The 52024-nt window shown below is 42.4% G+C and carries 42 protein-coding genes, 1 tRNA gene and 1 pseudogene; 26 read left to right on the forward strand and 18 right to left on the reverse strand.

Annotated elements, in window-relative coordinates; translation table 11 throughout:
* Window positions 1-697: 697 nt before the first annotated feature.
* On the forward strand, window positions 698-970 hold the full coding sequence (locus PN457_RS12490; protein ID WP_271733719.1) for a hypothetical protein: 273 nt from the start codon (window positions 698-700) through the stop codon (window positions 968-970).
* Between the two features lie 280 nt (window positions 971-1250).
* Here the strand turns inward: PN457_RS12490 and PN457_RS12495 are convergent, their stop codons facing one another.
* On the reverse strand, window positions 1251-1520 hold the full coding sequence (locus PN457_RS12495; protein WP_271733675.1) for a DUF3493 domain-containing protein: 270 nt from the start codon (window positions 1518-1520) through the stop codon (window positions 1251-1253).
* Between the two features lie 33 nt (window positions 1521-1553).
* Between PN457_RS12495 and PN457_RS12500 the strand changes: the two genes are divergently transcribed.
* Window positions 1554-1625 (forward strand) — tRNA-Thr (locus PN457_RS12500).
* Window positions 1626-1673: 48 nt separating this feature from the next.
* On the opposite strand, the gene PN457_RS12505 is transcribed toward PN457_RS12500, so the two are convergent.
* Complete coding sequence (locus PN457_RS12505) at window positions 1674-3044, reverse strand: S-layer homology domain-containing protein (protein ID WP_271733676.1); 1371 nt, start codon at window positions 3042-3044, stop codon at window positions 1674-1676.
* A gap of 1022 nt (window positions 3045-4066) precedes the next feature.
* On the opposite strand from PN457_RS12505, the gene PN457_RS12510 reads away from it, so the two are divergent.
* Both PN457_RS12510 and PN457_RS12515 read left to right on the forward strand, forming a co-directional pair.
* Window positions 4067-5275, forward strand: coding sequence for a histidine kinase (locus tag PN457_RS12510; RefSeq protein WP_271733677.1), 1209 nt, complete (start codon window positions 4067-4069; stop codon window positions 5273-5275).
* Window positions 5276-5408: 133 nt separating this feature from the next.
* Window positions 5409-5669, forward strand: coding sequence for a CRR7 family NDH-1 assembly protein (locus PN457_RS12515; protein WP_271733718.1), 261 nt, complete (start codon window positions 5409-5411; stop codon window positions 5667-5669).
* A 49-nt stretch (window positions 5670-5718) separates the two neighbouring features.
* Here PN457_RS12515 and PN457_RS12520 read toward each other — a convergent pair whose 3' ends face one another.
* A complete protein-coding gene (locus PN457_RS12520) occupies window positions 5719-6270 on the reverse strand; it encodes a DUF2854 domain-containing protein (protein WP_271733678.1) in 552 nt (183 codons plus the stop codon).
* A 227-nt stretch (window positions 6271-6497) separates the two neighbouring features.
* Between PN457_RS12520 and PN457_RS12525 the strand changes: the two genes are divergently transcribed.
* Window positions 6498-6680 (forward strand): hypothetical protein, encoded by a 183-nt coding sequence (locus PN457_RS12525; RefSeq protein ID WP_271733679.1) that lies wholly within the window; start codon window positions 6498-6500, stop codon window positions 6678-6680.
* On the opposite strand, the gene PN457_RS12530 is transcribed toward PN457_RS12525, so the two are convergent.
* From PN457_RS12530 to ppk1, 3 genes are all read right to left on the reverse strand, one after another.
* Window positions 6677-6865: a hypothetical protein gene (locus tag PN457_RS12530; protein ID WP_271733680.1), complete on the reverse strand. Its 189-nt coding sequence runs from the start codon at window positions 6863-6865 to the stop codon at window positions 6677-6679. The two genes, PN457_RS12525 and PN457_RS12530, sit on opposite strands and share 4 nt — an antisense overlap.
* Entirely contained in the window at window positions 6849-7253 is a 405-nt protein-coding gene (locus PN457_RS12535; RefSeq protein ID WP_271733682.1) for a response regulator, read from the reverse strand. The genes PN457_RS12530 and PN457_RS12535 overlap by 17 nt, the downstream gene beginning before the upstream one ends.
* 157 nt (window positions 7254-7410) lie before the next feature.
* Entirely contained in the window at window positions 7411-9621 is a 2211-nt protein-coding gene (gene ppk1, locus PN457_RS12540) for a polyphosphate kinase 1 (RefSeq protein WP_271733683.1), read from the reverse strand.
* A gap of 142 nt (window positions 9622-9763) precedes the next feature.
* Between ppk1 and PN457_RS12545 the strand changes: the two genes are divergently transcribed.
* The 3 genes from PN457_RS12545 to PN457_RS12555 all read left to right on the forward strand — a co-directional run bounded on the left by PN457_RS12545 (window position 9764) and on the right by PN457_RS12555 (window position 13130).
* Window positions 9764-11197 carry a sensor histidine kinase gene (locus tag PN457_RS12545; RefSeq protein WP_271733684.1) on the forward strand — a complete coding sequence of 478 codons (1434 nt, stop codon included), beginning with the start codon at window positions 9764-9766 and terminating at the stop codon, window positions 11195-11197.
* Between the two features lie 308 nt (window positions 11198-11505).
* Complete coding sequence (locus tag PN457_RS12550) at window positions 11506-12327, forward strand: hypothetical protein (protein ID WP_271733685.1); 822 nt, start codon at window positions 11506-11508, stop codon at window positions 12325-12327.
* A 206-nt stretch (window positions 12328-12533) separates the two neighbouring features.
* The gene (locus tag PN457_RS12555) at window positions 12534-13130 is read left to right on the forward strand and encodes a glyoxalase-like domain protein (RefSeq protein WP_271733686.1); all 597 of its coding nucleotides are present in this window, start codon (window positions 12534-12536) and stop codon (window positions 13128-13130) included.
* A 161-nt stretch (window positions 13131-13291) separates the two neighbouring features.
* Here PN457_RS12555 and lysS read toward each other — a convergent pair whose 3' ends face one another.
* From lysS to PN457_RS12570, 3 genes are all read right to left on the reverse strand, one after another.
* On the reverse strand, window positions 13292-14809 hold the full coding sequence (lysS, locus tag PN457_RS12560; protein ID WP_271733687.1) for a lysine--tRNA ligase: 1518 nt from the start codon (window positions 14807-14809) through the stop codon (window positions 13292-13294).
* A 167-nt stretch (window positions 14810-14976) separates the two neighbouring features.
* Window positions 14977-15408, reverse strand: a complete 432-nt coding sequence (locus PN457_RS12565; protein ID WP_271733688.1) for a hypothetical protein — start codon at window positions 15406-15408, stop codon at window positions 14977-14979.
* 161 nt (window positions 15409-15569) lie between these two features.
* Window positions 15570-16532 (reverse strand): M48 family metallopeptidase, encoded by a 963-nt coding sequence (locus tag PN457_RS12570; protein ID WP_271733689.1) that lies wholly within the window; start codon window positions 16530-16532, stop codon window positions 15570-15572.
* A gap of 117 nt (window positions 16533-16649) precedes the next feature.
* Between PN457_RS12570 and PN457_RS12575 the strand changes: the two genes are divergently transcribed.
* The 4 genes from PN457_RS12575 to PN457_RS12590 all read left to right on the forward strand — a co-directional run bounded on the left by PN457_RS12575 (window position 16650) and on the right by PN457_RS12590 (window position 20388).
* Window positions 16650-18200: a helicase C-terminal domain-containing protein gene (locus PN457_RS12575; protein WP_271733690.1), complete on the forward strand. Its 1551-nt coding sequence runs from the start codon at window positions 16650-16652 to the stop codon at window positions 18198-18200.
* 103 nt (window positions 18201-18303) lie between these two features.
* Entirely contained in the window at window positions 18304-18519 is a 216-nt protein-coding gene (locus PN457_RS12580) for a DUF2839 domain-containing protein (RefSeq protein ID WP_271733691.1), read from the forward strand.
* An 808-nt stretch (window positions 18520-19327) separates the two neighbouring features.
* Window positions 19328-19669 carry a DUF1815 family protein gene (locus PN457_RS12585; RefSeq protein WP_271733692.1) on the forward strand — a complete coding sequence of 114 codons (342 nt, stop codon included), beginning with the start codon at window positions 19328-19330 and terminating at the stop codon, window positions 19667-19669.
* Window positions 19670-19890: 221 nt separating this feature from the next.
* A complete protein-coding gene (locus PN457_RS12590) occupies window positions 19891-20388 on the forward strand; it encodes an acyl-CoA thioesterase (RefSeq protein ID WP_271733693.1) in 498 nt (165 codons plus the stop codon).
* A gap of 37 nt (window positions 20389-20425) precedes the next feature.
* Here PN457_RS12590 and PN457_RS12595 read toward each other — a convergent pair whose 3' ends face one another.
* Together PN457_RS12595 and dxr are read right to left on the reverse strand one after the other, a co-directional pair.
* A complete protein-coding gene (locus PN457_RS12595) occupies window positions 20426-20614 on the reverse strand; it encodes a hypothetical protein (RefSeq protein WP_271733694.1) in 189 nt (62 codons plus the stop codon).
* Window positions 20615-21025: 411 nt separating this feature from the next.
* Window positions 21026-22234: a 1-deoxy-D-xylulose-5-phosphate reductoisomerase gene (gene dxr, locus PN457_RS12600; RefSeq protein WP_271733695.1), complete on the reverse strand. Its 1209-nt coding sequence runs from the start codon at window positions 22232-22234 to the stop codon at window positions 21026-21028.
* 178 nt (window positions 22235-22412) lie between these two features.
* Here dxr and PN457_RS12605 point away from each other — a divergent pair, with 178 nt between their 5' ends.
* Window positions 22413-23834 (forward strand): DUF2079 domain-containing protein, encoded by a 1422-nt coding sequence (locus PN457_RS12605; RefSeq protein WP_271733696.1) that lies wholly within the window; start codon window positions 22413-22415, stop codon window positions 23832-23834.
* Here PN457_RS12605 and PN457_RS12610 read toward each other — a convergent pair.
* Together PN457_RS12610 and PN457_RS12615 are read right to left on the reverse strand one after the other, a co-directional pair.
* On the reverse strand, window positions 23823-25373 hold the full coding sequence (locus tag PN457_RS12610) for an ArnT family glycosyltransferase (RefSeq protein ID WP_271733697.1): 1551 nt from the start codon (window positions 25371-25373) through the stop codon (window positions 23823-23825). The genes PN457_RS12605 and PN457_RS12610 overlap by 12 nt on opposite strands.
* A 185-nt stretch (window positions 25374-25558) precedes the next feature.
* On the reverse strand, window positions 25559-25729 hold the full coding sequence (locus PN457_RS12615) for an alpha/beta hydrolase (protein ID WP_271733698.1): 171 nt from the start codon (window positions 25727-25729) through the stop codon (window positions 25559-25561).
* 524 nt (window positions 25730-26253) lie between these two features.
* Here PN457_RS12615 and PN457_RS12620 point away from each other — a divergent pair.
* Window positions 26254-27186: a polysaccharide deacetylase family protein gene (locus PN457_RS12620; protein WP_271733700.1), complete on the forward strand. Its 933-nt coding sequence runs from the start codon at window positions 26254-26256 to the stop codon at window positions 27184-27186.
* 107 nt (window positions 27187-27293) lie between these two features.
* Here the strand turns inward: PN457_RS12620 and gltB are convergent, their stop codons facing one another.
* On the reverse strand, window positions 27294-31958 hold the full coding sequence (gltB, locus tag PN457_RS12625; protein WP_271733701.1) for a glutamate synthase large subunit: 4665 nt from the start codon (window positions 31956-31958) through the stop codon (window positions 27294-27296).
* 794 nt (window positions 31959-32752) lie between these two features.
* Here gltB and PN457_RS12630 point away from each other — a divergent pair.
* From PN457_RS12630 to PN457_RS12670, 9 genes are all read left to right on the forward strand, one after another.
* Window positions 32753-34801, forward strand: a complete 2049-nt coding sequence (locus PN457_RS12630; protein ID WP_271733702.1) for a phosphodiester glycosidase family protein — start codon at window positions 32753-32755, stop codon at window positions 34799-34801.
* Window positions 34802-35053: 252 nt separating this feature from the next.
* Window positions 35054-35473 (forward strand): phosphomannose isomerase type II C-terminal cupin domain, encoded by a 420-nt coding sequence (locus PN457_RS12635; protein WP_271733703.1) that lies wholly within the window; start codon window positions 35054-35056, stop codon window positions 35471-35473.
* 323 nt (window positions 35474-35796) lie between these two features.
* Window positions 35797-36135: a HesB/IscA family protein gene (locus tag PN457_RS12640; protein WP_271733704.1), complete on the forward strand. Its 339-nt coding sequence runs from the start codon at window positions 35797-35799 to the stop codon at window positions 36133-36135.
* A 96-nt stretch (window positions 36136-36231) separates the two neighbouring features.
* Entirely contained in the window at window positions 36232-36615 is a 384-nt protein-coding gene (gene rpsL, locus PN457_RS12645; RefSeq protein ID WP_271733705.1) for a 30S ribosomal protein S12, read from the forward strand.
* A gap of 363 nt (window positions 36616-36978) precedes the next feature.
* A complete protein-coding gene (gene rpsG / locus PN457_RS12650) occupies window positions 36979-37449 on the forward strand; it encodes a 30S ribosomal protein S7 (protein WP_271733706.1) in 471 nt (156 codons plus the stop codon).
* Between the two features lie 142 nt (window positions 37450-37591).
* The gene (gene fusA / locus PN457_RS12655) at window positions 37592-39670 is read left to right on the forward strand and encodes an elongation factor G (protein WP_271733707.1); all 2079 of its coding nucleotides are present in this window, start codon (window positions 37592-37594) and stop codon (window positions 39668-39670) included.
* A gap of 22 nt (window positions 39671-39692) precedes the next feature.
* The gene (tuf, locus tag PN457_RS12660) at window positions 39693-40922 is read left to right on the forward strand and encodes an elongation factor Tu (protein ID WP_271733708.1); all 1230 of its coding nucleotides are present in this window, start codon (window positions 39693-39695) and stop codon (window positions 40920-40922) included.
* Between the two features lie 232 nt (window positions 40923-41154).
* Entirely contained in the window at window positions 41155-41472 is a 318-nt protein-coding gene (gene rpsJ, locus PN457_RS12665; RefSeq protein WP_006196404.1) for a 30S ribosomal protein S10, read from the forward strand.
* Between the two features lie 145 nt (window positions 41473-41617).
* Window positions 41618-42265: an LON peptidase substrate-binding domain-containing protein gene (locus PN457_RS12670; protein WP_271733710.1), complete on the forward strand. Its 648-nt coding sequence runs from the start codon at window positions 41618-41620 to the stop codon at window positions 42263-42265.
* Window positions 42266-42478: 213 nt separating this feature from the next.
* Here the strand turns inward: PN457_RS12670 and pheA are convergent, their stop codons facing one another.
* Entirely contained in the window at window positions 42479-43348 is an 870-nt protein-coding gene (gene pheA / locus PN457_RS12675) for a prephenate dehydratase (protein WP_271733711.1), read from the reverse strand.
* A 265-nt stretch (window positions 43349-43613) separates the two neighbouring features.
* On the opposite strand from pheA, the gene PN457_RS12680 reads away from it, so the two are divergent.
* Window positions 43614-44246: a DUF1997 domain-containing protein gene (locus PN457_RS12680; RefSeq protein ID WP_271733712.1), complete on the forward strand. Its 633-nt coding sequence runs from the start codon at window positions 43614-43616 to the stop codon at window positions 44244-44246.
* Between the two features lie 82 nt (window positions 44247-44328).
* Here PN457_RS12680 and PN457_RS12685 read toward each other — a convergent pair whose 3' ends face one another.
* The 3 genes from PN457_RS12685 to PN457_RS12695 form a co-directional block, all read right to left on the reverse strand.
* Complete coding sequence (locus tag PN457_RS12685; RefSeq protein WP_271733713.1) at window positions 44329-45024, reverse strand: ribonuclease HII; 696 nt, start codon at window positions 45022-45024, stop codon at window positions 44329-44331.
* Between the two features lie 7 nt (window positions 45025-45031).
* On the reverse strand, window positions 45032-47233 hold the full coding sequence (gene rne / locus PN457_RS12690; protein WP_271733714.1) for a ribonuclease E: 2202 nt from the start codon (window positions 47231-47233) through the stop codon (window positions 45032-45034).
* 817 nt (window positions 47234-48050) lie between these two features.
* A complete protein-coding gene (locus tag PN457_RS12695) occupies window positions 48051-50702 on the reverse strand; it encodes a TIGR03960 family B12-binding radical SAM protein (protein ID WP_271733715.1) in 2652 nt (883 codons plus the stop codon).
* A gap of 706 nt (window positions 50703-51408) precedes the next feature.
* On the opposite strand from PN457_RS12695, the gene PN457_RS12700 reads away from it, so the two are divergent.
* Together PN457_RS12700 and PN457_RS12705 are read left to right on the forward strand one after the other, a co-directional pair.
* Window positions 51409-51606, forward strand: coding sequence for a hypothetical protein (locus tag PN457_RS12700; RefSeq protein WP_271733716.1), 198 nt, complete (start codon window positions 51409-51411; stop codon window positions 51604-51606).
* 130 nt (window positions 51607-51736) lie between these two features.
* Window positions 51737-51892: pseudogene (locus tag PN457_RS12705) on the forward strand (LL-diaminopimelate aminotransferase); the annotation flags it as partial.
* Window positions 51893-52024 lie beyond the last annotated feature (132 nt).

Consider the following 52024-nt stretch of genomic DNA (forward strand, 5'->3'; position numbering starts at 1 on the left):
CAAAGGCAAAATACAGAGTGTATACCGCCAAAATTCGATGGACTCAGAAAGCCAAAAAAATATAAAATTTTGCGCAATTGCAACACTTATCCGTAGGTAGTTGTTTTGAGCGTGTAGGGGGATAATTGACTATTCCTTTTAGGCAAGTCTTAAAGAATCTGCGTGTCTTCAGACCGCAGAGTGTCAAGTATTGCTCATATACCAGTTATGCACTGGAAATAGGTGAAGCAAGAAGTAAACAATCAATCTGCTTAGGTAGGTTTAGATAGGTGTTATAGAAAGGTTTAACATTAATTTCCACACTGCCAGTGAGTCTATCACGTATTTTAGTGACTAATAAGACAGAATTTTTGGTATTGAGTACTATATTCTTAAGAAGAAATTTAGCTGTTTCCGGCAGAACCCCCATAAATCAGGCGAAGTCGAGAGTGGAATGAACAACAAACCGGGTAGTGATAATGGGAGGCTTAGACTGTATGCTGGCCCACCTATGGGAGTATGTAAGGTGTGCCGGTCAATCAAATTCCACCGTGGCGATTTAAATCCCAAAAGTAGAAATTAACATAAACCGACCATCAACCCTAAAGTAAAACCTGATAAGTGTTAAAGGAATTATGTAGTTTCTGATGTGGGCAATGTCGTAATTAGTGAAACTGAATACTGCCATATTGAAGTTAAAACTGAGGAATGAAGAACTATGGCTCAAATTCCATTATCTAGTAGGGATTCCTACGGTGGGCTGATTGCAAAGCAAGCACTTGGCGAACGCGATGGCGATCCGCGCAATGTCCAAGGGAATGGTCAATTTTCTGCTGAGGCGGAAATTTGGTATAGCCTAAAATGTGCGATCTCCACTAGTTCAGGTTTTAAAAGCTGGCGACTAGAACACTATCCCCAATTGCAGGGACTTCATCTCGAAAAACAAGTAAGGAGATATTTACGAGAAACTTTAGAAACCTTAGCTTATTAAAAATCAAGGAAATTTTCTACAGGTCGGATCAAACATTCTGAAGGTGATTTGCCAATTTGATGGCGCTCTTGCCGAAAGTGGCTTACGCAAAATGGATGTATTTTTGATCCCCAGATTATCCTTGCTGCCCAGATGAAGCTGTGGTGGGGGATCCTCCAGGACTAGTTCAGCTTTTAGCCAGCAAATTCAAAGGGCCAGACTAACTAAAAGTGAATAATTTGCAGATTTTTGCCACAACACTAGTCCAAAAATCAATCACATTAATTTAACATTAATTTACCTAATAACCCCTTCGCCGACGTTGCTCCCAGCGCCAAAGGAGGATCATGAGGGCAAAAATTCCCATCTGCAGGGCTAAATTAGGTGCTGCTGTGTCAATATTCCTGCCGGCAAGGACTTGAAAAAAGAATATAAACGCGCCAATTAAAGCAGATGCAGCAAAACCTAGATACAGAAATTGGCGTAAACCCCTATAGGGGGCTGCCATTTCAGCTTTGAGACGGGCATATTGCTCTGGGTTGATGGGATTTTGAGGATTTGGTTTGATCATGAGTAAATAATGCTATAATACTACACTGTATACGCCGATGTGGCTCAGTGGTAGAGCAGCTGATTCGTAATCAGCAGGCCACGGGTTCAAATCCCGTCATCGGCTTGGCTCAGGTTAATTAACAATACTTTACACTCCTTAGCTATATCAAGCTCAGTTAGCAACTTGCTTGGCACTGAGAGCCTCTGCAGCAGATATCCCCTCGGACAGATTGCCAAAATATGCCAAAGCTGCGGCAGCTTCAGCCCGAGACACTGGTTTTTGAGGTTGGAACAAGGTTGTATAGCCAAACACCCGACGAATATTCGATTTTTCGCCATTTTGGAAATCAGCCAGTACGGCGCGTAAAGCCTTGGGGTCAATTTTTCCCGCATCTTGAAAACCCCACGTTTGATTCACTGCTTCTAAACTAGCGTCCGGTAAGGCTTGACGAATATCTAGGGGGATTTTCCACAAAATCAACTGTTCTCGTGTCAGTGGTGCATCAGGACGAAACAAAACTGCACTGGAATTACCAGACAAGGGACTAGGGATTAAACCGGTTTCAGCTAACCCTTGAACGACTGGAAAATCAGGATCAGTGGGCGCTATATCAGTAAAAGTGGATTGAGTGTTTTGGGATGCCAAGCGAATCTGTTTAGCAGGATTATTAAAATACACAGTATTGTTGGCAGCAACTAGCCAGCGGGCATATTCTCGGCGAGTAATATGTTTACTGGGTTCAAATGATTTACTGATGACATCATTAGAGCGAGTCTTGACTTCTTGAGACTGTAAAGACAAAACTCCCAAAGATGCTAAGTCTTGAATGAATTGACGTAGTTCTACCGGTGCTTGGTTGAGATCATGGAATTGCTGAGAGCTTGCTGTAGCCATTTGGCTAACAGATGTCTTACCCGGCTGCGTGGATAGATTATCAGATACCGCCGGACTAATAAAAGTAGAATTATTAGCTTGCAGATCGTCAGTCTTTGCAGTTTCTATACCTTTATTAACTATGTACTCAATAACTAATGCTGTAGCTGTTTGTGGTTGATCAGGTTTGGGTTGAGTAACTGATTGTGGCTGAATAGATACCTTAACCTGGACACCTTGACGGTGTGCTTCAAAGGTATCTTCTAAATTATCTGTGGGCTGTTGTAAAATCTGCCAGTTGTTTTTCTGAAACTGGTCACTATAAAAGCTAGCAATAAAATTGCTGGGGTCAGAACTTATCCAGCGAGTGACTATGCTGTTTTTTTCAGATCTAGCCGGTGTGACTGACTCTAATTTAGCATTAGGATACAAAGGGATATCTGGGGGAAAATCAGATGGTAAGTCAACCTTGGGTTGCTTTTGGTTCTGCCTGGCTTTCGCCTGATTTATCTGAGATTCACCAAATATTCCGGGGTGATCTTTTAATCTAGGATCAGCAGCCAAAGACTGTTCTAGGGTTTTGGCGGTGGGACTGTTAGCACAAGCTGTTAAAGAAGTGAATAGAATAGCCAAGCTCAATAATACAGCTGGAGGTTTAGACAAAAACACGGGAAACTACAAATGGGGTTTCAATTCCTACACTAGCGCAGACTGTCACGACTAGGAGGGAAAATGACTCCGAGGATTGAAAATATTCTTGCACCAACTGAAGTGCTAAACTAAGGTTAAATTTATTCTTAGCATCCCTCAAGCAGGGGAAAAGATAACACCCAGTCTTAGATTGTAATCTATCCGGAATGGAGCCGAAAAACTTTCGTTACTGTTGCTTAAATGTCAGCGCATAAATTTGGTTCTCTTGTACAGTCAGGTAAGTCGTTCCCAGCTATGGATCATGTACCAGTCCTAATACGCATCAGTGTAGATTAGAGTCTCGCACTGGGAACGGTTTGAATGATTCCTGACTAGAAGGGCATAAATAGCCATAAATTTGATTTACGGCTACAGTCCATTAGTCAGGTAAGATACCGGGGTTTATCTGTCAATCTATCTGGAAATTACACAGAGTTTTGAGATTATTTTTCATGAAGATTGGGATAACTTTTTAGGGTCTTTACTTGAATTGTTAATTGTATCTCTACTAAAGTTCCTCAGACTCACCTAAAAATCTGGAATTGCCTTACTGCTTCAGTTTAAAAGAAACCACGCTTATTTAAAATGTAGAGAAATTCCATGGAAAGTATCTACAGGATTGAACCGAGACATTCTGTGAGCTAGCTTGAAACCATGAGGGTTATAGGCGTGGTTGTTGCCTAGGATCTATTGTAAATCAATGAATTGCCCTTGTTAAGGTATTTTTTAGCCATATTTCTGCTAAAGTTTAAGTAAGTTTTGGTAAGTTTGTTTGAGGAGATTTTCACTTAAGGTCGTTAACCGTTTATCATCTCATTTTGATATTGGCACTCGACTATTAGTCTTGTAAGTTCTTACTCAAGAGGAGCAATCAAATGTATCTGACACTAGATAGGAGTATGAAAAACCTAAGATAGATATTAAGAAAACAATCAACGATTATCGACAACCGTCAATCCATTCTCATTTCTGTTAAGCGAAGCATCGCCGGGTTGTTACCAGTGCTGAAACACGATTACATGCAAGTTTCCCAGGATCAGCCTATTTATTCTGAGGCTCCACTCCAACTGTTACTATTTGTCGATGGACGACCAAAGTCTCGACAACAAGTGCAGCGTATCCGTGCTTACTTAAAAGAATTACGAAAAGAGTATAATTTTGAACTTCAAATCATAGATGTTGGGGAACAACCCTATTTAGCAGAACATTTTAAATTAGTTGCTACACCCGCTCTGGTAAAAATTCAGCCAGAACCGCGACAAGTTATAGCTGGAAGTAATATAATCGCCCAATTGAAGGACTGGTGGCCTCGCTGGCAGGTGTCCGCCGATACTTACTTAAAAGTACAACAAGACTTACCAGAACAAATAGATGATAATAGTGGGGTATCATCACCGCAATCAACAATTCATTCTGTGGCTTTTTCTGCAGAACTCATTAAACTTTCAGACGAAGTTTTTCGGTTAAAACAGGAAAAAGAGAAACTGCAAGAGCAGCTATTATTTAAAGATAGAGTCATAGCTATGCTGGCTCACGACATCCGCAATCCTCTCACTGCTGCGGCTATCGCCATAGAAACTCTACAATCTAATTACAACGTAGATATTGGTGCATTTAATAAGCGGCTTAAACCAGCTATGGCAGCACATTTATTAAAACAAGCTCGGAATCAAACTAAGACTATTGACAGAATGATTGCTGATCTGTTGCAGGTAGGGCGTAGTTACGATACAAGCATACCTATCATACCACAAAAAATGGAAATTGGCGAGATATGTTTCGATGTGTTGGCAGAATTGCGCGATCGCTACATTGCCAAATCCCAACAAATAGAAACTGATATTCCCCAGGACTTACCAAAAATATATGCAGATCCAGAACGTGTGCGCCAAGTGCTAATTAATTTGTTAGATAATGCTATCAAATACACACCAGAAGGTGGTAAAATTACTATCGCAGGATTACACCGTACCACCCAAAAAGTTCAAATAACTATTGGTGATACCGGACCGGGAATTCCCCTAGAAAACCGCACACGCATTTTTGAACATCACTATCGATTACAACGTGATCAAGCTATTGATGGCTACGGCATTGGTCTGTGTTTATGTCAACGCATCATACAGTCCCATTATGGACAAATTTGGGTGGATTCTGCCCCCAATGGCGGCGCTTGGTTCCATTTTACATTACCAGTATACCCATCTTAGTTAGCCACTGGTGACTGGGCAAGAGTTATCATGGATGACGAATAACCGCGGCCTTTTACCAAAAATAGCGATAAAACTTAATTTAATCATTTGGGCTAAAAACCACAATTTATTAGTTAGTCAGATTTTTCAAATGCCAGACTCATTAATGTATCAGCAAGACCACTTTGTGGTTTTAGAAACAGACCAACCGGAACAATTTCTCACAGCAGAGGAATTATTAGAAAAGCTTGAGCTTGTGTTACAAACAATGACTGGAGAGGAATTACCCACAGACTTACAAAGGTTTGATTCCGTCAGTGCTCAAGCTCAATATTTAATTGATACAAGTTGTGAATTAGATGTTGGCCCGGGAAAATATTTACAGTGGTATGCAATACGATTAGAGAAGTAGCTTTACATTGACACTCTCCGCGGGTATGACCGGATTATAGGTAGAGATATTATTTATCAAGGATACTGAAAATTGTTAATTCAATCATATCTTCACCTACTTGTGTAATTTTAATATCTACTCCAGGTCCAAAATACCGGGTCATTTTTTCCTGTTTTTCCTGCCAAACATCAAATGAAATAAACGGGGAATAAAATTCTAAAATCAAGGCATAAGCCCCATTAATTTCCGTTTCTCGTAAACCTGTGACCACGGGACGGTCTTCATCTGTAGGACTCAGACCTAGATAAGAGAGAGCCTCATCTAAATGGGCCTCTTGACCATAACAGTATCGAGTGATGTCCTTCCGAATTTTATTTTGAGTAATAGTTGCTTGCTGCTCCCGTAAGCGTAATACATCTGGCGTTGTATCTTGGCTAAAGGGTATAGGCAGAATCTCATTGGCTTTGAGTGCCAATCCTCCCAAGAAAAGAGGAAACCCATAGAAAAAACCGACAAGATTAAGTGTGGCATTGTCAGCAGCGTAGGCTACGAAACCAACAATGATTAATATACCACCAACGCTTAAACCGATAGTCCCCAAAGAAATTTTACGTAACATGAGCTTAGGATATTATAGATTTTTAACATCTCTGTTTTATTATCATCGGTTATTGGTCACAAGTGAACTACCGCCCACTAAGTTGAGGTCTTGACAATCATCACTGATATCTTTTGCGTCTAACCGTCCGCTATTGCTGATGATCTTCTAAATGCGGGACTAATCACCTGTCTACTCCATTTTGGGTTAAGTTTAAATCTGAGGGTATTGAAACATCAGAAAAAATTATGGACTTACAGACGATAAAAGAACGAATTGCCGTGGTTACTAACAAACGCGAGTACCTCCTAAGCCTTTTGGAGCAGCCAAACTTAGGAACTCTGAGAATTGATGTTAACCAGGCTTTGGAAGAAATGGATGATTTAATTGATGAATTTAAGCGGACTTTTCCGGAAACCGATAATAATTAGGCTAAACTGACTAGATCAAAACATAGACCAGCGTTAGTTAAACCGTGATTTAACGGATAAACTGGCGCTGTTTGCCTATAATCACAATCTTCTTGCTGTATTCTAGATATATATTTTACTAAGGGCCAGTTAGTTAGCAAACAACTTGATAAGATGATTTCTTCTAACTTATCGATTTCTGGCATGTTCTCCTAACTGCGTAACCAGAGCAATAAGTTTAGTAGTAGGAATATCCTTGGGAGAAACATAGTCAAAATTGGCTGTGGTCTTAGCATTGAATAGACTTGCATCTTCCACTGAAGAATAAGCCAGTATCTGAGTTTTAGGAGATATTGCTTTAAGATGACTACAAGCACGCCAACCATCCATAACTGGCATTTGTAAATCTAGAATAATTACATCAGGTTGGTAGCTTTTCAGCATTTCTATAGCTTCTTGACCATTGCAGGCTAACCCCACTACCTGGAAATTTTCCTGATTAGAAAAAGCTAATTTTAGACTTAACCGTGTAAGTTCGTGATCATCAACAATCAGAACACGCAATGTCACAGATTCACAAAAAAAAGTTAACATTTAAGGTAATGAAAAACACTTGCAACATTCCTTATAGTTTATGGTAAGACGCAAGAGAAATCACTCTATCTTATGGTTGAAGAAGATTTGTTGTCGATAGTAATTCATGAGTCTATTTATTCACAAATTAAGTTTCATACTTAGGAAATAAAGTTGACTATTTGTCTGTGTAATAGTAACTTTTTTTGGAATCAATCAGGTTTGACGCTATACTATTTGAACTTAATGCCATATTTAGCAAACTTGTTTGGGAACTGGTGGCTGGACAGTCATCACCAGGACGGCGTTGGATATAAGTACCATCAGATTGTAATTCCCAGGCTTGACGATTATCTGCTAACATAATTCCCAGAATTTCTTGCAAATCTTTAGCAATATCTGGATCTTTAATTGGAGTAATTACTTCAACTCGTCGATCTAAGTTGCGACGCATCCAATCAGCACTCCCAATGTAAATTTCCTCCTGTCCATTGTTATGAAAATAATAAATGCGAGAATGTTCTAAGAAGCGGCCGATAATGCTAATCACGCGAATATTTTCGCTGATGTTTTTTAGTCCTGGGCGCAAACAGCAAATACCGCGAATAATCAGATCAATTTCCACTCCAGCTCCAGAAGCCGCGTATAAAGTAGCGATAATCTGCGGATCTACAAGGGAGTTCATTTTGGCGACAATGCGCCCGGAAAAACCATTTTGAACATTTTCTATTTCCCGATGAATTAAGGCTAAAAAGCGATCGCGCATATTCACAGGTGCGACTAGTACTTCCCGGTAAGATTTTTGCCGAGAATAGCCTGTTAAAAAGTTAAATAAGTCTGTGATATCCGCGCCTAATTCTTCCCGACAGCTAAATAGTCCCAAATCGGTATACAAGCGGGCTGTTTTAGGATTATAGTTACCAGTACCTATATGTATATAGCGGCGCATCCGGTCTTTTTCTCGTCGTACGACCATCACCGTTTTGCAATGGGTTTTTAGCCCTACTAAACCGTAGACAACATGTACACCGACTCTTTCTAAACTCCTGGCCCAGTAGATATTATTTTCCTCATCAAACCGCGCTTTTAATTCCACTAGTACAGATACTTGCTTACCATTTTCTGCAGCTGCAATTAAGGCTTTTACTATGGGGGAGTCGCCAGAAGTGCGGTAAAGAGTCATCTTGATTGCTAGGACATTCGGGTCATAGGCTGCATGGGTAATAAAGTTAACTACTGTTGAGGAAAAGGATTGATATGGATGGTGTACCAACAAGTCTTTTTCCCGAATCACCGCAAAAAAGTCTTGACCTTCTTCTAGTTCCAAGGCCTCTGAGTTTAAACTGGGTTCTTTTAACCTTTGGAGGCGTGAAGGTACTACAGACTGACGTGGGGGTTCTTTAAGTTCGGCTAATGGTAAAGCCATAAAATACATTAAATCCCGGAGTCCTAAAAGACCATCAACCTCATAAAGATCATTTTCGGTTAACTCCAAATCTTGCAGCAACCGAGAACGTATTGGCTCGGGAGTGTGGGATTTAATTTCTAGTCTGACAGTCGTCCCCCCCATGCGCCGTTTGCGTAGTTCCTGTTCAATGGCTAATAGTAGGTCATCGGCTTCATCCTCTTCTAAAGCCAAATCAGCATCGCGGGTAATACGGAAGGGGTGGTATTCTTGTATATTCATGCCTGGAAATAGAAATTCCAGGTTATGGGCGATCGCCTGTTCTAGGGGTACACCGGTCCAGTGAGCAGTTTCTCCAGTTTCAGAAATCCCTAACTCTGGTGGTATTGGCAAAAATCGCGGTAAGACACTGGGGACTTTTACCCGGGCAAAAAATTCTTCCTCACTGTCCGGATTTTGGACTACAACCGCTAAATTTAGGCTGAGATTAGAAATAAAAGGGAAAGGATGGCTAGGGTCAACAGCTAAGGGAGTGAGAACCGGAAAGATTTGTTCTTCAAAGTAGTTATCTAAGTAAGTCCGTTGTTTTTGATTTAAGTTGATGTAGTCTAGTATGTGAATACCGTGACTAGCTAGCAAAGGTTGTAGAACCTGTTGAAATTGTTGGTGCTGTCTTGTCACCTCGGGAGTGAGAGTTGAGCGAATATCGTCTAGTTGTTGTTGCGGTGTGCGACCATCGGGAGTTAACTGAGAAACTTTTGCTTCTACCTGTTGCTTTAAAGCTGCAACCCGCACCATGAAGAATTCATCTAAGTTGGCGCTGAAGATGGCCAAAAATTTTAATCGTTCTAGAAGCAGTGTCCGGGGGTCACAGGCTTCGTGCAGTACACGACTGTTAAATTCTAACCAGCTTAACTCACGGTTAATGTAATATTGTGGATCGTTTAAATCAATCGGATGAGCGCTCTTTTTTGATTTCGGCATAACGATCTCAGTTTAGGTAGATTAAGCTCTACATCTAGGGACAATAAATATATTAGATTAATTAGGGCATAAGTGAAACTATCTAGTTAGGAATAATTTAAGATTCAAATAGGGGAACTACAGACTTTCTTTGTTTTGCCAAATGTTTCAAGCTACTCGCCGCCGTCTGGCACTCTGGTACACTGCCGTCACTGCCGTATTATTGTTACTATTTGCCAGTGGTGTATATTTATATTTCCGCAATACATTAATTGAGCGCATTGATGATACCCTCAATCACGTGGTGGAAATTGTCGAGCGATCGCTTGTGATTTCAACGGTGAATGGGGAACCTCGACAATTTCAGATTAATGTAGAAGCAAGTTTTCGCGATAATGCTATGACGGTGGAAGATGACCACATTGACCTAGAGTGGTTTGGTCCCACCGGTCAATTAATCTGGTCAACCCTATCATCACCCCTAAACATTCCCATTCATGGTAACCATCTTGGTGAAACCGTCCGGGTAATTAAACAGGATATCTGGGGAGATGGGGAAACTCATAACTCTGTCGTCTTACTGCGACAAGTTACCCAGCGTGTAGAAAGAGGAAGGCAAGTATTAGGATATCTGCGTGTTAGTCACCCCTGGTTTGAAGTCACTAAACCTAGTCGCCAGTTAATTATTGATTTGGCTTTAGGTACTTGGTTGATGGTTTTGTCTGTAGCAGCAAGTGGCTGGTTTCTTTCAGGTAAAGCGATGGAACCGGTGGGGGAATCCTACCAACGCCTCAAACAATTCACTGCTGATGCTTCTCACGAACTCAGAAGTCCCATTACTTTGATTCAAACTAATGTCCAAGTTGCCCTAGCTGATTTAGAACTGGCAGACTCACAAAATACGACTATTGTCAACTATCGCCACCACTTAAAAGTAGTGGAACGACTTACCCAGCGCTTGGGTAAGCTAGTCAATGACTTATTGTTCCTAGCCAGACAAGACAGTGGGATCAGCAAAAATGTTTTTTCCTCTTGTCCTTTGGATGCTTTGCTAATGGAGGTAGTGGAAGAACAACAATTATTAGCTAGGGAAAAAAAAATTACTTTAACGTTGGATTTGGTTGATCCACCCAGTGCGGAAATCTCCCTGGAATTACTGGAAAATTGGTTTACATTTCCAGGCCAATGGGATCAACTCGTACGGTTATTTACAAATTTGATTAGTAATGCTTTGCAATACACCCCATCTAATGGACAGGTATCTGTACAGTTGTCGCGTCTAGAGGGAAGCAATCGCGGTTCTAAACTTCGTCATGGAACAGCGGTATTACAAATCAAAGTTACTGATACGGGAATTGGTATTCCGTCCGAAGCCCTACCCCGTTTATTTGACCGTTTTTATCGGGTAGATCCAGCACGTACCCATAAGACAGCAAAGACAAATACACAAACTTCTACCGGTTCAGGATTGGGATTAGCGATCGCAGCAGCGATTGTGGAACATCATCAAGGTCATCTACAGGTGGAAAGCAATATTGGTAAAGGTACAATTTTTACTGTCACTTTACCAATCAGTCTTATGACTCATGACTTATGAATAGTCAATGTATTTTGTCTGAGAAACGTAAACCTTAGAACCTCAATTATTAATTATTTAATTACATCATCCTTAAGGTTTAAATGATGGTGTGATCTGATTTTTATTTCTATCCTCTAGTTAGATTAAGCAACTAAAGTTAATTGTTAAATTGGAATCATTGATGAATTGCCATTGATATATTTTTTTGGTGATTTTAAAAATATTATTTTGGGTATAGCTACCCCACGCAAGCCATCAGGCAAAGTTTACCTAAATTACCCAATAATATCTTATAGCAAAAAGTGCGGATTTTTTAGGAGTTAATCATGAATAAAAATCAGCAACCAACTCGCAAGTATACTGGACTTTTCGGGGTTATTTGCAGCGGATTACTCATTGGTGCGCCGCTGATTTCTACCAGGGTAGTAGCACAGCAACCGACCTCTCAGGTTAACCCTTGTCCCAGTATTTACTACGAAGAACCACACAACAACCGGGTTGTAGTACCACAGGGATGTCCTCCCAATGCCTTCACGCGGAAACTACAAGCCGAAGGGCGGCTTCCCGTGGTCCCTCCAACTCTTCCACCCAGTGAAATGCCTCTAGGTGTTGGGGGAGAAGCACCGGATTCGGATACTTTAGCACTGAATCCTTGCCCCGGTATTTATTATGAAGAACCATATAATACTAGAAATGTTGTACCTCCGGGATGTCCGCCAAATGCTATCACGCAACAACTTTTAGTACAGGGTATTCCGCCAGAGTCAGCTGTACTAGCGCGTCCACCAATGATCGCTATTGAACCACCTCCATCAGAAGAACAACAACCACCGAGCGCCGAGATTAGTCTGGCTAATGGTATGGTTGAGATCACATTGGTGAATGATACGGGGGCTAATATCACTTATGAAGTAATTGGTGATACTCCACCGCGATCGCTTGAAGGTCAATCAGAGGTAACATTACAAGATTTGGCAGCGCCAGTGACTGTGACATTTTTCCGCGAGGATGGGGGACTGCTGGAAGTAACACCTGAACCATCTAGGAAAGAAGGCGTAATGCAGCTGACATTTAATGAAACCACTGATCTAGGAGAAGATAAGAATACAGTGCGGATTCAAGACGACGGTACTGTAATGTTGAACTAAAATGTTGAACTAAACCACTGATTCAGGGATGCTAGGCTTTTTTGGTCAAATGTGGCAAATCTCACCATATTAAAGCTCTGCCCGCCAGTTAACAATATGGACTTTTGCGTCTATGATAGCAGCTGATAAACTAGAAACTAAGACTTAAATTTAGTTCTCAGCGAGAATAATACAAGCCGCTCCCTTATATAATCTTTGGTTTATTCATGGTTATAGTAGCTAACGTGATGCCTTTCTTGTTCACCCCTCTGACTTTAGGCTCTTTTTTGTCTTCTCTGCCTTTGGATAGCTTATTTTCCACCCAAGGCATTATGGTGATGTTACTGGCTGCTTATGCGGGCGCTATGTGGATGTTTCTCACTAGTGCGCCAAAAGTACACACAATTATGGTGTCTGACTTGGAAATTGCTCGACAGTTTTATGAAGGTCTGCTAGATTTGCCCGCTGCGGAAGTACCTTTACACTATTACTACAACTACGAACAAACTCTCGGTACAACTGGTATTGACCCATTGTATATGTCTACTACTCCCAGCTGGTCTAACAAGGCTATGAACAATGCTAATGAGGGGCTGTGGTATCAGATGAAGAAAAATACTCAGTTACATGTCATTAGGGGGGCTAGTTTGGGTAGTAAGAATCAGCAGCGTCATGTTTGTTTTGACCGGGATTGCTTGGATATGATTCTATTGCGGGTGGAAATGCGCGGTTTAAAGTTGAAGATTCGCAACCAAAAGCCCCTGAATTTTTTGGTAAAGGACTATGAGGGGCGGGTTATTGAAATAGCGGAAGTAGCAAATTAATCAGGAATTAGGCAAAACATCATTTTCTCTGTGTTCTCTGTGGCTCTGTCGTTGATCACCGATAGCGTAGCCTGGCGTAAGCCAGTTGAACTAAATTAATTATCCACAGATGAACACAGATCAAAAAGATGCCTACATAGGTGGAGATATTACCAGTTCTTCTAGTCCGTTCCTGATTTAGCTGATTCTGGCTTAAGTAGGGGAAAGGCGATCGCATCGCGTATACTGGCACAGTCAGTCAGCAACATCACTAACCTATCAATACCAATACCTAAACCACCAGTCGGAGGCATTCCATATTCTAAAGCAGTGATAAAGTCTTCATCTATACCTTGAGCTTCTAAGTTACCAGCAGCTTTTAACGCTGCTTGAGCTTCTAAACGTTCTCTTTGGTCTATTGGGTCTGTGAGTTCTGAGAAGCTGTTAGCAGTTTCACGCCCGACGATAAATAATTCAAACCGTTCTACCAAACCCGGCTGAGAACGATGGGGTTTAGCTAGGGGTGAAATTTCCACTGGATAATCTATGACAAAGGTAGGCTGAATTAATTTTTCTTCTATTTTTTGTTCAAAGGCTTCGTTTAAAAGTTTGCCGATTGTTGGTGCATCTTCTATACCTTGAAGCGCAGCATTTTTACTTGCAGCTTTCGCTTCTTCCAATGTAGAAAAAGAATTGAAATCTAAGCCTGTATGTTCTCTAACTAAATCATGCATTGTCACCCGTCGCCAAGGTGGTGATAAATCTATCTGTGTCCCTTGGTAACTAATGTGTAATGTTCCGAGAACTTCTTGGGCTACGGTGGTAATAATTCCCTCTGTGAGGGCCATCATATCATGGTAATCCGCGTAGGCTTGGTAAACTTCAACAGAGGTAAATTCGGGATTATGGCGAGTCGATACTCCCTCATTCCGGAAAATGCGCCCTAATTCAAATACCTTTTCAAAACCACCGACAATCAAGCGCTTTAAATGAAGTTCGGTAGCAATTCGCAGATACAACTCCATTTCTAAGGTGTTGTGGTAAGTGATAAAGGGACGCGCATCAGCACCGCCAGCCTCACTTTGTAAAACCGGAGTTTCAATTTCCAGAAAATCCCGTTCTTCTAGGTAGCGGCGAATTCCGGCAGTAATTTGGGCGCGACGGCGGAAAGTTTGCCGCACTTCGGGGTTGACAATTAAATCTACATAGCGCTGACGGTAGCGTTTAGCAACATCGGTTAAACCATGCCACTTGTCGGGGAGCGGTAACAGGGATTTGGTCAGGATGCTATATTCTTTGACGTAGACAGATAATTCGCCCTTTTCAGTCCGTTTAATAGTACCTCTGGCTCCCAGAATGTCACCTGCATCTATGAGTTGTTTGAGATGGGTGAAAGCTTCGCCATCAACATCTGCCATCCATTCTTGGATACGATTTTTTTCGAGATAAAGTTGAATAGCGCCAGTTTCATCTTGTAGGGTGAAGAAAGCCAGTTTACCGAAAACCCGACGCGCCATAATACGGCCAGCAACGGCAACATCTAAATGAACTTCTTCACCATTGGGTAAGTCGGCAAATTTTTCTTGTAATTCTGCTGTGTGATGGGTGGACTCCCAACGATAGGCGTAGGGGTTAGCTCCTAGCTGCTTGAGTTGGTTGACTTTTTCCAGCCTGGCGGCACGGATATCTTCTTCGGACATGGTAAGGGACTAAATAGGGCAACATATATTATAGATGCTGGAAAAGTTGACAGTCATAGATAAAGCCTTTTTCAGGCTAATGAAGTACACATAAATTGCCTATTCCCTGTTCCCTGTTACCTGAAACTAAACAACTTTGTACCTCACGAGCATGGGAAATGCTATATTTATAGTGAATACCGAGAGGAAATGGCCTGCATCTTCAGGTCAGCCAACTCTAGGATCGTATTTATCAGGTCTTTTTGTTCTGGTGGTAAATTCAGTTTTTTTAAACCCTGATTGATGTCGTCACCAGATCGCATATTTTCAGCCAGTTTTGCTCGCTGGGAGGTATTTAATATTGCCACTATGTCTTTATTTCTTCTCTGACGTACAGCCTGGACTTGTTGTTGCTGCTGTGGTGTGTTCATGGAGTGTGTGGGAGAGATGTTAGTATACAAAAATAAGCTAGAATCAGTATTTTTACTGATTTGGGCAATAATGATACTAGGGATAGACTTGTTTGGGAGGGTTTGGGCCAAGGCAATTCCCGGAATTAAGATTACAAAGGCGCAAATAGTGGCGAGTATTGATAGTCGTTTGATCAGCTGAACTGCCATATTAAAAAAATTCTTATTTAGATGCATTGCCAAAGTTAAACAAATCAATATCTAATGGCTATGAGACTAAGTTATGGGGTAGGTATCATCTTCATTCTGAAGATTTAAGGAATTTTCAAGTCTGAGTGGTTGAATTTTGCTAAAAATTAGTCATGATTTGGCTAGTAATATTTTTTCATTTTGTTAATTTGTTGTTGCAATTCTTCAATTTGTTGTCGCAAAATTTCGGCTTCCTGTGAGGAAGTTTCGGAGGTAACATCTACTTCCCCTGATGCAGGCGAGCGCTGATAATTTCCTGCGCGAATTTGTTGATATTGTTCAGATACAGACCACTCTTGCAAATACCGTAATCGTTCGACTGGGAAAGGATGGCTCAACATCGTGCCTTGAAAGCCATTATACAGCAAGAACTTATAAACCTGATTCAGTCTATTTTCATCTAGTAAATGATAATTTTCTGACTGTTTAACAAATTCTTCTAAGCTACATTCATGAGCATATTTAATACTACCGCCGGAAACTTTCATCATGGATGACATAACAGTGTTTAAGTCATCTATAACTAACAAAGCAGCCCGGTCTGCGGTTAACTCGGCTTTACGTCGCCATTCAAAAAAGGCATAAATCAAAGCTTGAGAGACGAAATTGCCAAGACCGAAGGTTAATTCCCCTAGGGCAGAAGCGGCACTCATAGCCCACATGGCCATTTGAATTAGAATAGTATGACCACATTTAATATGACCTAGTTCATGGGCTAAGACTGCCCTAATCTCGGAGGGATCAAGTAAGTCTAAGGTTCCTGTGTTGATGACTACGTAGGGATTTTCCTGCCCCAGGGCATAGCTATTAGCTTGGGGATTCTGTACGACAAACAACGCAGGTTCTGGGTAAACGTCCAAATCGCGGACACATTCCCGGAACATATGGTAAATAGTGGGGTATTGACGCGTGCTTACTTGGATGGTGTTACCCATCAGATAGACTAATTGGGGGCGTTCGTAGAACAATTCTACAAATTTACGAGCGATTAAATCAAATCCTGGCAAATTTCGTAAAGCTTTCTCGGCTTGGCGATCAAGTGGATGTCTGAAGGCTTCGCTGGATATTCCTGTGTAAGTTGGCATAATTGAGGGTAATGGATGATGGGTGATGGGTCTTGAGTAGTCGCTAAGGACTAATTACAAGATAATGGAAATGGGGCGACGGAAATTAGAAATCACTTTGTATGGGATTAAAAGCTTGTGATTGAGGCTGAAGTTCATTTGTCACTACATAACTTCCTGCGATCGCAGTCGGGGTTTCCTTCCTGGCCCCATCATTTAACGATGGCAAGGTTGGTAGCGCGTGCCTTGCGCCTAGGACGTAGCGCCTTAATTCAAGTTGGGGCCGTTTCTGGCTATCAAGGTCGGTATCGCACTAGTTTTGTGGCATCGGCTTTGATGTGGTATGGTCCGGTAATTATTGTCGCCCCCGAAGCAGTACAGCAGCGGTTACTACAGGTGGAAATTCCCCGTCTACAGCAGTGGCTACCAGCCAATAAACCGATTAGGACAGGTGAAGTTTGGCCGGGATCTGATTTTCCTGGAGTACTGCTGATATCTCCCCAGGCTTGGTTAAAGGGGCAGTTTGCATCTGCTGATGTTTTTCCTGCCGGGATTCCTACAATTATTGATGGGGTGGATGATTTAGAAGATTGGGTACGGGATCACCTGACCCAAGATATTACACCCCATGATTGGGATCAACTGATGTTAGCTTGTCCTGACAAGGCGGACGTGATTCGCTCGGCACGGGCGCAACTAACTCGCGTTCTGTTCCAGCACCCAGTTAATCCCTATGAGTGCTATCTTATTTCTCCCTTAGAACAAAAAATATTATGTGATTTATATGAGCAAATAAGGTATGTAAAAACACTAACAAAGCCATGGGAAAATTTTGGTGTGCAATTGGTTAATAGTAAAGAAAATATGGGCGGATGTTCTCTATTATGGGCAACACTTGAGCGTCGCCAAGGGGTGTTTTATTTACACTCTGCTCCCATGGAATTAGGAAAAAGTATCGCGCCTATTTGGCTCAGACAGCCAGTGGTCTTAGTAGGTAGCGCTTTGGAACCGGAAACTGAAGCGCCTTTGTTCCGTGAGCGTTTGGGTTTAAATGAGATAACTTGCTTGAAGTTCTCTAATGAGACTCAAGGCGCAGCAATTCAATTGTATATACCCCATAAATTGCCTCTACCCAATACCCCAGAGTTTCAAGGAGCATTTATTCACAAAGTGCGGACACTGGTTTGTCTGAGCGCTACGGCCCCTGGTTTGACGGTTGTATTGGTGGGAGATGTGCCACTAAAGGGTCGAGTGGGTGCTATTCTGGCCTCGGAATTTGGTTCACGGGTTCAGGTGGAAAGGACTTGCTTGGATGATAATGGGATTTTAATTAGTGGGTGGGAATTTTGGCGATCGCATCAGTCGGTTTTACCAGCCCCCCATCTGTTAATTATTGCTACTTTACCGTTACCATCTTTAGAAAGCCCCCTTGTAGCTGGTAGGGTTGCTTACTATAAGCGATCGCATCAGGATTGGTTTCGTCTATTCTTATTACCAGCGGCTTTGAATGAATTACAACGAGCCATCGCACCAGTCCGAGAAAGTCAAGGTATTGTAGCTTTACTCGACAGTCGTGTAGTTAACCGCAGTTATGGCGCACAAGTACTGGCTGTCCTCAGTCCTCTAGCACGTATAAACTATCTTGATCCCAGTCTGTTTTCTCATCCTGATGGAGAGAGTTCTGGCTAGGTGAGTATTGACTTTTATCAATTACCATGCGATCGCCTCATAGCAAGCGCTATTATCAACTTTGGTGCAAGCATATTAAAACCTCATTCAAGAATTGTTGATTATGGGTGAAGCAAAGCGTCGTAAAACTACACTCGCAGAGAAGTACGGTCAAGAATCTCGGATCTTACCTTGGGTTCCCATCACCAAAACTCAGTCTGAACAGTTTATGAACTGGACTACTCGCGGAACCTGGTTCTGTATTGGTGTTATGGTAGTAGCTTGGATAACTATCCGTTTTATCGGTCCGGCTTTCGGTTGGTGGCAAGTAGTCGATTAAAATATCCACCGCTATACTTAACATATCAGGTATAGCGGCAGTTGGGATATTAGGGTGATTCCTAAATTCTAATTTTACTTAGTGTGGGCGGTAATACCTCAAGAATTAGAAAATACTGACAAAATGGCACCATAACTATCCTGTATTCAGTTATTCTCAGTCATGAGCCATGGATACGTAGGTTAGGTATTTGGTCAGAAGTGTTGACAATAATAAAACACAGATTCAGCACTACTCCCACATATACCGATTGCTGCTTCGTCCCATGGGAAAATAGTTTAGATGAGTATTAGATTCAAGTGGAATGCCCTAGAGGATTGTCTACGAAAAATACGCCAGTAGTTTCAATTGTTGTTCTCAGACAATTTTGGCAGTATACAGCAGATTAGGTGATAGATAGGTACTATATGAAGGTTAAAAATATTTTGTCATCCTGACCATCTAACTGTACCTCAACCAAGTAGAAATTGCTGTATGTCCGGCAAAATGACCACTGGAAATTTTATACTGTTGACTCATACCAAATTTGGGTTACCCTGAAAACGGAATTGTTTCAGTTAGGCATTTAGTCGGACATACATAACTAACGAGGTGAAGTTTATGAAATACGTCCGAGCAGTCAATCCCTGAAATTGAATAGTTTGATACCGCAAGCTGTAAATTTATTTACTACCCTAAACAAGGTAATTAATTAATAATCTTACAGGACTTTGGTAAAGGTAATGTTTAGTCTACAATACCAGTGGATGCAAAAAGCTAAAGAAAATATAAAGACGACTGAAATCACTGTGGTGTCTGGAGGAAAAAAGTGTTTCTGAGACTAGCGCATCAACACCAACAATTCGTTCAAGACTTGGTAATGAATCTACAAGCCTTGGCAATTGTACTAGAACGACGCGGTTACCCTGCGTCATGTTATACCTGTGGCGACCAGATGAATAGTGCTTCATTTATGGTAAGCTTAGGCGACAATCACTTGATTCGATTCTTAGTATCCGATTATGGGATTACTTGGACCGAAATGCGAGATGATCGTGAATTAATGAAGTTAGAGGGTGCAGAAGCCATTAATCAGTTACAAGAACTGGCTAATCTTGTCAAACAATCTACGCCAAATGGTTCCGGCAACAAAACTCTGGCTAAAAAGTGATAGGCTTGACCATGTGCACTAACTAAAATGTTTGTTCTGATTGCGGGTTGACAGTGTAAACACAAGTGAAAAAACCTGATACACATTTATTTTCATTTGCTAGGGTGCGTTATGGACTATGATCCTAACGCACCTGGAAACATTGGTGTTTACATAGCAGTGAGTCCCGGTAGACAATTCTGTGAGATGTGAAACATTGATAACTGTTAACAAACTGAAAAATGTCTGAAAAAGAAGCGATTCCAGGGGAATTACCAGCAAATAGTGCCATTGATGTACCATCAAACGGCAAATTTGAGAGTTGGTTTGAATATCCGGTAAGAGTACAACCTCATCATACTGATTATGGAGGTATGGTTTGGCATGGTACTTATTTAACTTGGATGGAAGAAGCAAGGGTGGAATGTTTGCGCTCCATCGGTATTGATTTTGCTGATTTAGTGTTATTAGGCTGTGATTTACCGGTGGTAGAACTTTCAGTACGTTATCACCGTGCAATTCAGTTAGGAATGGCTGTAATTGTCAAAACGCGTATTGCTGAAGTAAGCGGTGTCCGCATGAACTGGGATTATGGAATTGTTTCCACAGATGGACAGCAGTTATACACCACAGCTAAGGTAACATTAGTAGGATTGGATCGCGAAAGAGGTAAGATCATGCGTCAGCTACCTGCAAGTATTAAGGATGCGTTAGAGAAGCTTCCTAGGTTAGAAAAATGATCCGCAATACAGATAGGTTGCTAATAGGTGATATAATCTACTGCGGTGGCGCAATTGTTTGAGCAATTTGCATAATCTGTTGCCAAATATCTTCAGGTGTGATTCCAAAGCCGACATTTAATAAAATTACTATAGCTGCAATTGTTAATGCGTTCTTAAAAGTAGTTTTGAGAACTTTTAACAAGATAACAAAGACTATCCAAGCAAGAATGAGGATGGGAATCATAAATGTTAATTCCTGAATATGTCCTATTTTTAATGGTGAGAGTGAATATTGATGTATGTGTTTAATATTATTTTCCTTGAAAGATGCACAAAACAGTAAGACTGAAAATACTGGCTATATTTTGCTTGCAGGATTGGTAACTCACTGAAAGCCGATAGAAAATAGTCTTGTAGCAGTTGCACGCAGCTTAATAATATTCTTGATCGTATATTTTCGCACTAATTCTTATCTGGGGACTCTACCCTATATCTTCCATATGCTTGTGATCAATCCGTGATATTTGAATCAATATTAGTAATTTTTAAGAATTGACGCTTAAGTATATCTAAATTTTATGACTCAGCCACAATGATTTATAAAGCCAGTGAGGAGGGTTAGCCTAAATAACCGACCTCACTAAGTATTTTGATACTATCGACTTGTAGGGGACAGGGGAATTACCTTGGTAGGAGATTTTAACTGGTGAGCTAATGTTACAACTTCTTGCCTAGCCCATTTATCTGCTGCCAAAATGTCATTTAAAGATGGACTGCTACAGTTATGATTTTGATGGCGATCGCAGACTAATTCGATACATCGGGGAATATCTAAAAATTGAATTTTCTCATCTAAAAATAAAGCCACAACCTGCTCATTGGCAGCATTTAATACAGCTGGCATGGAACCGCCGGCCTTACCAGCAGCATAAGCCAACTGCATACAAGGATACTTCTGATGGTCTGGTTCACGGAAAGTCAAATTACCAGCCTTAACCAAATCTAGCCTTTCCCAGTCCGTGTAGATGCGCTCAGGCCAAGACAAAGCATAAAGTAACGGTAACCGCATATCCGGCCAACCCAGTTGAGCCAAAACCGATGTATCTTGTAACTCAATAAGTGAGTGAATAATACTTTGGGGATGAATGACAATATCAATATCTTGATAATGTAAGCCAAAAAGGAAATGAGCCTCAATTACCTCTAATCCCTTATTCATTAAAGTAGCCGAGTCTACGGTAATTTTCCGCCCCATAGACCAGTTAGGATGCTTCAGAGCATCAGCAACCGTCACATCTGCTAACTTGGCTACATCCCAATCACGGAAAGCCCCACCAGAAGCAGTGAGTAAAATTCGCCGCAAGCCATTCTTGGGGACACCCTGGAGACACTGAAAGATTGCGGAATGCTCAGAATCAGCGGGTAAGAGTTTGACACCGTGTTTTTCTACCAGAGGTAAAACCACCGGACCGCCTGCGATTAAAGTTTCTTTATTTGCTAAAGCAATATCTTTACCAGCTTCAATAGCAGCGATAGTCGGTAATAAACCAGCACAACCCACAATACCCGTCACTACGGTTTCCGCATCACCATAACGGGCAACTTCAATGACTCCAGAAGTACCAGCGAGTAAAATAGGTTGGGGATCAAGGTCTTTAATGGCTGCTTGCAGTTCTGGTAATTTCTCCTGGGCAGAAATCGCCGCTATACTGGGTCGAAACTGGCGAATTTGAGCCGCTAACATCTCTACATTATTTCCAGCAGCCAATCCCACGATCCGAAATTGGTCTGGATACTGAGTGACGATATCTAAAGTTTGAGTACCGATGGAGCCGGTAGAACCCAGAAGGGTAATAGCCTTCATAATTGCTTAAGAATTTACAGACAACTTCTAGTTTGACACTCTCTCGTACCAGATTGTCGGGAATTTTAGTTTTTATCGTTTATACCTGAGAGATTTAAACCGAAATTTTGAGATAATACTTGGGACTATAGCTTAAGTAGTCTTAAGTATTAATTAGCGGAAAAACAGGTAGTTAATTATGAATAAAAATAGTTGGTTGGGACTAGGGAAACAAAGCCTAATTTCACCTGGTGCTATTGGTTGGATGATTGGGGTGGGTACTTTAGTTTTATTTGCAGCTAGTAGTTTAAGACACTTTTTATTTCAATCCACTGCTTTTGATTTAGGTATTTTCGACCAGGCTATTTACTTAATTAGTCAAGGTGAAAACCCTATATCTTCCTTTTTAGGGTTTCATATTATTGGGGATCATGCTGCTGTAATTTTTTATCCTTTAGCTTTGTTATATAAGGTCTACCCCAGCGTTTATTGGTTATTTGTTGTCCAAGCGCTAGCTTTATCTTTAGGTGCTTTACCTACATATCATTTAGGTATGATAGCAGGACTAAAAGAGAGCCAAGCAATTGGTATGGCTGGTGTGTATTTGTTATATCCACTGATATTTAATGCTAACTTATTTGATTTCCACCCGGAAGTTATTGCTGTACCTTTACTGTTGAGTGCAGTGTTGGCGGCGCGTCTGGGAAAAATAACTTGGTTTTGTGTTTGTGCGGTCTTAATTTTAAGCTGTAAAGCAGTGTTATCTTTGACTGTTGCTGCAATGGGACTATGGTTACTGTTTTTTGAGAATCGGCGTTTTGCTGGTGCGATCGCTCTTTTTTTAGGAACAGCTTGGTTTTTAATAGCGACACAGTTAGTGATTCCCTCCTTTAGCGGAGCAGAAGCAGGAGCAGTTGGACGTTACAGTTATTTAGGTAATTCGGTTCTAGAAATTGCTCAAAACTTATTTTTCCAACCATGGCTAATCTTAGTAACACTTTTCTCCCTAGACAATTTAGTGTATTTAGTTTTATTATTTTCGCCAATTATTTGGGGTCTGTCTGCTGCTAGTTTCAAATCATTAATACCAGCTATTCCTTGTATTTTTATCAATCTACTAGCAGACTTTCCCTTACAAAAAGACTTGGTTCACCAATATTCATTACCAGCTTTACCTTTTCTAATATTGGCTGTAATTACTAGTTTGTCTTGGGGTAAGGGATGGATCCAAAATAGACGTGGGATGATTATCTGGTCATTGATAGGATTTCTTTGCTTGGCAAAATTTACTTACTTTGGTGGTAGATATTTAAGTTCTGTAGACAATTTGCAAGCTACCCATGAAGCAGTATCCCAAATAAAGACCAAAGGAGGCGTTTACACAACCTCACAAATTTCCCCACATTTAAGCCATCGACAAATAATGAAGTTTACAGATGGTAATTTTCCCCAGGACTTCAAGATTTTTGACTATATTTTATTAAATGTTCGTCATCCTGGTTGGGGAAGTAATGAAGAGTTTGCCAATTCTCTGGTGAAGGAAATCACTTCTAATCCCGTATTTAAATTAGAGTTTCAGGATCAAGATGTTTACTTATTTAGTAAAAACTTAATTAATTAGTGGTGCGATTAATGTCAATTCTTCAACCTTGCCTATAACTTGAGTCATAGGTACATTAAGATGATATAAACTAGCATTATCTAATAGTAAATAAGATTTTTTTGACCACATTTGTTGTAAAAATTTAACATCTGCGGGAATGACTTGACAATCACAGTAAAAATCTAAACTAGGACGACCATAAGCAAAAGAAGTGTAAATTTTAGTTCCTGGTGCAACATGGGAGCGAATTAATGCAGCTACTGGTTTAACGGGAAAAGCTTCGTTTAACTCCCAAATCCAGGATTTGGAAGTCATTAATAGTACTAAAACTAGATACATCCCGGAAAATAGGACAGGAATAAAACGGCGATCGCGTTGTTGAATCAACCATGCTGCTAAACTTATGCTGATTGCCAAAACTAGACTCATGGCTATTAATACAGGCTGAGGTTCAGCAACAATAAAGTAAATACATCCTCCCACACCTGCTAAAGCAATAATAGTCAAATATATTGACCAAGATTTGTTAATTAAATGCTTAAACTGCCAAACTTGGCTGAGTTTTGCCCCAATTGCCAAAGCTAGGAAAGGATAAACCGGCATAATATACCAAGGTAGTTTGGTTCTCATCACAGAAATACTAAAAAAGTAAACAATTATCCCAATGAGAACTAAACGGGCCCAAGAGGTATGATGTTTTTTGATAGCTAGATATAAACCACCAGGTAAAAATATGAGCCAGGGAAAACCATATTTAATTAACTCGATTAAATAGTACCAAGGCGGACCGCTATTACCTTCTACAGATTTAACAACACGGTTAAAGGTTTGTAGGTGTAAATTTATTTGCAAGAAATTATCCCCATAATATTGCCATTGGGCAAAATACCAAGTTAAAGGTGCTGCTGTTCCGAAAAAAATTCCCGCCCAGAAGTAGGGATTTTTCGACAAAGTTAATTGTTTCTCAGTAATCAAAAATAAACAAGCGATTAACCCCAATAATAAAACAAGCATCCCTTTTGTCAGAGTAATTAACCCCAGACATAAACCAGCACCTAGTGCATATTGCTGATTTTGACGCGATTTTAGTAGAAAAAATAACAATAATAAGAAAAAAGTAATACTGGCGCCATCTAGCATTGCGAGTCGCCCATGACGTACTACAGGCAACATTGTCAGGTAAACTAAGGCTGAAAACAAAGCTGGTAAATTTTGCTGAAAAACCAAACCTCCTACTACATAGAGTATGGGTACTCCCAAGGCAGTTAATACTGCACTAGGTAAACGTGTTGTGAACTCATTCACCCCTCCCAGGGAATAAGTCCAAGCAATCAGTATATGGATGAGAGGCGGTTTATTATGATATGGTTGATCTGCCAAAACTGGGTAAAGCCAAGTCATGGAAGCAAATGGGGCGCGGCAAATTTCACGAGCAACTTGTGCTACAGTACCTTCATCCCAATCTCGTAAGGGTGAGTTTCCCAAAAATATTAGCCAAAGAATCAGAGATCCCAGAAGTAAGGTTATTAGCCATTTTTTCTCTGCAGATCGGCGCATATTTGAAAATTACAAGACAATATTTTTTTAGTTTATCCTGCTCTTGGTTGCTGTGCTGAGTGTAACTAAATTTATTGACAGGGAAGGGTGCAATTAATGTGCAACTTGACAAGGAATGTTAATTGTTCAAGGTTACAAATTGTCTTAGAGGATGTTTTATAAGTTTTCAACAGGTAATTTTTATCTTAGGGAACAGGGAACAGGGAACAGGGAACAGGGAATGGGTAATGGGTAATGGGTAATGGGTAATAGGTAATAGGTAATGGGTAATGGGTAATAGGTAATTGGTAATGGTTAATGGTTAATAGGTAATGGGCAATGGGTAATGGGTAATGGGTAATCTGCAAAGATAACATAAAGTCCCCTCTCCTTGCAAGGGGAGGGTTAGGGAGGGGTCAAACAATAGTTGATACAGTAATCATGACTTGACAAACATCCTCTTAGAAAGGAATCCATAGTTATTGACTTGAAAATTTAACTTTTTATTCCAGAGATACTAATGACAAATCGCTGACGCTAGGCTAGGCTATCAGGAGCAAAATATCAGGTGATTGAAGAGGGGATAAGATTTACTTAAATGTCACAGAAAATTGTGTAAATTGCTATAACAACACTGGAAAAATAATTGATTGCACAACTTAGGTGTTATTGTGAGGGATTGACCAATGTCATGGGGCTGTTTTTATCTAAAACCAGATTTTTTAGGTTATGTTTGCAGCTTTAAAAGCTATGGTCTGATATTTTTGTAATTCCTATGTATCTCTAGCTAAAAATTATGGATACCAATAGAAATATGGGTATTTAGTATTTATAACCAATTCTGTTATGAAAACACCGTCACAACTATAACTGATAGTTCTACCCTTGAAGGAGCTATGAAGTGGCAAAAAGTAAGACTTTTCTGTGGCCGCAAGGAATACTAATTGCATTGCTTTTCTTGAGTGCTAGTTTGAGCATTAGCTTAATGTTATTCATCAAGCCCAATGCATCTGATAGCTCGCGTCGCGTAGCCATTGCTCAGGGCAGACGAAGTATAAATATAAATAATTTACCTGCCGCCAAGGTCGGTACTCAGCAGCGCATTGAGCAGTTAAAAGCGGCGATGCTCAATAGTTGGGCGCAAGAAGCAAACATTAAGGGTGTTACCTCTGGTGCACCAGCACGCTTTCAAGGAGCAACTATTAAGGCGGGGAAAGTGAATCAAGATCAAAAAGTCATTGCTCTGACTTTTGATGATGGCCCTTGGAGGGAAACCACTTCACAAGTGCTGGATATTCTTAAACAAAATAATATTAAAGCTACATTTTTTGTTGTTGGACAGAATGTTAAGAATTATCCTACTCTAGTGCAGAGGGTGATTGCTGAAGGTCACGCCATTGGTAATCATACTTGGCATCATTGGTATCATTATATGAATCCCAATGCAGCAGCCTATGAAGTTAAGCACACAACGGAGATAATTTATCAAGTTACTGGTGTCAAAACAAATTTGTTTAGACCGCCGGGGGGAATTATGCACAATGGACTAGCTGCTTATGCTAGAAATAATCAGTATGCCATTGTTCTGTGGTCGTCGGATTCATTAGACTATTCCCTACCCAGTGTTCCGAACTTGGTCAATAATGTTTTTCGGAACGCACAACCTGGCGGTATTGTGTTGTTGCATGATGGGGGTGGAAATCGTTCCCAAACTGTGCAAGCTTTACCGGAAATTATTAGTAAGTTTCGACAGCAAGGTTATAGTTTTGTGACTATTCCAGAACTTTTAGTGATGGAAGACAAAAATCAAACTTTGCTCGCAAACAAAAAATAATGCTTATGGCTATTGCAAGGTGCTGTATGAGTTGTAGAGACGTTAGTTATTAACGTCTCTACAGTTTTTTAACTGTTGAGAAAAGTTGGGTACCTTGTGGTGAGAACCTAAACTGAACTCAACTGTTTTTCCACAATAGCTTGGGGATTTGCTTCTGGACTCTGGGCTTCAGAAGGTGGTACTAGTTGCCAGAATTTAGGCAAGTATTCTGACCAATTTTGCAGAATCATTTTTGCTTTTGGTGAACCAGTGCGATCGCCATGATTTCTGATTAATTCTTGCAATTGTTTTGCGCCCGCTTCTGTCAGCACTCGCTGGACTTTGACAATTTCTGGATTGACTAACTCCGGGAAAGAATTGTCTTCATCTAGGAAGTATGCTAGTCCGCCAGTCATCCCTGCGCCCACGTTACGTCCTACTTTCCCCAAGACAACAATCACACCACCGGTCATGTACTCACAGCAGTGGTCTCCTGCACCTTCAATAACTGCCATACCTTTGGAGTTGCGTACAGCGAAGCGTTCACCGGCTAAACCGTTGGCGAATAATACCCCACCCGTGGCACCATAAAGGCAGGTGTTACCAACTATGACATTTTGTGATGCTGCGTAGGTAGCATCCGCTGGGGGTTTGATGATGATTTCACCACCGTGCATCCCCTTACCCACATAGTCGTTAGCTTCTCCTGTCAAGGTCAAAATCATCCCAGGGAGGTTAAAAGCACCAAAGCTTTGCCCCACACTACCTTGGAAGTTGAGGTTAATTTGTCCTTCAAAACCACTGTCACCATAGCGAGAAGCGATCGCACCGGCTAACCGTGCTCCCACTGTTCTATCTGTGTTAACTACCGCCAGTGTTTTTGTAGCAGTGGTATTTTGGGCGATCGCCCTTTGAATATCCGGGTCAGCCAGCAATTGGTCATCTAGCACCACACCGTTACTGTGGACTTCTTCATGTAGTAACCAGGTACGGTTATTTTTAGCATCTGGGAGCTGTAGTAAACAATCGAGGTTGAGTGCTTGGGTTTTGCTAACTTTTGCCCTCTCTCGTGTGGTTAACAAATCAGCCCGTCCGACAATTTCTAGTAAAGAGCGGTAACCGAGTCTTGCTAATAAATGGCGAACTTCTTCAGCGATAAAATAGAAGAAATTGACTACATGTTCTGGCATTCCTGTAAACCGCTTGCGAAGTTCTTCTTTTTGAGAAGCAACACCCACAGGACAGTTATTAGTGTGGCAGATGCGCGCCATAATACAACCTTCGGCAATCATGGCGATGGAACCAAAACCAAATTCTTCACCGCCCATCAAAGCGCCCATGACCACATCCCAACCAGATTTTAGCCCACCGTCTACACGCAAAATCACGCGATCGCGCAGGCCATTTTGCATCAATACACGATGTACCTCAGTTAACCCTAGTTCCCAGGGTGACCCTGCGTGTTTAATAGAACTCAGTGGTGAGGCTCCGGTACCACCGTCATGACCAGATATCTGAATAATATCGGCGTTAGCTTTAGCTACACCCGCCGCAATAGTCCCAATACCAATTTCCGCCACCAGCTTTACAGATACCTGTGCTGTGGGGTTAATTTGGTGCAGGTCAAAAATCAGCTGTGCTAAATCTTCAATGGAATAAATATCATGGTGGGGAGGGGGTGAAATCAAGGTTACACCGGGCTTAGAGCGCCTTAACATAGCAATGTAAGGACTAACTTTTGCTCCTGGTAGTTGTCCACCTTCCCCGGGTTTTGCTCCTTGGGCGATTTTGATTTCAATTTGTTGGGCGCTGCTTAAATATCCTGGTGTGACCCCAAAGCGTCCGGATGCTACTTGCTTAATAGCACTAGAAGCTGTGTCACCATTGCGCAAGCCATGCAAATGAGGTAAAGTCGATGATTTACCGGATGGGTCTACGTCATTTAGCACTTTATACCGTACTGGATCTTCCCCACCCTCCCCAGAGTTAGATTTGCCACCAATGCGGTTCATGGCTATAGCCAAAGTCTCATGGGCTTCTCTTGATAAGGCACCTAAAGACATCCCACCAGTACAGAAGCGTTTGACAATCTCACTGACTGATTCTACTTCTTCTAAAGGGATGGGTGCGCGATCGCTTTGGAAGTCCAACAAATCACGCAAAGCTGTTACTGGTCGTCCTTGTAGGTACTGCTTGTAAACTTCGTAGTGGTCATATTGTTTACCATCCACGGCTTTATGGAGCGCCTTAGCCATTTCTGGGTTATTCATATGGTATTCTCCCTTGGGGAAATACTGAACAAAACCCAAATTTTCTAACTTCTTAGCGGTCAGTTCCGGGAACGCTTTGCGATGGAAACAAAGCACTTCTTCTGCTAATTCCTTGACGCTTAACCCACCGATGCGGGAAGTTGTACCACAGAATCCCAAAGCTAATAAATCCCCACCGATACCAATGGCTTCAAAAATTTGCGCCGCTTGATAACTGGACAGTAAGGATATTCCCATTTTTGAGAGAATTTTTAGTAAACCGGAGTTTACCGCTTGGCGATAATTCCCTAAAGCTTCTTCTAGGGTAAGCTTGGTTATTTTACCCCGTTCCATAAAGTTTTGGGTTTTGGGTTTCCACCACCAGTCGCGGACAGTATCCAAAGCTGTGTAAGGACAAACCGCATCAACACCATAGCCAATCAAACAGGCGAAGTGATGTGTACTCCAGCACTGGGCTGTTTTCACAATCAAGGATGTTTTAGTTCGTAGACCTTGCTGTATTAGGTGATGATGTACTGCTCCTACTGCTAGTAAGGGAGGAATGTAAGTATATTCAGCACTAATGCCATTATCCCCTTCTGGGCAATCGCTGAGGATCAAAATCTTTGCTCCAGCCTTGACAGATGCCGCAGCTTGTGCTTTTAAAGACTGTACAGCATCTTTTAATCCTTCTGGTCCTTGGGCGATCGCAAATAAGGTGGATAATTCCGCCGTTGCAAACCCTGATAACCGAATCGCCTCTAGTTCTGTCTCCATCAACACAGGGGATTCTAATTTCAGTTTGCGGGCGTGTTCTGGCTTAACTTCTAATAAGTTTCCCCGTTCTCCGAGTTCCACATTTAAGGACATGACCAACCTCTCCCGCAGGGGGTCAATGGCTGGATTTGTCACTTGAGCAAAACGCTGCTTGAAGTAGTCATACAGTAGGTGGGGTTTTTCTGACAGCACCGCTAAAGGAATATCATCCCCCATGCAGAAGGTCGGTTCTTTACCCTCAGCGGCCATGGGTTGAATTACCATTTCTACATCTTCTGTGGTATAGCCAAAGGCCAATTGATGACGCAGTAGGGTTTGTTCATCGCTTCCTATGGCTACCCCACTGATATTTTGGTGCGTGCTGGAATGACTATTCCCATTGCTGGGAGTTTGATTTACTAGGTGTTTGAGTTCTTGGCGATATTGTTTTAACCATTCTCCATAGGGATGCTGCTGGGCGATGTATTGTTTAATTTCCCAATTTTTGAGGATTTCATGGTTGACCAGATCCACAGCAATCATTTGTCCTGGTCCGAGTCTACCTTTTTCCAGAATATTCGCTTCGGGAATTTCTACTACTCCAGCTTCGGAAGCGACAAGGATGTAATCATCTTTGGTAATTAGATAACGAGCGGGTCTTAATCCGTTACGGTCTAGTGTAGCGCCAACTTTTTCACCATCACTAAATACTAACAGTGCTGGTCCGTCCCATGCTTCTTGCAGTCCGCTGTAATATTCGTAAAAATCGATAATTTCGGGATATTGACGCAAAGAAGGTTGATTTTGGTATGCCTCTGGCACCATAATCATTAAGGCTTCCAAGGGGCTACGTCCTGAACGTACCATTAATTCCAGAACGTTATCTAGGGTGGCTGAGTCGCTGTTGTCGATATGAACTAGGGGCTTAAATTCGTCGGAGCGATCGCCCCATACTGGATGATTCAGGCTAGATTCCCGTGCCATCATCCAGTTAATATTACCCAATAAGGTGTTAATTTCCCCGTTGTGACCCAATAACCGCATGGGTTGAGCCAGAGGCCACTTGGGCATGGTATTAGTGCTAAAGCGGCGATGGTAAACGGCAAAGGCGCTTTTGTAGGCTGGATTCTTTAAATCGAGATAAAATTCTCCCAAGATAGCAGAGCGCACCATGCCTTTATAGACTATTGTCCGATTGGACAACGAGCAAATATAGAATTCTGCGGAAATATGCTGAGTAGCTTTGAAAATTCGCCGGCGGGTAATATATAGTTCTCTTTCTAGTTCATCCCCACTTTTATCTGCTGATCCTAGAAAAACCTGTTCTATCTGGGGTTGATTTTCTCTTGCTTGTATCCCCAGTAAATTAGGTTGCACTGGTACTACTCGCCAACCCAGTACGGTTAATTTTTCTGCTGTCGCTATTTCCTCGACTATACCTCTAATTTTTGCCGCTATTTCGCTACTTTGTGGTAGAAATAACATTCCTACCCCCACATTTTCCCGGGAATAGTCTTTTTCAAATAACTCCCAGGGGATTGCTGTCAATATTCCTGCACCATCACCAGAATCTTGGTCAGCGCTACAACCACCGCGGTGTTCTAAACAGGTTAAAGCATCTAAAGCTTTTGTCACAATTTCGTGACTGGCATAATTGCGGCGATGAGCAATAAAACCTACACCACAAGCATCTCGTTCTTCTACTAACCACCTTGGTCCATCTAATGGTTTGATTTGAATATCTGAAATTTTCTGTGTTTGTGATTGATGCATCGCTTTATCTTTCATAGACTGCTCTTGAGATGGTTAGTCACAAATGTTGCCAATATTTGTGAGAAGAATATGCCTTACGCTACGCTAGCGTAGCGTAAGCAATTACCCTAGTCTTTGACGTAGTCCCGACCTAGCGGAATCAAGCTTAGACTGTGGGAAAAATCGTTTTACCTGGAAAATATATAAATCACCGAAATTTAGAGAAAATTTTTCACTTCGGTTTTTTCTTGTTTAACCTTTTGCAAATACCTGCGGTTTTTTTTATACTTTTGGTTGATATTCTCAAGCTATTTTTTGGTTCAAGTTTCTATTCCCAGATGAAAAAAAATAGAGTTCAAGTAAAACTTTTTTGGCTTACCCGTAACAGAACTTAGTTTTCAAGTGCGGAATAATCCTGATTCATCCCCAAAATCAGCGTATTATACAACATACACATTTGACAATTACTCCAAATATCTGTTGTTGTATATATTTCATTGTTTGATGATGATTTGATCCATCTTGCTAGAAGACAGACCTCACTCAAATAGCAACCATCCGTGAATATTAGATATTTTCACTGGCTTTGCAGCAGCCAAACTAGTTTTTTATACAGCTTGACTGAATACAGTGATGGTTAAAACACTCAGTAATAGTGTTTTTAATGGTGTGATGACTTTTTAAGTTTACAAGAGATAGATAGCCAATTTATATATTATCACATTTATGCAAAAATTCAATCACTATTTCTTAAGATTCCTGTGAAACTTACTGTGCTGCAAGTAGTCTATGCCTAAGCCACCTAAGCTATCAATAATATTGAGGTAAAAATGTCACATCATACTAAAAAACATTATTGTGCTCTCACCAAGAGCAGTAATCAAAGGTGGCTATGGCTAGTCCACGCCAGCTATCGGTTGCCTTCGAGGATGTTGCGGTCTATAGCACCAACAGCAGTAGTAATTATTATATTCTGCTTATGTACTAAATGGTCTAGTAGAGCTGAGGAATCCTGGATTGATACCAGCCTGGTGACGCAAAACACACCTTGCTGCACATCCACCGGTGGGGTGTTAGCGTCTGGTAACCAAATTATCCTCAATGGTCGTACCTTACCAGGGGCTTGGTTACAGGAGAGAGGAACAGATGGGCGAGTGAAAACTTTTTTGAGTGACGGTGCTCTAAGGCAGATCGTTGGAGTTGATTTTTTGAGCAGCAACAGTGTTGCTAGTCAACCAATAGAATGGTTCTCATCAAACCAGGAACCATCGGTTTTAGCTACCAGGCTGCTGCAAGGCTATCGCTATATGGATATTACTGATTTTACTCAAACAGTAGGTTGGGTATTACAAGCTAATGGTAATGTTATGGCGATCGCCACGCCAAAAGCTCAAATAAAAAATATTCGTCAAAGTCAACAATCTATCGCTACGCCACGCAAGCTCTCAGGGGTTAGTCTTCCTCCCTTTCATTCAGCTCGCATTGTCTTAGATTTAGATCGTCCATCACCTTGGCAAGTCTCCCCAGGGGGAACTATATCCACTGAAACAGAAGCAGAATCCACAGCACCACCCAATAGAGAGTGGGTAGTGGCTCTAGATGCGATCGCCGATGCTGCTTTAAGCCAACGCTATGCTCCATCAACATCACCAACCCCGGCAAATCCTCATGGGGGTAAGGTGGACAGATCAATAGTGAGAAAATTAGAGGTAGTTAACAATCGCACAATTATTAGTCTGAGTGTACCCTTTGGTATGGCTCCCCAGATCATGACCTTAGCAAACCCCAACCGCCTGGTCATTGATCTTCGTCCCGATGCCTTGGTACAACGAGATATTAACTGGGCTACAGGATTGCGCTGGCGACAGCAATTTGTCAGTTTAGGTACAGAACGCTTTCCCGTGGTTTGGTTAGATATTAATCCCCGTCAAACTGGCTTACGTTTACAACCCATTGGGACTAACACCAGCAGTCAAACCGGTACAGCACCACTCATCCAAATGGCAGAGCAGTCTTCAGCTGTGGCCGCAATTAATGCTGGTTATTTTAACCGCAATAATCGATTACCTTTGGGGGCAATTCGTCGGGGTGGTCAGTGGCTATCAGGCCCAATTCTTAATCGGGGGGCGATCGCCTGGAATGACTCCGGGGAGTTTTACTTCGGTCGTCTCACTTTAGAAGAAACGTTAATCATTGACAATAATCAAAAGTTGCCGATTCTATTTTTAAATAGTGGTTATGTACAGAGTGGTATTGCTCGTTACACCAACATATGGGGAACTAGCTACACCCCCCTAACGGATAACGAAATCATTGTTATTGTCCAACAAAACCGAGTCACAAATCAGCTACCAGGTGGTAAGGCTGGTGAAACAACATTTACCATTCCTCAAGACGGCTACCTACTAACCTTACGTGCCAATGCTAATAGTGGTAAATCATCGTATTTAGGGGCATCACAATTAACTATTGGTACACCAGTTAGCATTACCAGCACAACAAATTCCCCCAACTTTAACCGCTATCCCCACATTATGGGGGCAGGTCCCCTATTAGTACAAAATAATCAAATTGTCCTGGATGCTGCTAGGGAAAAGTTCAGTCCAGCCTTTATTAGACAAAAAGCTGCTCGTAGTGGTATTTGCACAACAGCAAGCGGATCAGTAATCATTGCTGCTGTACACAATCGTGCTGGTGGACTAGGCCCCACCCTAGCCGAACACGCCCAATTAATGAAGAATATTGGTTGTGTGAACGCTCTGAATTTAGACGGTGGGAGTTCTACTGGTCTTTATCTGGGAGGACAACTACTCGACCGTTCGAGTAATACTGCTGCACGTGTCCACAACGGTATTGGGGTTTTCTTAGAACAAGAGTAGGGAGTAGGAAGCTAAGGGGGGAGGATTCTAGGTTTGCAATGATTAACGCAGTCGGGCTCATGTTTTTTAAGCTCAGGTCATCGTCACTCTTGTGGTGTGAAGAGTTGGTATAGAAGTTTTGGTTGAAGGACTTATTTTTGCACGCTCCTGTTTTAATTTTGTTATGTTTAGCAAGGTGCAAATCTCAAGGATCAGTTTTACCCTTCATCCAACGATTAATAACGGTTTGTTTGTAGACCAACTGAGGTAACTATGGCGCAATTTCCAGAAACCACACAAACTAATAATCTATCTCTACCCGTGTCCATCTCTAATAAAGGGATTGCTGCAACCGAGCTGCGCCCTTGGGGTTCTTTTACAGTGTTGGAGGAAGGGCGGGGATATAAAATTAAACGCATAGAGGTCAAACCGGGACACCGTCTCAGTCTGCAAATGCACCATCACCGCAGTGAGCACTGGATTGTTGTTTCTGGTACTGCTAGGGTTCTTTGTGGAGATAAGGAGGTGCTACTGAGGAACAATGAGTCAACCTATGTACCCCAATGTACATCCCACCGTCTGGAAAATCCGGGAGTGATTCCTTTGGTGTTAATTGAAGTCCAAAATGGTGAATATTTAGGCGAGGATGATATTATTCGCTATCAAGACGACTATGCTCGTAATGATGGTTAAAACTGCCACAACTGCAAAAGCTGTAAGTATAGTATACCCAGTATTTTGCTCATACCTCAGTCTCGATTAGACTGAGATTAGTCCCCGTTTGGCGGGGACTAATCTTTTCAGTGATATACACAGGATGTTAATATTAATTCACGAATTAAGAAAACATACACCAGTAGCACTGCCCAGTCACCTATATGCTGATTTTAGCCCAGTAAAAAATCAAAACCAAATTTTTTATAATCGTGATTTTTAGACTTCAACTGTCTGTAATATTTTAAAATGGGGTTTTTTATTGTCGATAACTTAGCCTGGCGGAAGCCATAACTAATTCCATGATTCATCTGAGTCCAGCCGCAATCAGTGAAATTGGGCGATTACAGTTAAAACAGCAGCCAAATTCTTTATTCAGATTGGCAATTAAGGTAGGGGGCTGTTCAGGTTGGTTTTATGATATGTCTTTTGACCAAAATGTCACGATGAACGATCGCGTTTTTGACGTGAGCGGTATTCAGGTTCTCATAGATCATGAAAGCCTGAATTATTTAAATGGGTTGGCATTAGATTATTCAGAAGATTTAATGGGTGGTGGTTTTCGCTTCCACAATCCTCAGTCCATAGCCACCTGTGGCTGTGGTATGTCCTTCTCCATGATTACGCCCATATCTGTTTAAATAAAAAAATATCAGTTTGACATAGAACCCCAAAAAAAGATATAATCAGGATTTGTTAAAAGTTAGACCTCTAAGCAGCTTTACGCGCTGTAACTCATGCCAACAATACAGCAACTCATACGTACCGAACGCGAAAAAGCGCGTCAGAAAACTAAGTCTCCAGCTCTAAAGCAATGCCCACAACGTCGGGGTGTTTGTACAAGGGTATATACAACTACACCGAAAAAGCCCAACTCTGCTCTACGTAAAGTAGCAAGGGTAAGATTGACATCAGGATTTGAGGTCACAGCCTATATTCCAGGTATCGGTCATAACTTGCAAGAACATTCAGTAGTAATGATCCGTGGCGGTCGTGTGAAAGACTTACCAGGTGTGAGATATCACATTATCCGTGGAACATTAGATACAGCTGGAGTTAAAGACCGTAAGCAAGGGCGTTCCAAGTACGGAACCAAGCTCCCGAAAGGAACGAAGAAATAGGAAATAGGCAATTAATCGTCGAGGATGAATCATCATCCTATAGGTTGAAAGGGTGCGATAGCTAAATAGTGGTGATTTATGTTGCCACAAAGTCTTGCTAAACCCTGTATTAAGCAGTGAAAATTAGGTAATTTAAACCATTATCCTGCCAAGCGATTGGCTATACCCTAAGCCGCGCTACCCTATCGCCAGTGCCGTAGGCAATTGCAGCGGTTGCATCTAAAATATTAAAGTTTATGATGTCGTCGCCTAATCTGGCGTGGAGAAAAAAAAGACAAAGTTAAAACGGCGGCTTTACCCGCCCATATACCTAGTGTCTGATAGCATATAATTTCGTTGCCAAATCCGAAGTAAAGGTGAAGTATGTCTCGTCGTGGTGTTATTCAAAGGCGTCCAGTTCCGCCTGATTCCGTATATAACAGTCGCCTGGTCAGCATGATAATCCGGCGGGTGATGCGTCATGGAAAGAAATCACTGGCTGCTAGGCTGGTTTATGATGCCATGAAAACTATTGAAGATCGCACCGGCGCTCCGCCACTGGAAACTTTTGAAAGAGCAGTCCGCAACGCCACGCCTTTGGTAGAAGTAAAAGCGCGTCGAGTAGGCGGAGCCACCTATCAAGTACCGATGGAAGTACGTTCAGACAGGGGTACAACCCTAGCTTTGCGCTGGCTAGTTAAATTTTCCAGGTCTAGACCCGGACGCACAATGGCAAGTAAATTAGCTAATGAGTTAATGGATGCTGCCAACGAGACCGGGAATGCAATTCGCAAACGGGAAGAAACACACCGGATGGCAGAAGCTAACAAGGCTTTTGCACACTATCGTTACTAAGAAAAGTAGGGGTATATCGTGGATATAACAGCGGTATATCGCCTACGCACAAAAAAAATACGGTTTTCCGTAGAAGTATAGAACCTTAACAAAGAGTAATATACAAGATATCATGAGACAAAAACTATAATAGGAGGCTACTGTGGCACGTACGATCCCGCTAGAGAGAGTACGCAATATCGGTATTGCGGCGCATATAGATGCGGGCAAGACAACGACAACCGAAAGAATATTGTTTTACTCTGGCATAATTCATAAAATTGGCGAGGTTCATGAAGGAACAGCCGTGACAGACTGGATGGCGCAGGAGCGTGAACGGGGAATTACCATCACTGCTGCTGCTATCAGTACCAGTTGGAAAGATCATCAAATTAACATTATCGATACTCCCGGACACGTTGACTTCACAATCGAAGTAGAACGTTCTATGCGGGTGTTGGATGGTGTAATCGCGGTGTTTTGTTCTGTGGGCGGCGTGCAACCGCAGTCGGAAACAGTTTGGCGACAAGCAGACCGCTACAAAGTCCCCCGCATAGCTTTCATAAACAAAATGGATCGCACAGGGGCGAACTTTTACAGAGTTCACGAACAAATGCGCGATCGCCTGCGGACTAATGCCATTGCCATTCAACTACCAATTGGTAGTGAAAATGACTTGAGAGGAATCGTTGATCTGGTACGCCAGCGTGCCTATATTTACAACAACGACGAGGGAACAGATATCGAAGAAACAGATATCCCCGCCGAAATGCAAGAGCAGGTAGAAGAGTACCGCACCAAGCTGGTAGAAGCTGTAGCAGAAACCAATGACACTCTGATGAGTAAGTACTTCGAGGGAGAAGAACTTACAGAAGATGAAATTCGTGGTGCGCTGCGTCAAGGGACAATTGCGGGTACGATTGTGCCAGTACTGTGCGGCTCGGCATTTAAAAACAAAGGTGTGCAGTTGATGCTGGATGCAGTGGTAGATTATCTACCAGCACCAACGGAAGTACCAGCTATCCAAGGTACATTACCTACAGGTGAGGTGGTTGAGCGTAGAGCTGATGACCAAGAACCTCTATCAGCTCTGGCCTTTAAGATTATGGCTGATCCCTACGGTCGTCTCACCTTTGTTCGGGTTTATTCTGGTGTTCTGAAGAAAGGTAGTTATGTTCTCAACGCTACCAAGAACAAGAAAGAGCGGATTTCCCGTCTGGTGATTCTCAAAGCAGATGAACGCCTAGATGTGGATGAAATGCGGGCTGGGGATTTGGGAGCCGCATTGGGATTAAAAGAGACCTTGACGGGTGATACCATAACTGATGAGGGATCACCAGTAATTCTGGAATCTCTATTCATTCCTGAGCCGGTAATCTCGGTAGCGGTTGAACCCAAAACCAAGAACGACATGGACAAGCTCTCTAAAGCTCTGCAATCTCTGTCTGAAGAGGACCCCACTTTCCGTGTCAGTGTAGATCCAGAAACCAACCAAACCGTAATCGCGGGAATGGGAGAACTACACCTGGAAATTCTGGTGGACAGGATGTTACGTGAATTCAAAGTAGAAGCGAATGTCGGCGCGCCGCAGGTAGCTTACCGCGAAACGATTCGGAAATCAGTCTCCAAAATTGAAGGGAAATTCATTCGCCAAAGTGGTGGTAAAGGTCAATATGGTCACGTTGTGATCGATTTGGAACCAGGCGAACCGGGTACGGGCTTTGAATTTGTTTCTAAAATTGTGGGTGGTGTCGTACCAAAAGAATACGTCGGACCAGCAGAACAAGGAATGAAAGAAAGCTGCGAATCCGGTGTATTAGCAGGATATCCACTAATTGATGTGAAAGCAACTCTGGTGGATGGGTCATACCACGATGTAGACTCTTCAGAAATGGCTTTCAAAATTGCTGGCTCAATGGCAATGAAAGAGGCAGTATTGAAGGCTTCTCCTGTACTATTAGAACCTATGATGAAAGTTGAGGTTGAAGTACCCGAAAACTTCCTTGGGGATGTGATGGGCGACCTTAACTCTCGTCGTGGACAAATTGAAGGTATGGGATCTGATGATGGTTTAGCCAAGGTAACTGCTAAAGTCCCATTGGCAGAAATGTTTGGCTACGCTACTGATATCCGCTCGAAGACCCAAGGTCGGGGTATCTTCTCGATGGAATTTAGCCACTACGAAGAAGTACCTCGCAACGTGGCTGAAGCAATCATAGCGAAAAGCAAAGGGAACGCTTAATTAAAAAAGGAAACGAGCATTCATGGCACGCGCAAAGTTTGAAAGGACTAAACCCCACGTTAATATCGGTACAGTTGGTCACGTTGATCATGGTAAAACTACTTTAACAGCAGCCATTACTATGACTCTGGCTGCGCTGGGTCAAGCTACAGGTAAAGGCTACGATCAAATTGATAATGCCCCAGAAGAAAAGGCACGGGGGATTACCATCAATACCGCTCACGTTGAGTATGAAACCGGCGATCGGCACTATGCTCACGTAGATTGCCCAGGACACGCTGATTATGTGAAAAACATGATCACTGGTGCGGCTCAAATGGATGGTGGTATTCTCGTAGTTTCCGCCGCAGATGGCCCCATGCCCCAAACCCGTGAACACATCCTACTCGCAAAGCAGGTAGGTGTGCCCAGTCTGGTTGTGTTCCTGAACAAGGAAGACATGGTAGATGACCCAGAACTATTAGAGCTGGTAGAATTAGAAGTCCGTGAGCTATTATCTAGCTACGATTTCCCCGGTGACGACATCCCCATTATATCGGGATCCGGTCTCAAAGCATTGGAAAAAATGACTGCCAACCCCAAAACTCAACGGGGTGAAGATGAGTGGGTAGACAAAATCTACGCCCTCATGGAAGCAGTAGATTCCTACATTCCTACTCCCGACCGTGCTGTAGATAAACCCTTCCTGATGGCAGTGGAAGACGTATTCTCGATCACAGGCCGTGGTACTGTGGCCACTGGTCGGATTGAGCGTGGTAAGGTTAAGGTCGGTGATGTGGTTGAACTAGTGGGCATTAGAGACACTCGCAACACCACGGTGACTGGGATCGAGATGTTTAAGAAGAGTCTCGAAGAAGGTATGGCTGGTGATAACGCCGGTGTGCTCCTGCGCGGTATCCAAAAAACTGACATCGAGCGCGGTATGGTAATTGCCAAACCAGGTTCTATTACTCCTCACACTCAATTTGAAGGTGAAGTATACGTCTTGACAGAGAAAGAAGGCGGACGGAAAACCCCATTTTTCTCGGGCTATCGTCCTCAGTTTTACGTACGGACAACTGATGTAACCGGCACCATCAAATCCTTTACTTCTGATGATGGTAGCGAGGCAGAAATGGTGATGCCCGGCGATCGCATTAAAATGACAGTGGAATTGATCAACCCCATTGCTATTGAGCAAGGAATGCGCTTCGCAATTCGTGAAGGTGGACGCACTATTGGTGCCGGTGTCGTCTCCAAAATTCTGAAGTAACACCTTTTTGTTCTATAAGCAAGGAGCGCTGGTAGATAATCTATCGGTGCTCCTTTATCTTCCTTCTTTGATTGCTTGTTCAAGTAATCAGCTATGCTGCGGCTAATCTCAGCAGAAGGGGAATTGTGACAGTCTCACCCCAAAGCCTTGGCCACGGTGGGCATAAAAAGTCACTATCCCCGATAATTCTCAGAAAAATCATCATCATTCATCAGAACCTAGAAAATTAAAGATGGCAACTCTACAGCAGCAGAAAATTAGAATTCGTTTACAGGCTTTTGACCGTCGCTTATTGGACACATCTTGCGAGAAGATTGTAGACACGGCTAACAGAACTAACGCTACAGCTATAGGCCCAATTCCTTTACCAACAAAACGTAAAATCTACTGTGTGCTGCGATCGCCTCACGTAGATAAAGATGCCCGGGAACACTTTGAAACCCGCACCCATCGCCGGATTATTGACATTTATCAACCTTCTTCCAAAACTATTGATGCCCTGATGAAGCTAGATTTACCTTCTGGTGTGGACATTGAAGTAAAACTATAAGGTTAATGCTGTAATATTTACCCAGCCCTGAAGAAATTTATCTCAGGGCTTTTTATCAGCTGGGAAACAAATGATAGAATATCAGAAAAGTACGGGGAAAGCAGAGAAGAATAAATTTCACAATTAATTTTATACAAAGGTAACAATGACATCCTCTTCTAAAATTGCAGTTCGCGAACTACCTCTGTTCCCGTTACCCGAAGTAGTTCTATTCCCTAGTAGACCATTACCCCTACACATCTTTGAATTCCGCTACCGAATCATGATGAATACGATTTTGGAGAGCGATCGCCGATTCGGTGTGTTAATGGTCGATCCAGTTGACGGTACAATCGCTAATATTGGTTGCTGTGCAGAAATCATTCATTACCAACGGCTGCCAGATGACCGCATGAAAATGTTAACTTTGGGACAGCAAAGGTTCCGTGTTTTAGAATACGTCCGCGAAAAGCCTTACCGTGTTGGGTTAGTAGAATGGTTAGAAGATCAGCCGCCAACTCAAGATTTACGCCCCTTAGCCGCAGATGTCGAACAACTCTTACGAGATGTAGTTCGTCTCTCAGCCAAATTAACTGAGCAAAATATGGAACTACCAGAGGAATTACCCGACCTACCTACAGAACTTTCTTACTGGGTAGCAAGTAATCTCTATGGTGTGCCATCAGAGCAACAAGCATTGTTAGAAACACAAGATACCTTACTTCGCTTGGAAAGAGAAGCAGAAATTTTGACTTCTACTCGGAATCATTTAGCAGCCCGCGCCGTCCTCAAAGATACTTTCAATAATTCGTAATATAGCATTTCCCATGCTCGTGAGGTACAAATTTTTTTAGTTTGAGGGAACAGGGAACAGGGAACAGCGAATAGGGAATAGGGAATAGGGAATTGGTGTGTACTTCATGAGCCTGAAAAAGGCTATATTTCCTTTTTCCCAGGGGAAGGCTATGTGATAACTTGCGTGGCGTAGCCATAGGTAATTCGTAATTCGTATTTTTTGAATTACGAATTACAACCCAGTTTTTATAGGTAGAATATTATAGCTGCCAAAAATCTTCAAGATTTCTGTATGCTCAGTTAACTGCGCTAAAGCGCATCGCATTTGCTCTTCGTGCACATCTGCTTCTAAATCAATAAAAAACAAATATTCTCCTAGCGATCGCTTCGTTGGTCGCGATTCAATACGACTAAGATTAATCCCTAACCCAGCAAATACCTGTAGTGGTTTAAGTAGCGTTCCCGGCAAATTCGCTGGGACAGTGAAAGCCAAGGAAGTGTAATGAGCACTTCCTGATATAGCCACTAAATCTTCCACCCATTGACTCACCACCCAAAAGCGAGTGCAGTTGTCGGGGTAGTCATTAATATTACTAGCCAATATAGGCAATTTATAGAGTTCGGCGGCTCTACTGGATGCGATCGCAGCCGCGGTTAAATCTCCATCCAGTCGCTGTAGGGATTCGGTAGTCGAATTACTCGCTATTAACTGCACAGTTGGGAGAAACTGCCCTAACCATCCTTGACATTGTGCTAAAGCTTGTGGGTGAGAATAAACAGTTTGAATAGTATCTAAACTACCGGCACAAGAAATTAAAGCATGAGCAATCGGCATCACCAAAGCCAACTGAACTCGTAAACTATCCAACTGCCATAGTGTATCCATTGTCATAGTTACACTGCCTTCAATAGAATTTTCTACCGGTACAACAGCTAACAGAGTTTCTCCAGACGCAACAGCGTTGAGTGATTGGGAAATGCTCGAATATGGACACAACATAGCTTGATTACCTGTTTTTTTTGCCAGCCAGTTAGCATAAAAAGCAGTTACTTGTTCTGCGTAAGTGCCAGGAGGTCCTAAATGAGCAATAGATATAGTCACAGACTTTAGTCCTAAATTATTTATCTAAACTAGAGGCCTATTGTAATAGGACTCCATCATGGAGCATGGTTGAGCCGAGGTTATGACTGTATGATAGGTAAAAATAGTCTTTTGTGAACAGCTTTTAAATAGAGTTCAATCCAATTTTCTCAAGTTTTCTCCCAGTCAATTGGAATCGGCTCCTATAATGTTTCAACGAATAGAAAAAAATAAAATTATAATTTAATTAAAAACAGAAGTATTCAACAATTATTGCTTTTAATTCATGGCTACCCAGTTTACCGCCTGCCAAACAGTAAGAATTAATGTACCACCACAACCCATCCCTATCCAACATTACCTGCGTCAGCCCCAACGTCTAGTCAACGCACTCACAGATAATAGTCGCATACAGCAACTTTCAGAAGAAATATTTCGCTTAAAAATGCGTCCATTAACCTTCATGTCACTGAGTATTCAACCCACTGTAGACCTGAAAGTTTGGGCAGAATCACATGGAACCATTCAGGTGCGATCGGTAAATAGTCAAATTCTGGGCTTTGAGTACATCAACCAGCGTTGGTCATTAAATTTACAAGGGTATTTATCACCCCAAGAAAACAACAACATCACCAGCCTCCAAGGAAAAGCCGACCTAAAAGTAGAAGTAGATATCCCTGCCCCATTTTGCTTCACACCTCAGCCCATCCTAGAAGCCACAGGTAATGGTTTACTCAAAAGTATACTGATGACCATAAAACAACGCCTACAGCATCAACTCCTAGCCGATTACCACCACTGGGCAACATCACAGGGTATGGAACCTCTCCTAATTGACAACACTAGCGCTGATTGCAATCAGCGCAGTGCCAAAGGCAATTGCAGTCCTGGCGAAATCCCTATTCTCAACCCAGATTAACTCACTCCCTTATATAAAACCTATCTCAACCTAGACCAAGGGGATTATTTAAGAACTAGCAAGCTAGCCGTAGCTTGTATGGTTAAAGTCCAACGCCTTGAGCTTCAGTTAAGTGATCGCTCACTTGACAACCACGAAAAGATTTGCGATGCAGTCGTGATGGACCATACTGTTGGAGAGCCAGCAAATGCTTTTGGCTACCATAGCCCTTATTCTTCTCCAAATTATATAAAGGATACTTTGATGCCAAACGGATGAGCAGCGAGTCACGCCAAACCTTAGCGACAATACTAGCAGCTGCAATACTCACATGAGTTTCGTCACCCTTAACGATAGTTTGTTGAGGCACCAACAAATCTTTAATCAGCTGGTTACCATCAACTAAACATAGTTGAGGCTGTACATTCAGTTTCAGCACAGCCCGCTTCATAGCTAACAGAGTTGCCTGCAAAATATTTAGTTCATCAATCTCAGTACTGGAAGCCACCCCAATAGTCCAGTCCGTCGCCAATTCACAAATTTGCCCTGCTAGTGTAATTCTCCGAGAACTGGAAAGTTTTTTACTATCCTTAATACCAGCAGCCATGAGTTTTGGCAAGGCACAACCAGGCAAAATCACAGCTGCTGCCACCACAGGACCAAACAAAGCACCTCGCCCCACCTCATCTATACCCGCCACCAAGTCACAAGAGAAAGGTAAAGGGGAAGGTGAAAAAGGGAGACCCGCCTCACCCGAATTCAAGAATCCGGGATGTGAAATTGTTTCTTCTGTCTCCATAACAGAATTAATTGTCCTCACCCGTAGAAGAGTTAGACTCTAGGGCAGAAGAACGACGGCGGCGGCGACGGTTACCAGTAGAGATTTTGTCGACCGGCGTAACGGCAGGTGTCACTTCCAAATCCATAGGCAAGCTATGAGTAGTAGCTTCTGGAGTTTCAACTACGCTCTCTATGATTATGGTTTCTTCTTGGGGTTCAAAACCATACTCCCTATCCAGGACATTAGGGGTTTTATCTTCTGGTAGCGACAACTGATTATTGGGTTCATCCTGTGACTCAAAAATCAAATTGTGATTTTTTGTGACATTAGTGTCTAATTGTCCTGGTGCAATAATATTAATAATTACTGACTTGGGACTTTTACCCTGAGATTCCTCATCCAACTTCAATAAAGGAGAAACCCCCATCAAAGCGAACACATCTTGTTCTTGGGGACTCATTTCCACAGTTTTAAATTCCGGTGGTTCTACCACTGGTTTAATTGGATCGAGCTTCTCCCTGGTAGCCCGCCCAGTTCTCTCTTGCCAACCGGATTTAGTTAAGGAGGGAGAGGGAATTTCTGGAGTAGACCTTTGGGTATCAATGTCTAAGTCTATATCTAAATCATTGTCAAAACCTACCTCACCAGGAATCACCCCACTGATGTCTCCACCTCGACTCGACAGAGAGTCTAGGCTACGTATATCATCCTTAGTATTAACTCCATTAAGACCAAATCTACCATGGCTGCTCTTACGAACACGACGCTTTACGTCCCGTGGTTCTTGATAGCTAGGATGATTAATGGGGGTATCAATAATATCCCCAAACCCCTCGTCAAAAGACTCATAACCTCGCGCCTTTACTGCCTGTATCCTTGGTGTTTGAACTCTCCCCACGCTATCGTTATTAGGAAAAGAGACCTTAGACTGAGTGGATCCGAAATCCGAACGCTCTGGTATTTCAGCAGTGGTTGGCAGTCGGGTTTCTGTATCTCCTGGCAAACGCACAGTATGCCCCAACCCGCCACAAGTGGGGCAAGTATGACCAAATAATTCATAAATATTTTGACCTTGGCGTTTACGGGTCAGTTCTACTAGTCCTAACTCCGTGAGTTGGGCAATCTGAGGACGAGCTTTGTCTGCCTTGAGTGCTTTATTAAAGTGTTCTAAAACTTGTAATTGGTCGCGCCGCGATTCCATATCAATGAAGTCAACCACAATTACCCCGGCAATATTTCGCAGCCGTAACTGACGAGCGATTTCCGTAGCAGCTTCACAGTTGGTCCACAACACTGTTTCCCTCGCCGTTGCGGATCTCGTGAAGGAACCAGAGTTAACATCTACTACTGTTAATGCTTCTGTTGGTTCAATGATAATATAGCCGCCAGAGGGTAAGTCTACTCTCGGTTTGAGGGCTTCTCTAATTGCGGCACTAATGCGGAAATATTCTAAAATTGGCGAGCGATCGCGGTGATGGTCGAACAATACGCCCTGGGGTGTTTGACCTCCACTCCAATTCTGCAAATACTGTTTTACTCTTTTCAATCCGGTGCTGGAATCCACCACAATCCGATTCACATCGGCACCGTACATATCTCTGAGTACCCGCTGGATAAAGTCATCATCCCGATTCAGTAGCGCCGGGGCGCGGGTAGAATGTGCTTCTTGCTGAATGGCTTCCCATTGCTTTTGCAACAGTTCCAAATCCTCAATAATAGCCTCTTCTGGTTTGCCTTCTGCTTCTGTACGCACCAGTAAACCCATTCCCGCCGGTTTAATCAAAATTGCTAGCGCACGCAAGCGGTTGCGCTCACTTTCACTTTTAATGCGTCGAGATAAGTTTACCCCCCGACCGTAGGGCATGAGAACTACATAGCGTCCCGGTGATGTGATGTTACCTGTGAGCCTGGGACCTTTCGTCCCTGTTGGCTCCTTCATCACTTGTACCAAAACTTTTTGTTGTGGTGCTAATAGTTCTGTAATTGCTGCTGCCGTACGCTTTAGCTTCAATGGACCCAAGTCGGTCACATGAATAAATCCGTTACGCTCTGGATCTCCGATATTGACAAAAGCCGCATCTATTCCTGGTAAAACATTTTCTACTACACCTAAGTAGATATCACCAATTTGGTGATGACCAGTGGCGACTACGAGTTCTTGTATTTGATCTTCAGAAAAGACAGCAGCAATTTGATGCTGTTCTGCTATGATAATTTGCTTTGGCATTCAATTTCCTCAAAAATTGGCAGCGCCAACGAGAAGCTTAGAGGAACACGCGTGCCTTTCGCCCCTGCCAGCTCCAAAAGGCGCTGCTGATCATCAAAATTGTGACTTCTTTGCTCAAAATTAAAGGGAGCATCGGACTAAAGAGTTGCGTTTACACGCGGTGATTATTTTCCAACGGCTGCATATTATTTAACCAAAGTTAACATTGAAAAATCAGGGCAACCCTCTATGGGTGATTTTTGATGCTATACCACTGGTAGCTAGAGATTAGGCATTTAGCACTTGTTTAGAAAATATAGAGGAAGAGTTGGCCACGGCAGCCCATTTTTTAAGTTACTAGTTCACAAGTTAGCTCTAGGGATAGTGGCTTCTACAAGACAAGTCTCACAACTACTTCTACAGCAGCTCCAGCAGCATTCGGCTGATAGCTTGTGTGGCGTAGCCATTCGCTTATGTCCTAGGAAGAGCGGCAAGCTGTCTTCATTACCAAGTCTTTGGATACAATTCTAGAAGTCACAATCTTATATGCTTACACAGAAGCCTGAACGCAAGTTTTAGCTAAGTACACGCTCCCATAGCTTTGCCTGGCATAGCTATAGATAGCTTTTCCTCCCTGCTTACTAGGGGAGTGAACTAGTCCATTGAATGGCCACGCAGTGAAAATTCTCTTGCTCTGATTCTAACGCAACCGAGGGAATTAATTGCCATTATGTCCTATGTCAGACTTGGCTAGGGTCACGCTCCGCCATCAGCGCAGCTATGCCCTAGGTTTTAAGTCCTTGAGGGAGGCTCTAAATAAACCATTGCTTATTAGGGATTATACACCTAAAACTAGCTGGTTGCGGTGGATGTGCAGCAATTGAAATTCTTCGAGCGATACTATTTCCAGCATAGACAGTATTTGTTCGGGACGCAAGACCACACCATCATGGCGACAACTTCCTAGATAATGCATAACAGCTGTAGACTCTGCTGTACTGGTTTCAGTTTCTACTAATTCCAGTTCAAACAAGCGGGAGCGCAGATTTACTAATTCCTTCTTCCCTGATTTGCTAGTTTTCTCCCACCATAGATCATTTTTGGCTTTGATGGCATCAATCCATTCTTGCCATTGTGTTGCTGTTACTGATCTGGAGGTTGCTAGCTTAATTACATAAGCCGCAGCCTCAATGACTTGGTTAGCTGCGGTGGCTTTCAAGTCTATACTAGCAACTTTATATATGGGGATGTCCCCGGGCAGTTCCTGAACTAGTTGCTGTCGGAAATTCTCAACTTCCACTGGCTGGGTTAACTCAAAATCTACAATTTCTCCACTGCTGGTGGCCCCAAGAGCTAAAGCGCTGGCGATCGCAATCCGGGGACCCGGATGAAATCCACCGGTAAAGGCAATGGGTATACCTGCTCTGCGGATGACCCGATCAAACAGGCGTATTAAATCCAGGTGGCTCACTAAAGCCATGGACCCTTGCTTACCAAACCAGACGCGTAGTCTTTGGGTTTTATTTGTATTGGGAACAAAATTGCCGGGAAATTCTGGTATTGGTGGCGGTGAAATCACAATGTTATGTCCGAAGTCTGTGCCGCAGACACCGCAGTGTGAGCAAGCTGCAAAAGAACAATCCGGGACTACTGCCGCTGCTAAAGCCCGTTTTAAGTCTTCCTGCAGCCATTTTTTATCGATGCCTGTGTCTATATTATCCCAAGGTAAGGGCATATTTAGGGAGTCTGGCGAAGGTAGTGGGGGAGTGAAAACCGAATTTACCCCCCTTCCCCTTCTCCCCTCAACTTTGTCTTCCTGGCTATCAAACAGATTCCACTCGCCCTTTTCTACCCGCCTATATTTCCAATCTAAACCAGCTTCGGCTATGGCTGTTTCCCAAGCACCAAAGGCTGCATCTAAATTTTCATACCAGGAATCCATACCGGCTCCTAATTCCCAGGCGCGACGGACTACTTTCCCTAGTGTGCGATCGCCTCTGCCCACAAAGTCTTCCATTGCCGAAATTCGGACATCGGTGAAATTCACCTTAACACCCCTAATGCGACGGAATTCTTGTCTGAGCAAGTTTTGTTTCCGTTTGAACTCTGTAGTAGAAACTGAGTGCCATTGAAAAGGCGTATGGGGCTTGGGTGTAAAGTTAGAAATTGTCAGGTTAAAGTTTAGTGGTTTTCTGCCTCTACCGCGACATTCTCGTTGTAGCCAACTGACTGTTTCCGCAATGCCTACCACATCGGCATCTGTTTCCCCCGGCAACCCAATCATGAAATATAACTTAATTTTATCCCAACCTTGTTCCCAAGCTGTCTTTACGCCTCTTAATAATTCTTCATTAGTTAAACCCTTATTTACAATATCCCGCATTCTTTGTGTGCCGGCTTCTGGCGCAAAAGTTAGTCCACCTTGCCTGGTTCCACCCAGAATCTTGGCAATATTTTCATCAAATCTATCTACCCGTTGACTAGGCAGTGTCAGGGAAATATTCTCCGTTTTTAACCGGTTTTTGATTTCCATCCCTACTGCTGGTAAGGACAAATAATCGGAACAACTCAGGGATAGCAAGGAAAACTCATTGTATCCAGTAGCCCGCATTCCTTTTTCAATGGTTGCTACTACCTGTTCTGGTTCCACATCCCTGGCTGGACGAGTCAGCATTCCTGGTTGACAAAAGCGACAACCACGTGTACATCCTCGCCGAATTTCCAGTGTGAGACGGTCATGGACGGTTTCCATGTAAGGAACTAAACCAATGGAATATGCTGGGATTGGGGTTGCTACCCTGCGGATAATTCGTTTTGGCACATCCTTTCGGCGAGGATGTACTGAGCCATCCGTTGCCATATCGTAAAATTGAGGGACATAGACCCCTGGTATCTGAGCCAAGTCTAGGAGTAGATTTTCCCGACTTAGTTTGCTTTGTTTCCCTTCTGCCAACACTAACCCAATTTCTGGTAGTAATTCTTCCCCATCGCCGAGGGCGAAAAACTCGAAGAAGTCGGCGTATGGTTCGGGGTTTGATGTGGCAGTCTGTCCCCCGGCAAAAATTAACGGGTAGTTACCCTCGGCTCTTTCTTGCCATGTGAGGGGGATTCCCGCTAGGTCTAACATTTCCAGGATATTAGTTGCTCCCAGTTCATAACTGAGACTAAAACCTAAAATGTCAAATTCTTCTAAGCGTCGCTTTGATTCTACGGCAAACAAGGGTGTATTGGTTGCCCTCAGTTTTGCTGCCAGGTCAGATCCTGGTAAATAAGAGCGATCGCATAATTGTTGGGGCTGGGCATTGAGGATATTATATAGAATAATATGCCCTAAGTTAGACGAGCCGACTTCATACACCTCTGGGTAGGTTAAAGCCCAGCGTATTGTGGCCTTATGCCAGGGTTTATGTACTGCCAATCGCTCATTACCCAAGTAACGCGCTGGCTTTAATATATCCGCTGTGATTAATTTCTCAACTGCAACAACCACTATGCTATCTTCTTAGCTACCTTAATTACAGCTAATCTACTATAATTTAGCATTAATGTAGCCTGTGCGGTACAGTTATTCAATCCTCATGGCCAGATTTTTGTAAAAATACACCTTTTTCCGTTGCTGAATCACAATCTACAATTATAAATTGCAGTTGTTGGTAGATTTATTTGGTACATTTATACTGTTACATATTCAACACCGTTTACTAACTTATCTATCCCGGTGTGGGTGAGGGTCGGGCAAGCGTAGGGGGACTAATTGATACTTTAACTGTACAGCGCCAACTTTTGCTTCTGATGTTTTCCCACCTATTCCGGTAACTTTGCCGAATTTTTATCAAACTTAAGATGTTTGATAAAATTGTCGTAAATACAGGATAAAATGTGTATCTGTATACTTTTTTTCCCATCCATCTGCAAAACAATCTACATAGACCGCCATAGAGGAGATAAAATCAGCGTAACTTTTCTGACAAAGCTTACGGGGTTAGTAACTCAAACTAATTAACTCACTCTCAGGTTTAGATGCAAAGACTTGATTTATTGTCATGCTGGACAGGGTTGCATACCAAGGTTAAAGACAGATTATTTATTCCATCCTCTAATGATATAGTTCACACCAGCATGAAAAATTCAATCACATTGTATACCTAACAGTATCTTGGACAGGAATTATCACATATAGTCTTGGTATATTACTGATGAGAACTAAATACATTATCCGTCAACTGGTTGAAAAAGCCCTTGATATTCAAAAATTAACCCCCGAAATCGAAAATGAAATCAATTCAGAACTAACTCAAATGGGTTACATTTCTGATGTAGATTATGAAGCTCTAGAGTTATTAATGGCAGAAATGGATGCGGGTAGGGTGAAGTTAGTACCCAGTTGGGGTTAAGTACTGCTTGCTGACCAGGGAAATCCCGGGTCATGGCTAGTGTTTTTCGCGGAAATTTAGTATTTATTTCACCGGTGTGGCGTAAACTGTGCTAATGAGCATCCATAACTTGCATTAGTCATAAACCACCATGCAGCCCGCTAAACGTTTAGAAAAAATTCCTCCTTATTTGTTTGCCGAACTTAACAGCAAACGGGAACAACTTGGGCTTCAGGGAGTTGATATCATTAATCTGGCACTGGGCGACCCAGATAAACCAACTCCTACTCAGATTCTTCAGAGTTTGTGAAATTATAGACAAATCTACAAAGTCACTTTACCAGGGGTAAACCTGATTGGAGTTACTCCTAACCCCTCTATCCCGTCTGCAAAAGCGTTCAGGACTGCTTTTCTTAATATGTTGTACGCCCCATTTAAA

Source organism: Anabaenopsis arnoldii (genome assembly GCF_028331025.1).
In the GTDB taxonomy this organism is placed as follows: Bacteria; Cyanobacteriota; Cyanobacteriia; order Cyanobacteriales; family Nostocaceae; genus Anabaenopsis; species Anabaenopsis arnoldii.

What these genes read in the sequence shown, in the direction of transcription:
- PN457_RS12490 (WP_271733719.1), top strand. Translation starts at nt 698, where the DNA reads ATGGCTCAAATTCCATTATCTAGTAGGGATTCCTACGGTGGGCTGATT.
- PN457_RS12495 (WP_271733675.1), bottom strand. Translation starts at nt 1,520, where the DNA reads ATGATCAAACCAAATCCTCAAAATCCCATCAACCCAGAGCAATATGCC.
- PN457_RS12515 (WP_271733718.1), top strand. Translation starts at nt 5,409, where the DNA reads ATGCCAGACTCATTAATGTATCAGCAAGACCACTTTGTGGTTTTAGAA.
- PN457_RS12520 (WP_271733678.1), bottom strand. Translation starts at nt 6,270, where the DNA reads ATGTTACGTAAAATTTCTTTGGGGACTATCGGTTTAAGCGTTGGTGGT.
- PN457_RS12525 (WP_271733679.1), top strand. Translation starts at nt 6,498, where the DNA reads ATGGACTTACAGACGATAAAAGAACGAATTGCCGTGGTTACTAACAAA.
- PN457_RS12530 (WP_271733680.1), bottom strand. Translation starts at nt 6,865, where the DNA reads ATGCCAGAAATCGATAAGTTAGAAGAAATCATCTTATCAAGTTGTTTG.
- PN457_RS12535 (WP_271733682.1), bottom strand. Translation starts at nt 7,253, where the DNA reads ATGTTAACTTTTTTTTGTGAATCTGTGACATTGCGTGTTCTGATTGTT.
- ppk1 (WP_271733683.1), bottom strand. Translation starts at nt 9,621, where the DNA reads ATGCCGAAATCAAAAAAGAGCGCTCATCCGATTGATTTAAACGATCCA.
- PN457_RS12545 (WP_271733684.1), top strand. Translation starts at nt 9,764, where the DNA reads ATGTTTCAAGCTACTCGCCGCCGTCTGGCACTCTGGTACACTGCCGTC.
- PN457_RS12550 (WP_271733685.1), top strand. Translation starts at nt 11,506, where the DNA reads ATGAATAAAAATCAGCAACCAACTCGCAAGTATACTGGACTTTTCGGG.
- PN457_RS12555 (WP_271733686.1), top strand. Translation starts at nt 12,534, where the DNA reads ATGGTTATAGTAGCTAACGTGATGCCTTTCTTGTTCACCCCTCTGACT.
- lysS (WP_271733687.1), bottom strand. Translation starts at nt 14,809, where the DNA reads ATGTCCGAAGAAGATATCCGTGCCGCCAGGCTGGAAAAAGTCAACCAA.
- PN457_RS12565 (WP_271733688.1), bottom strand. Translation starts at nt 15,408, where the DNA reads ATGGCAGTTCAGCTGATCAAACGACTATCAATACTCGCCACTATTTGC.
- PN457_RS12570 (WP_271733689.1), bottom strand. Translation starts at nt 16,532, where the DNA reads ATGCCAACTTACACAGGAATATCCAGCGAAGCCTTCAGACATCCACTT.
- PN457_RS12580 (WP_271733691.1), top strand. Translation starts at nt 18,304, where the DNA reads ATGGGTGAAGCAAAGCGTCGTAAAACTACACTCGCAGAGAAGTACGGT.
- PN457_RS12590 (WP_271733693.1), top strand. Translation starts at nt 19,891, where the DNA reads ATGTCTGAAAAAGAAGCGATTCCAGGGGAATTACCAGCAAATAGTGCC.
- PN457_RS12595 (WP_271733694.1), bottom strand. Translation starts at nt 20,614, where the DNA reads ATGATTCCCATCCTCATTCTTGCTTGGATAGTCTTTGTTATCTTGTTA.
- dxr (WP_271733695.1), bottom strand. Translation starts at nt 22,234, where the DNA reads ATGAAGGCTATTACCCTTCTGGGTTCTACCGGCTCCATCGGTACTCAA.
- PN457_RS12605 (WP_271733696.1), top strand. Translation starts at nt 22,413, where the DNA reads ATGAATAAAAATAGTTGGTTGGGACTAGGGAAACAAAGCCTAATTTCA.
- PN457_RS12610 (WP_271733697.1), bottom strand. Translation starts at nt 25,373, where the DNA reads ATGCGCCGATCTGCAGAGAAAAAATGGCTAATAACCTTACTTCTGGGA.
- PN457_RS12615 (WP_271733698.1), bottom strand. Translation starts at nt 25,729, where the DNA reads ATGTTATCTTTGCAGATTACCCATTACCCATTACCCATTGCCCATTAC.
- gltB (WP_271733701.1), bottom strand. Translation starts at nt 31,958, where the DNA reads ATGAAAGATAAAGCGATGCATCAATCACAAACACAGAAAATTTCAGAT.
- PN457_RS12630 (WP_271733702.1), top strand. Translation starts at nt 32,753, where the DNA reads ATGTCACATCATACTAAAAAACATTATTGTGCTCTCACCAAGAGCAGT.
- PN457_RS12635 (WP_271733703.1), top strand. Translation starts at nt 35,054, where the DNA reads ATGGCGCAATTTCCAGAAACCACACAAACTAATAATCTATCTCTACCC.
- PN457_RS12640 (WP_271733704.1), top strand. Translation starts at nt 35,797, where the DNA reads ATGATTCATCTGAGTCCAGCCGCAATCAGTGAAATTGGGCGATTACAG.
- rpsL (WP_271733705.1), top strand. Translation starts at nt 36,232, where the DNA reads ATGCCAACAATACAGCAACTCATACGTACCGAACGCGAAAAAGCGCGT.
- rpsG (WP_271733706.1), top strand. Translation starts at nt 36,979, where the DNA reads ATGTCTCGTCGTGGTGTTATTCAAAGGCGTCCAGTTCCGCCTGATTCC.
- tuf (WP_271733708.1), top strand. Translation starts at nt 39,693, where the DNA reads ATGGCACGCGCAAAGTTTGAAAGGACTAAACCCCACGTTAATATCGGT.
- rpsJ (WP_006196404.1), top strand. Translation starts at nt 41,155, where the DNA reads ATGGCAACTCTACAGCAGCAGAAAATTAGAATTCGTTTACAGGCTTTT.
- PN457_RS12670 (WP_271733710.1), top strand. Translation starts at nt 41,618, where the DNA reads ATGACATCCTCTTCTAAAATTGCAGTTCGCGAACTACCTCTGTTCCCG.
- PN457_RS12680 (WP_271733712.1), top strand. Translation starts at nt 43,614, where the DNA reads ATGGCTACCCAGTTTACCGCCTGCCAAACAGTAAGAATTAATGTACCA.
- PN457_RS12685 (WP_271733713.1), bottom strand. Translation starts at nt 45,024, where the DNA reads ATGGAGACAGAAGAAACAATTTCACATCCCGGATTCTTGAATTCGGGT.
- rne (WP_271733714.1), bottom strand. Translation starts at nt 47,233, where the DNA reads ATGCCAAAGCAAATTATCATAGCAGAACAGCATCAAATTGCTGCTGTC.
- PN457_RS12700 (WP_271733716.1), top strand. Translation starts at nt 51,409, where the DNA reads ATGAGAACTAAATACATTATCCGTCAACTGGTTGAAAAAGCCCTTGAT.